The organism is Algoriphagus formosus, assembly GCF_002807035.1.
Taxonomy (GTDB): Bacteria; Bacteroidota; Bacteroidia; order Cytophagales; family Cyclobacteriaceae; genus Algoriphagus; species Algoriphagus formosus.
The window spans coordinates 346,028-388,926 of sequence record NZ_NIUC01000003.1 but is presented as its reverse complement, the minus strand read 5'-3'; the positions used below and the strand labels follow the sequence as shown (position 1 = coordinate 388,926).

The 42,899-nt window shown below is 38.8% G+C and carries 39 protein-coding genes (1 of these 39 cut by a window edge); 19 read left to right on the top strand and 20 right to left on the bottom strand.

What is annotated here, in order from left to right; genetic code table 11:
* The first annotated feature begins 1,471 nt into the window (after positions 1-1,471).
* The 6 genes from CDH51_RS17150 (at position 1,472) to CDH51_RS17115 (ending at position 6,452) form a co-directional block, all read left to right on the top strand.
* Positions 1,472-2,539, top strand: coding sequence for a helix-turn-helix transcriptional regulator (locus CDH51_RS17150; protein ID WP_100629766.1), 1,068 nt, complete (start codon positions 1,472-1,474; stop codon positions 2,537-2,539).
* Between the two features lie 123 nt (positions 2,540-2,662).
* Complete coding sequence (locus CDH51_RS17145; RefSeq protein WP_100629765.1) at positions 2,663-2,971, top strand: DUF4258 domain-containing protein; 309 nt, start codon at positions 2,663-2,665, stop codon at positions 2,969-2,971.
* Between the two features lie 228 nt (positions 2,972-3,199).
* Positions 3,200-3,490, top strand: coding sequence for an HNH endonuclease (locus CDH51_RS17135; protein WP_100629763.1), 291 nt, complete (start codon positions 3,200-3,202; stop codon positions 3,488-3,490).
* Positions 3,491-3,515: 25 nt separating this feature from the next.
* Positions 3,516-4,076 (top strand): hypothetical protein, encoded by a 561-nt coding sequence (locus CDH51_RS17130; RefSeq protein WP_100629762.1) that lies wholly within the window; start codon positions 3,516-3,518, stop codon positions 4,074-4,076.
* Positions 4,077-4,080: 4 nt separating this feature from the next.
* Positions 4,081-5,085, top strand: a complete 1,005-nt coding sequence (locus CDH51_RS17125; RefSeq protein WP_100629761.1) for a DUF4407 domain-containing protein — start codon at positions 4,081-4,083, stop codon at positions 5,083-5,085.
* A 725-nt stretch (positions 5,086-5,810) separates the two neighbouring features.
* The gene (locus CDH51_RS17115) at positions 5,811-6,452 is read left to right on the top strand and encodes a hypothetical protein (RefSeq protein WP_100629759.1); all 642 of its coding nucleotides are present in this window, start codon (positions 5,811-5,813) and stop codon (positions 6,450-6,452) included.
* On the opposite strand, the gene CDH51_RS17110 is transcribed toward CDH51_RS17115, so the two are convergent.
* From CDH51_RS17110 to CDH51_RS17060, 10 genes are all read right to left on the bottom strand, one after another.
* Positions 6,453-7,430, bottom strand: coding sequence for a hypothetical protein (locus CDH51_RS17110; RefSeq protein ID WP_100629758.1), 978 nt, complete (start codon positions 7,428-7,430; stop codon positions 6,453-6,455).
* On the bottom strand, positions 7,430-10,402 hold the full coding sequence (locus CDH51_RS17105) for a restriction endonuclease (protein WP_100629757.1): 2,973 nt from the start codon (positions 10,400-10,402) through the stop codon (positions 7,430-7,432). The genes CDH51_RS17110 and CDH51_RS17105 overlap by 1 nt, the downstream gene beginning before the upstream one ends.
* Positions 10,403-10,405: 3 nt before the next feature.
* Positions 10,406-12,280, bottom strand: coding sequence for a site-specific DNA-methyltransferase (locus CDH51_RS17100; RefSeq protein WP_100629756.1), 1,875 nt, complete (start codon positions 12,278-12,280; stop codon positions 10,406-10,408).
* Positions 12,281-13,072 (bottom strand): phospholipase D-like domain-containing protein, encoded by a 792-nt coding sequence (locus CDH51_RS17095; RefSeq protein ID WP_100629755.1) that lies wholly within the window; start codon positions 13,070-13,072, stop codon positions 12,281-12,283.
* Positions 13,069-13,491, bottom strand: a complete 423-nt coding sequence (locus CDH51_RS17090; protein WP_198514332.1) for a hypothetical protein — start codon at positions 13,489-13,491, stop codon at positions 13,069-13,071. The genes CDH51_RS17095 and CDH51_RS17090 overlap by 4 nt, the downstream gene beginning before the upstream one ends.
* Positions 13,492-13,504: 13 nt before the next feature.
* Positions 13,505-14,341 carry a PD-(D/E)XK nuclease family protein gene (locus tag CDH51_RS17085; protein WP_100629753.1) on the bottom strand — a complete coding sequence of 279 codons (837 nt, stop codon included), beginning with the start codon at positions 14,339-14,341 and terminating at the stop codon, positions 13,505-13,507.
* Positions 14,338-16,959: an ATP-dependent helicase gene (locus CDH51_RS17080; protein WP_100629752.1), complete on the bottom strand. Its 2,622-nt coding sequence runs from the start codon at positions 16,957-16,959 to the stop codon at positions 14,338-14,340. Before CDH51_RS17080 ends, CDH51_RS17085 begins: the two co-directional genes overlap by 4 nt.
* Positions 16,960-17,306: 347 nt before the next feature.
* The gene (locus tag CDH51_RS17075; RefSeq protein ID WP_100629751.1) at positions 17,307-17,576 is read right to left on the bottom strand and encodes a hypothetical protein; all 270 of its coding nucleotides are present in this window, start codon (positions 17,574-17,576) and stop codon (positions 17,307-17,309) included.
* A gap of 526 nt (positions 17,577-18,102) precedes the next feature.
* Positions 18,103-18,777, bottom strand: a complete 675-nt coding sequence (locus CDH51_RS17065) for a hypothetical protein (RefSeq protein ID WP_100629749.1) — start codon at positions 18,775-18,777, stop codon at positions 18,103-18,105.
* A gap of 64 nt (positions 18,778-18,841) precedes the next feature.
* Positions 18,842-19,744 (bottom strand): helix-turn-helix transcriptional regulator, encoded by a 903-nt coding sequence (locus CDH51_RS17060; protein WP_100629748.1) that lies wholly within the window; start codon positions 19,742-19,744, stop codon positions 18,842-18,844.
* 118 nt (positions 19,745-19,862) lie between these two features.
* Here CDH51_RS17060 and CDH51_RS17055 point away from each other — a divergent pair, with 118 nt between their 5' ends.
* Entirely contained in the window at positions 19,863-20,849 is a 987-nt protein-coding gene (locus CDH51_RS17055) for a hypothetical protein (protein WP_100629747.1), read from the top strand.
* A gap of 48 nt (positions 20,850-20,897) precedes the next feature.
* The gene (locus CDH51_RS17050) at positions 20,898-21,542 is read left to right on the top strand and encodes an FtsZ/tubulin family protein (protein ID WP_100629746.1); all 645 of its coding nucleotides are present in this window, start codon (positions 20,898-20,900) and stop codon (positions 21,540-21,542) included.
* Between the two features lie 109 nt (positions 21,543-21,651).
* Here the strand turns inward: CDH51_RS17050 and CDH51_RS17045 are convergent, their stop codons facing one another.
* Positions 21,652-22,089: a hypothetical protein gene (locus tag CDH51_RS17045; RefSeq protein ID WP_100629745.1), complete on the bottom strand. Its 438-nt coding sequence runs from the start codon at positions 22,087-22,089 to the stop codon at positions 21,652-21,654.
* Between the two features lie 218 nt (positions 22,090-22,307).
* On the opposite strand from CDH51_RS17045, the gene CDH51_RS17040 reads away from it, so the two are divergent.
* The 3 genes from CDH51_RS17040 to CDH51_RS17030 all read left to right on the top strand — a co-directional run bounded on the left by CDH51_RS17040 (position 22,308) and on the right by CDH51_RS17030 (position 25,679).
* Entirely contained in the window at positions 22,308-24,302 is a 1,995-nt protein-coding gene (locus CDH51_RS17040; RefSeq protein WP_157807150.1) for a hypothetical protein, read from the top strand.
* A gap of 203 nt (positions 24,303-24,505) precedes the next feature.
* On the top strand, positions 24,506-25,039 hold the full coding sequence (locus tag CDH51_RS17035) for a hypothetical protein (protein WP_100629743.1): 534 nt from the start codon (positions 24,506-24,508) through the stop codon (positions 25,037-25,039).
* Between the two features lie 43 nt (positions 25,040-25,082).
* Positions 25,083-25,679 (top strand): hypothetical protein, encoded by a 597-nt coding sequence (locus CDH51_RS17030; RefSeq protein ID WP_100629742.1) that lies wholly within the window; start codon positions 25,083-25,085, stop codon positions 25,677-25,679.
* Here the strand turns inward: CDH51_RS17030 and CDH51_RS17025 are convergent.
* Together CDH51_RS17025 and CDH51_RS17020 are read right to left on the bottom strand one after the other, a co-directional pair.
* Positions 25,676-26,005, bottom strand: a complete 330-nt coding sequence (locus tag CDH51_RS17025; protein ID WP_100629741.1) for a hypothetical protein — start codon at positions 26,003-26,005, stop codon at positions 25,676-25,678. The two genes, CDH51_RS17030 and CDH51_RS17025, sit on opposite strands and share 4 nt — an antisense overlap.
* A 26-nt stretch (positions 26,006-26,031) precedes the next feature.
* Positions 26,032-26,724, bottom strand: a complete 693-nt coding sequence (locus tag CDH51_RS17020; RefSeq protein WP_157807149.1) for a helix-turn-helix transcriptional regulator — start codon at positions 26,722-26,724, stop codon at positions 26,032-26,034.
* A 387-nt stretch (positions 26,725-27,111) separates the two neighbouring features.
* On the opposite strand from CDH51_RS17020, the gene CDH51_RS17015 reads away from it, so the two are divergent.
* From CDH51_RS17015 to CDH51_RS20435, 3 genes are all read left to right on the top strand, one after another.
* Positions 27,112-27,642: a hypothetical protein gene (locus tag CDH51_RS17015; RefSeq protein ID WP_100629739.1), complete on the top strand. Its 531-nt coding sequence runs from the start codon at positions 27,112-27,114 to the stop codon at positions 27,640-27,642.
* 75 nt (positions 27,643-27,717) lie between these two features.
* Positions 27,718-29,694, top strand: a complete 1,977-nt coding sequence (locus CDH51_RS17010; RefSeq protein ID WP_100629738.1) for a DUF2779 domain-containing protein — start codon at positions 27,718-27,720, stop codon at positions 29,692-29,694.
* Positions 29,695-29,981: 287 nt separating this feature from the next.
* Entirely contained in the window at positions 29,982-30,200 is a 219-nt protein-coding gene (locus CDH51_RS20435) for an Arm DNA-binding domain-containing protein (protein ID WP_157807148.1), read from the top strand.
* A 262-nt stretch (positions 30,201-30,462) separates the two neighbouring features.
* On the opposite strand, the gene CDH51_RS17005 is transcribed toward CDH51_RS20435, so the two are convergent.
* The 6 genes from CDH51_RS17005 to CDH51_RS16980 are packed head-to-tail and all read right to left on the bottom strand — an operon-like array spanning position 30,463 to position 37,307.
* Positions 30,463-31,113 (bottom strand): tetratricopeptide repeat protein, encoded by a 651-nt coding sequence (locus CDH51_RS17005; RefSeq protein ID WP_100629737.1) that lies wholly within the window; start codon positions 31,111-31,113, stop codon positions 30,463-30,465.
* Positions 31,101-32,444 carry a tetratricopeptide repeat protein gene (locus tag CDH51_RS17000; RefSeq protein WP_100629736.1) on the bottom strand — a complete coding sequence of 448 codons (1,344 nt, stop codon included), beginning with the start codon at positions 32,442-32,444 and terminating at the stop codon, positions 31,101-31,103. The genes CDH51_RS17005 and CDH51_RS17000 overlap by 13 nt, the downstream gene beginning before the upstream one ends.
* On the bottom strand, positions 32,429-34,627 hold the full coding sequence (locus CDH51_RS16995; RefSeq protein ID WP_100629735.1) for an urea transporter: 2,199 nt from the start codon (positions 34,625-34,627) through the stop codon (positions 32,429-32,431). The genes CDH51_RS17000 and CDH51_RS16995 overlap by 16 nt, the downstream gene beginning before the upstream one ends.
* An 11-nt stretch (positions 34,628-34,638) precedes the next feature.
* Complete coding sequence (locus tag CDH51_RS16990; RefSeq protein WP_100629867.1) at positions 34,639-35,997, bottom strand: alanine racemase; 1,359 nt, start codon at positions 35,995-35,997, stop codon at positions 34,639-34,641.
* A 19-nt stretch (positions 35,998-36,016) separates the two neighbouring features.
* Positions 36,017-37,063, bottom strand: coding sequence for an ATP-grasp domain-containing protein (locus tag CDH51_RS16985; RefSeq protein ID WP_100629734.1), 1,047 nt, complete (start codon positions 37,061-37,063; stop codon positions 36,017-36,019).
* On the bottom strand, positions 37,050-37,307 hold the full coding sequence (locus tag CDH51_RS16980; protein WP_100629733.1) for an HPr-rel-A system PqqD family peptide chaperone: 258 nt from the start codon (positions 37,305-37,307) through the stop codon (positions 37,050-37,052). The genes CDH51_RS16985 and CDH51_RS16980 overlap by 14 nt, the downstream gene beginning before the upstream one ends.
* Positions 37,308-37,563: 256 nt before the next feature.
* On the opposite strand from CDH51_RS16980, the gene CDH51_RS16975 reads away from it, so the two are divergent.
* Complete coding sequence (locus tag CDH51_RS16975; protein WP_100629732.1) at positions 37,564-38,004, top strand: DsrE family protein; 441 nt, start codon at positions 37,564-37,566, stop codon at positions 38,002-38,004.
* Positions 38,005-38,109: 105 nt separating this feature from the next.
* Here CDH51_RS16975 and CDH51_RS16970 read toward each other — a convergent pair whose 3' ends face one another.
* A complete protein-coding gene (locus CDH51_RS16970) occupies positions 38,110-38,499 on the bottom strand; it encodes a DUF302 domain-containing protein (RefSeq protein WP_100629731.1) in 390 nt (129 codons plus the stop codon).
* A gap of 233 nt (positions 38,500-38,732) precedes the next feature.
* Between CDH51_RS16970 and CDH51_RS16965 the strand changes: the two genes are divergently transcribed.
* From CDH51_RS16965 to CDH51_RS16950, 4 genes are all read left to right on the top strand, one after another.
* Positions 38,733-40,088: a dihydroorotase gene (locus CDH51_RS16965; RefSeq protein WP_100629730.1), complete on the top strand. Its 1,356-nt coding sequence runs from the start codon at positions 38,733-38,735 to the stop codon at positions 40,086-40,088.
* Complete coding sequence (locus CDH51_RS16960) at positions 40,070-40,921, top strand: zinc ribbon domain-containing protein (RefSeq protein ID WP_100629729.1); 852 nt, start codon at positions 40,070-40,072, stop codon at positions 40,919-40,921. Before CDH51_RS16965 ends, CDH51_RS16960 begins: the two co-directional genes overlap by 19 nt.
* Positions 40,922-41,008: 87 nt before the next feature.
* Entirely contained in the window at positions 41,009-41,383 is a 375-nt protein-coding gene (locus CDH51_RS16955) for a hypothetical protein (RefSeq protein ID WP_100629728.1), read from the top strand.
* Between the two features lie 84 nt (positions 41,384-41,467).
* Positions 41,468-42,899, top strand: partial view of a TonB-dependent receptor domain-containing protein gene (locus CDH51_RS16950; RefSeq protein ID WP_100629727.1) — the 5' portion only. 827 nt of this gene lie beyond the right edge of the window; only the first 1,432 of its 2,259 coding nucleotides appear in the window; the start codon lies at positions 41,468-41,470; its stop codon lies off the right edge, out of view.

Below are 42,899 nucleotides of genomic sequence, written 5' to 3'. Positions count from 1 at the left end.
CTCAGAGTACTGCATCCACTAAAACAAGGAGGACGGAGCGTTAAAAAATCTGCCCTTGGGCCGATTTTAGCGACGGGCCAGCTTGCAGGGAGGGCTAATGGTATATCTCGTATCTTAACGAAAACATCTGCACCCGCCACGGCGGGCAGGTCCACTAAAACAAGGATTAAGACTATATCCTACTACGAACTTAGGCAATATTAGTATATCTCAGAGTACTGCATCCACTAAAACAAGGATTAAGACCTACTACTTGAGCAGTCTTTGATGCATTTGCACTTACTCAGAGTACTGCATCCACTAAAACAAGGATTAAGACTTATGGTTGATCACCAAATAAGGGAAAGGATCTTTTCTCAGAGTACTGCATCCCCTAAAACAAGGAGGGACGAGCGTGAAGAAACAGTCCGGTGGACTGTTTTAGCGAGTAGCCAGGCAGCGGGGAGGATAAAAGTATATCTCGGATCTTTACTTCAAAGAACCATCCCGATACGCTACGCTATCGGGACAGGCTATCCACTAAAATCCGCCACGGCGGACAGGCAAGGAGGGACGAGCGTCAAGAAACAGTCCAGTGGGCTGTTTTAGCGAGTAGCCAGCTTGCGGGGAGGGCTAATCGTATATCCAGAATCTTTACTTCAAAGCACCATCCCGATACGCTACGCTATCGGGACAGGCTTTCCACTAAAATCCGCCACAGCGGACAGGCAAGGAGGATGGAGCGTTTAAAAATCTGCCCTTGGGCCGATTTTAGCGACGGGCCAGCTTGCAGGGAGTGCTAATGGTATATCTCGTATCTTTACGAAAACATCTGCACCCGCCACGGCGGGCAGGTCCACTAAAACCGAGCTACCTGTGCTTTCAGGTTTTGCACTTTTAGCCAACTGAGACGAATTGAGCTGATTACTGCCTGGATAAATAATTTGCCGTGAGGTAAACCGGTAGAATTGTAAAAACTCACTCTTAAGTATGAAGAAAAATTTCACACCTTGTTTCTAGTTTTGTTCCGAAACAAAAAAATGAACAAATCATGACGAAGAGTTTTAAAAAAGAGCCAATTGAAATTATCGAGATTCTGCTACTGGCAGCTCTTGACACTTTACAAAAGCTCACAGAAGAAAAGAAGTAGGAGCGAAACAAAATTTCTCCGAAAAATTCAGGTTTGACCTCACAGAGGTAGCAACAGGTATGATGAAAGTAGAATGGATACTTCATCGTTTTTATCTTCATGAAAATCAATTGTAAAAAATTAAATCAAAAAAAAATTCACAAGTACAAAAATCATTCTCTTGATCAAGATCACGCTATTAGTTGTGCAATTATTAGTCAAGAAATAGAAGATAGGCACAATTTTGCGGCAGTCTTTCTAAGGACCACCTCAGAGTGGGTAGTAATAGGTACGGAAGTAATCTCTGAATAGTAGCAGGGGTCTTCCGTTTTTTTTATCTTAAATTTTGAAATCATAGTAAAAATGCCAAAAAATAAGAATGTAGATATCCGGTATCGCGTGCTGGATGAATGTCTTCGAGACCGCGTCAATCAATATACCTTGGAAGACCTAGCTAAAAAATGCGCTAAGAAGGTAAATGAACTTTTGGAACCTGAGGAAGAATATACGGTCACCACACGACAAATCCGAATGGATCTTAGGCATTTGGAGAGTGAGGCGGGATTTGGAGCAAGTATTATTTCTCAAAAAATCCCCGGATCTACAAAGCACTTTCACCGATATGAAGACCCTGATTTTAGCATCAGCAATAAGCCACTGAAGGAAGAGGATATAGCTAACCTTAAATCTACACTTTTTCTTTTGCAACGTTTTGGTGGTACTCACCATGAGGAGTGGATCCATGATTTTGCACTTCGAATAGAAGATCTTCCTGTGAAGAAAAATAAGATTTCAAAAGATTCAGGATCATCCCCTTCCGAAAAGAAAATCATCGTCCAATACGATCACCAAGATAGTGAAGGAGGAGGAGAGTTTATAGTGAGGCTCTATCAGGCAATTGAAAACCGGCAGTCCCTTTCAGTAATCTACCAGGAGTTTGGTCATAATCAAGCAAGCGAATATCTAGTATCGCCTTATCTACTGAAGCAATACAACAGGCGCTGGTTTTTGCTTTGTGCAAGTGAGGGATTGGATCATCTTACCACATTGCCTTTGGATAGAATCAAAGAAATCAAAAATTCCAAGCACCCTTATAGAACTTATGGTGGGCCCGGAGATGAACCCATTAATTTTTTCGACGAGATCTTGGGAGTGATTAATGATCCCCAGCTTTCAGTCATGACCATAGAGCTTGAGGTACATAAGAAACTATTACCTTATCTCAAAGCAAAGCTCCTTCATGAGAGTCAAAAGATGGAAAAAGCCACTGATGATCCTGACTGGTTTTCTATTAAGATTAATGTAAAACCGAATTATGAACTCTATTCTGTATTGCTTTCTCATGGTCCTAAGTTGAGAGTGATATCGCCAGTGGATGTCAGGAATAAAATGAAGGAATTGGTTGAGGAGATGGAAGATCACTACAAGTAAGCAAGTCAAGGGCCCCCAGTATTTAGTTGCATCGATTTAAGTCAAACCCAAGTGGGAAGTAAAGCTTCCTGCTTGGGTTTTTTATTTGTGTCAACAATAAGAAATCAACTTAAATCACAGAAAATGACTATTCCTTCCACCACTTCTATGACTTACAGTCGGCACAGTAAAATCAGACTTCAGCAGCGCGGAATCCACCAAGAAGAAATCCAAGCAGTCTTAAGATACGGGCGAGTGATCCATAGGCAAGGGATGAAATTTCACTACCTACCCAAATCAAAGAGCAAATCCTTAGGCATTCAAGATCCGGGTCAATTATCAAAGCTGATGGTTGTGACGGTGAATGGGACTCCTTTGGTAGTAACATGCTACAAGCACGAGAGTGCTATACATCGAGTAAAAAAGAAATCAAAAAGGCTTCTCAAAAACTGAAAAGCAGCTATAAAGAAAGAAATATCAAAGTAGGAAGAAAAGCTTCATACTTACCTGATAAACTTGCAATATCAAAACAAAAAGGAGGTGCAAAATGGAAGGTAAAAACAAGAACAATCACAACGCCTAAGCATCCTCTCGGATTCATACTGCCTACAGCAGGTTCTCCGCGGGGAATCGACTTAGCAATTAAACAAGTCAAAACCAAAACCCTGAAAGGAGGAACCAATGACTCTAGATACCCCTACAACAAAACGGAAAGAGATGTACACCGATGGATTGGTAGATCCCCGCTGGAAAAAGCTGAGAGATACCATCCTAGACAGAGACGGCCACCAATGCCAATGTTGTGGAAAAACAGACTCTCTTCACGTACATCATCGACAGTACCACCGGCACAAGCATTCGGGAGAATGGCTGAAGCCTTGGGAATATAGCCCCACGCTCCTAGTCACATTATGTGACTCCTGTCATCATACAGGACATCAGCACTATTCAATTCCAATTAAAGACATCTAAAATCAAAGAAACTATGACAACTTTCATGAAAAAATTATTCGGTTCACGACAGGTAGAAACACCGCAGGCAGATAAAAAGGATCAGTTTATCCCAATACCCGACAAATACCTCTTCACGGAGGACAGGCATCCAGAAGAAATGATAGAGTCTCGAGGCCCTTCAAAACCAAAGGAGAAAACGCTTCTAGAAGACCTACTATCGCAGGATTTTATGCTCAAAGGAGAACGAGATGCATATAGCTCAAAGGACATGACTGCACTGGGAGAAGGCCTAAAGCTAATTGCCATGGAATTCAGGCAAGTTTATGATAAAGCGATTCTTGAGCTAGATGAAAAGATTGAGTTCTTAAGGTTGCATCTGACAGATACCCTGGAAGAGGAATCCATGGCCTTACATGATAAAGTTTATCATTCATTGAGTCTATTAAAAAAACAGAAGTTGGATCTAGTTACTCAGAAGGACCTGGCGATGACCGGTGAAGGGTATATCGAAAAAGCCTACACAGAATACAAAGTAGGATTCATACGAGGCTACGGCCTTTATTTAGAGGGTGAAGTATTATTCAAACCAACCAAAACACTTTAAAGCCATGACAACAATACTAAAATTATTCAGCTCGCTGTTCGGCTATGATTATGAAATGGTAAAGGCTCAGCCTACCGCAAGCCGACAGAAAATTGTAACGATGGGATTCTTGATCTTGATCCCTGTGGTACTCTGGACATTCTCAGGGTTTTATTTGGCACATGTATTAATAGGGATTGGACTATTCGGCTCTATTTTGGCCGCTGCTTTTCTTGGAGGGACTATACTTGCTGTGGATAGGAGTTTTGTTGCCACTCCAAAGCGTTCGAAAACCACCCTATTAAAATGGACCAGGTTTGGCTTTGCTATCATTTCCACTTTGCTTGGATCATTGGCTATTGACCTAGCCCTGTTCCAGGGTGACCTAGCTGAGTATAGACAAGAAAAAATGATGGAGGAAAAGACAAGAGCGATTTCAGAATATAAGGAAAGGGAAAAAGGTGAAATCTTAGCTATGGTGAGTCGAAAAAGTGAACTCGAAAAAGCCGAGGAAGAACTTGGGAAACTACACGTCGCCGAAATGACTGGTCAAGGAGGTTCTGGAAAAGCAGGTCCAGGAAAGATATCTGACGCTATCGAGAAGAAGCAAGCTCAAAAACAAGATGAAATCGAAGAATTGGATCGAAAAATAGCTACGAAAAAGGATCAACTGGATATAGATGCTACCACCTATGCTGATCAAAAAATCGTCAAAAGGCAAGATGCATTACTTAGTCAACTGAAAGATCTGCATGACTTTGTCCTCAAAGATGGAATGTCAATCGCTATCTATGGAGTATTCTTCTTCTTTATACTTCTCCTTGAGGTCTTTTTCATCCTGTATAAAAGTGCCACAGGAGATACTACATTCGATCAATTACTCCAGTCGGAAGAAGATTATCATCTTCAAAAGCTTCAATCCTATGAAAGAAGAAAAGCAAGAATACTTCGAGATCAAGAAGTGGTGGGTGATGACTATGACAAGGTAGTCAGACTTTTGGATAGCGGAAGAAAAATGCGTGTAATGTAAACAGGGGTGATTTTTTTAATGAAACCGGGACGGCATAAACTTATATGTTTTCATGATTTTTTGTCCCGGTTATTTCTTTATAAAGCTTTATGACAAGGAAAGCTTTTCACTAACCTCCAAAACACATCTCGCCACTAGTAGCTTATTTTTTGATAAAGCAGCTAATTATGTCGGAAGGAGTATCAAGTCCACACTCATTTACCATGTAGATTATCCACTCATATTTAGCTGGACTAACTCAAGTTTAAAAAAAAACATTGTAAATGGATTTTCTCTTTCATTTACTCATTGGTACAATGTCAAAGTGTTCCTAATCACTGAAAAACAAACCTAGGAGCTTATCAAAAATGAAATAAACAGAAAACCAGAGCATTCAGCTAAAACAGACCTAAAAAAGACACTCTCAAACAGTCAAAGTCGAAAAGTTGACAAGAATGTATTTGAGCTAATTGGTCCAGAGGAAATCCCACTATTAAAACCTAAAAAAAATACCCAATATGTATTCAATGATGATTTTCAAATTCCTATCAGAAACGCTTCTGAGTGCGAAAAAGAATTGGCAGAAAAATATTTTAAATTGCTGGAAATGAATTTCAAAGACTCTAGTGATAGTAAATTTTCAATTCATCCCACTGAACTCTTTAATCTTTTTATAACCCTTCTACGGGAAACCAAAAACAGGTAAGTATTTTGGGTATCAAAGGAATAAATTAAATTCTTCTCAAATGAACGTTTACGCTGAATACCATCTAGAGGGGGACCATGAATTTAGAAAGATCACCTTATTACAATTTGGAGAAAGTTGGGATTTGATTGGTTCTGCTGTTTTAAAAAATCCCGGCAGTGCTAAACCTGAAGGGATGGTATCCTATGAGGAATTCAATCAGATTAAATCATTTCTAAGTCCTTACCAAATTCATCAAAAAGACTGGCAACGATTCAGACCAGATACTACCATGCGATTCTTAGAAAAGATATTTAGCGGTGCATATCTTGGTTCTGAAAAAAAACTGGATGGAGTTATCCAACTTTTCAACTTGACCTACTTGAAAGAGCCTAAACTTGATATTGCGCATCTCAAAGCCAATGAGATTGACTCCCAATTTCTTTTTCCAAAAGTTGATGAGTTGGTACTTCAATTCAAGAATAAACCTGTCTATCTGGGATGGTTTGATACATGGAAAAAGGTGCAAGGTGCTGAACCGATAGCCAAGGGTATTTTTGAGGTCCTGAAAAATAAAAGTGGAAATTATCTGTCTCCTATTTTTGAGGAAAATCGGTTTTATCATCCGATATACATCAACAGATCTTTAAAAAAGCCTTTGGTTTACTATTCCCTTCAAGAGTTTCAAAAATTGATAGGTTAGTTATTTTAGAAAAAATATCAACCCATTTGATTCGACTTCCTTGGTGTAGTCATTGTTGATTCTTTTCAATTCTTTTGGGTCTTCAACTGGGTAAAAAGTTTGTACCCTAAATTCACTTAAAACTCTACCTCCCCTAATATTTGATTTAAACTCCCTAAACCAGATAGCATAAATCTTTCCATTCATTTTGAAAAAGATCTTTTGCTCATCAAAGTGTCCAGAAGAAATCTTTGAGTAAGCTGATATAATTCTACCAAATTCTAGAGGTAAATTCTTGTAATCCAACCCTTCCACATGGTATGATTTATCATCTTGGTGTTCTTTTAATGATTTTCCAAAATGTCTTAATAGAGTGTGAACGTAACTGAAGGAATCAATGAGAATGTTTTTCCCATCAACCACCATTGTCCAATGAGGGGCATTTTCTTCATAAAAAGCTTGGACGTATCGAAAGACAAATTTGCTATGCAATATCAATTCCTTTTCAAGAGCCTTTCTTTTATTAGCTCCCAAAAACGCCTTTCGACAGTACCTTTCAATCTCCCTTAATTGATGTCTTGTTTCAGTAGAAATGTTATTCAATAATGAGTCGCTATGGGAATTGTTGAGAATTATTGCTTTCCAAGACTGATGATGTCTTTCAAGCATTTGTATATCTCTCTCTTTGTCATGGCCTGTAACTTCACCTTTCCAGATCCTAACTGGATAAAACCCTTCTAAATTATTGAAGTACCAAAGATATCGGTCGTAAAAAATGGACTCATCACAGCAGGGAAAATCATATGGATCGAGTAGCTCATCTTTTTCATTATGAAGAATTTGAATTTTTGAGCAAATCCAATCCTTTTCGGCAATTGAAAGGCTACTGCAATCTTGATTTAGCCTTTCCATTAGATTGGATATCACTCTTTTAATTTCATCCATATCGGTTAAGTATGGATTTCCAAGGTATTCCAGTTGATCTTTATAGTATTTCATCACCACCAAACCACTTCATCCCCTTTAATTTGCTTATAGTCCACTCCAGTCAATTCAAAGTGTTTGGTGGCACAATCAATTTTCCGCTTTTCATTAGGGAACTGGAGTAGGTTGGGATTTACATTTCCTTTGGTTTCTCGCACCAATTCGAGTTTCAGTTTGTGATTTTCATCCCATCGTATAATACCCCAATCGGGATTGTAATTACCAATAATCTTTGGAATAGAGATTTTAAACTGGTTAGGAAACTTGAAGTAGCAAACTATCTTGTCAGCCTCCTTAGGGTCATTCAGTTTAAATTCAACAAACTTTCGCTCAATATCTGAGTCAATCTGAACTTGATCGTATAAAGACCAATTTGCTCCCTCAATTAATTCCTTTTGGGGGAATTTCCGACTTTCAGGAAACATCATATCAGGATCAAGATCATTCAACTCTTCTGTCAGAGTATATTCTATTCTCTCTGCAATATGATCAGCCAATACTTCCTTGATCTTTTCAATAAAAACTGAGGTAAACCCTTCTGGATTCTTGAAGATTCTCGTTTTTACATCTTCATTTAATGATTTGAAGATTTGCACTAAAAACCCTCTCGTTAAGGATGTCGCATCTGCCGCACGTTGTATAAAATTGAATACAGGATAGTTTGTCTGTGCCTCCTGTTTCGATTGTGGATCTCCTTTTTGACCTCTTTCGCTAGTGAACTGATGAGATTCCCCAATTCTCAATGGACCATAATCCCCAAAATATACAATGGAGTTGTCTCCATCTGACTTGATTTCAACAATCTTAAAACCTTTCAAGCGTTCATCTTTGGCCTTTTTTGCCAGATCATCACCAACCTTAAACCAAACTCCATCTTGAGTAGAAGTCTCTCCAAGGGTATCTTCTCTCTCAATCCTTAACCTAACCATTCCTACCTGTGCTTTAAGGAAAGTGATTTTAAAAGTGGTCATTACAAACTTTCCTTTAACCACTACTATGTTTGGTTCAGGATATTTTGCAAGATTCAATTTCCCAATGCACTTATAAAGAAGTTGAGGCTCATCGATCTCGATCTGGTAGGTGGTTTTTCGGCAAAGCTTATTCCAAAAGTTTTTAAAATCCTCTGATTCGAAAATCTTGTTGTTCCTTTTTGCTAAAGTTTTTCGAGCATTGGATGGCATTGGTGGTGCAATGTCTCCACTCTCCAAGTAGTCATTCTGAAGGTCTTTGCAATATTGTTCATAGCTTTCATTGGCTATGACTGTCAAGATATTGATTCCTTCATCCATCACTCGTTGTCCATCTTGATTGACAGCCAATCGAAGACCACGACCAATCTCCTGTCGTTTCCTCCGTTCAGAGGTTGCGGTATTCAAAGTACAAATTTGAAAAACGTTGGGATTATCCCACCCCTCTTTAAGAGCTGAGTGAGCAAAAATGAAACAGACTTTTTCATCAAAACTAAGAAGTTGTTCCTTTTTTTTCATGATTAGGTCATACGCCTCTTTTTCCAGTTCTTTTTCCGCTTTAGTTTTCTTCTCAATCCCTGTATCGACAAATTCATCTGGTTTATTCTTGGCTGTCTTTTTAGCGAAATATCCTTCTCTGACCTGCTCTGCATTGTAACCTTTATAGAATGGGTAGTTTAACTTGATCCGATCAAAAGCTTCATCAAAAAGTCTTTTGATCACTCCATCACTCTCCACATAGTTAGCTACTTTATCAATAAAGAAAAGTGAAAGAACCTTTACCCCACTTGCCAAAAGCTGTTTTTGCTTGACCATATGAGCTTTGATTGTCTCTTCAATCTGAACTCTGAAAATCTCCTCTTTTGAGAGTGTAACTTCACCACCTTCTGCTACTTGGTATTCATCACCACTAATGATGATCACCCCATTCCTTTTATCGATACTTTCGACTTTCAGACCTAAATAATTTTCATTACCAGTCTTTTCAAAAAGGTCTTCATTGCCTTTCAATCGGACTTTCTCCACGGACTTCTCGCCATTTTTTACTACCTGAAGTCTCGCTTCTACCTCCGGCCCAAAACCTTTCCTGCCCTCCAAAAAACTGAATGACATCTGATTGTCATTCATATTGAATTGCTCCTCAACGGAGAGTACCTCAATTTTCTTGACAAGATTTTGTTTAAAAGCATCTACAGGTGATAACCAATAAACTCGGTTCATCAACTCCCGATCCTCATGTTTGGTACGACCACGCTCAGTTGGTGTAGCACTATATTTCAATGCAAAAAGTGGATGAAGGGTCCTAAATGCCTGCTTGGACTTTTCAGTTGTGTAATTTTGAGACTCATCCAGAATTACAATTGGTCTGGTCTCTTGGATGTAATGATATGGAAGTTTTTCACCTTGAAGTTTTTCTGTGGGTTTGAAAATTACATTCTTCTCACTATTAAATGAGTCTATGGTTATCAAAAGGATCTCTACATTGGCAGAGGAAGAAAAATTTCTGAGCTTGCTCAACTTGCTACCCGAATACTCAATCAAGTTGACTGACTCATTTCCATAGAGCGTCTTGAAATGCTCCCGAGTCATCTGAAAAGTCTTTTTCACCCCTTCGTAAATCGCCACACTCGGGACCACAATGATGTATTTACCCCAACCGTAATTTTTCCGCAACTCATTTATGGTACGGAAGTAGGCATAGGTTTTTCCTGTACCAGTTTCCATATCGACGGTGTAGTAAGGATATCTCCAAGAGTCGATACCACTCATTTCGAATCCATCCTCAAAGTTGAGAACCATGTCCTCAACCAGCCCATTTTGTCTCTGAACTGAAAGAAGATTATCAAAGAGCCAACCTTCATCGAGGCATTCGAAGGGATCAAGATTGGGGACGGTATCATCGCCCATCTGGAATCCAGTGGTCTTTTTAGTGAACCCTTCAAAAAGCTGAACGATACTTCCTATGGCCTGAATTTGATGAGGCTGATCGGATTCAAATTGGATTTTGAGCTTATTCATAACTTAGATCGTTTTGATTAATCCCTTGTCAGAAAGCCTCAGTTTCTCCACATTACTGATTGCCGAATCCAAGCAGATAAAAATATCCTGACCGCTCAACTTCAGTTGTTCGATGGTCTCGCTATGAATTTTCTCATCAAGACATACCAATAAGCTGTGCTCACAATAATCATCCGTCACTTGGATGATTTTATTTTTGGAAAATTCTAAGAGTTTTTCAAATGAACTTGACAGAGTAAATCCTTCAATTAATGTGACTTCTGTTAAAAGCCCTTCTTTTGACCAATTTTCAACTAAAGGACTTTGATTGAAAAGATCAAGGCTCTTTTCTAATGAATCCAATCTACCACTCGATTGGATTTCCCAATTTTTGAAAGCTGTTTGGGTTAGTTTAAATGATCTATACCCAATATCTAGTGAAGCGTTTTCACTAAGTAGATTTGAACTTCTCTTTATTCTTTCTTTCGAAATTTTAGACAAGTTATCCAATCCAAATCCGATTGCATCGCTGTTTTGATCCACTTCTTCTGGAAATTGTACCGTTATGAAGTTTCTTTTCACCTTCTCTAGGTCATTTAATTCCAAACAAGCATGTGCAGTGGTGCCTGAACCAGCGAAAAAGTCAAGAATGGTGTCACCTTCTGTGGTTGATTGTTCAATTAGCTTTTTTATTAAATCTTTAGGCTTCGGGAAATCAAAAATTTTCTTCCCTTCAAAAATTTCAGCAACCTCTCTGGTTCCGTTAGTGGTATATCCAACATCCTTTGAGTCTAACCAAGTAGAAAATCCAGTAAAATCATTTTTTACATCTTGCAGAAATTTTTTCTCCCGTGGTCTTCCTGTTGGCTTGGAAGGGAAAAGAATTCTGCCTTCCTCGATCATTTTCTCAATATTCGCTTTTGATTTTGACCATCCCCGTTTTGGATTTGGAGGGTAATGAAAACCAGTTTTGGGATCAATTATATCATAATGAAGATTTGGTCTTTGAGCTGAATTTGCAAGTCCTGAAAGATCAATACTGGCCCAAGGTCCTCTAGGGTCATTATCTGGATTAGTATATTTTGAAATATCAATTGGTTTGCCTTTAAACTTGAACAGATCCGTTTTAGAAAAACTTAGCACATACTCATGGTCAGGTGAAACCATGTTTTGGTTTCTGCTATCAGGATTTTGTCTTCGTTTCCAAACAAACTGAGCTAAAAAATTTTCTTCTCCAAAAACTTCATTTAGGACTGCTCTTAAATTATGAACCTCATTGTCATCAATACTTACGAAAATAATTCCTTCCTCACAAAGTAAATTTCTTGCTAATCGAAGTCTAGGGTATATCATCGATAGCCACTTGGAATGAAAACGACCATCTGCACGCTTATTGGTGGTAAGCGGTTTTCCTTCTTCATCTACCTGTCCTGTCCTTCTGAGGTATTCTTGAAGGGGTTCGGTAAAGTCGTCATCATAGACAAAATCATTCCCTGTATTGTAGGGGGGATCGATATAGATCATCTTGATCTTTCCTGCATAGCTCTTTTGAAGAATCTTAAGAACTTCAAGATTTTCCCCTTCAATAAAGATATTTTTGGAATCGTTTTTACCGTCTGTGTCGGGAGTTCCATCAGATTTCAAACCTTCTCCATAAATAGGCTCCAAAGTGCCCTGAGATGGGATCGAGGCGAGTCTTCGGGCATCCTTCTTACCAGGCCAAGAAAGTCCGAAATGTTCAATTTCTTCATCCTCATCGATCACCCATTGACCGAGATTTTGGCGTAAGGTTTCGAAATTGATCTTACCATCCTCGAAACACTCTGGCGCAATCTGTTTGAGCTGTTTGATCTTTTCCTCGTCAAAAAGGTATTCGGGTTTTAATCGTTCGTGGGACATTTATCTTGAAAATTTTTTAAGTCGTTCTTCGGCTAATTGAAGCATTTTATCAGAAAAAAGCTTCCGGTATTTTTCTTTAGTCATTATGTATTCAAAGGATTGATCCATTCGATTTACTTCCACAAGCTTGGTAAAGCCTGATGGAATCATCGAGTCATCATTACCTTTTTCCAATACTTTTCTGCAAGCACCAATCGCACCATATCGATGGATCATATCGAGAACTATGGTCTTACTAATTGGCACTTTTAGTTTTTTTAATTCCTCCAACGTATCGAGAATTTCCTTTTCCAGTTCTTGTTCGAGTTCTTTTAGTTCCTCTTCCTGCTTCAGAAATCCTTCCGAGTTTTGGTTGATCAATCTTTCAATTTTGAAGTTTTCTGCAATCTCCCAAAGCTTCTTAAATCGGATGTTATATTGATTTATCAGCGTTTCATTTTCCGATTCAATGATAGACTCATGATTGCAATATTCAGCACCATTGGTCCAGTTGTACGAACCAGAAATCAGTTTTTTTCTATCGAATAAAGCAAACTTTTCATGTAGGAATCTATCCCCATCCATAATCGATAGTTCTACTCCTGCTTTTTTTGCCTTTGAAAAATCGAGTCTCTTGTTGATGATATCATTACTTATAAGGATTTTCACAGACACTCCCGCATCTGCCTTTTCAGCTAAATGAGCTAAAAGTTCCATATTCGTAAACCATGCAACTGCCACTTGAATCGACTCCTTGGAATCAAAGATTCGACTCTCGATCTGTTTTTGAATCTGATTGAAAAATGCTCTCATAGTCTAATCTCTTCACTGACAATTAACCCATTTTCATTTCTCCTGAAAATCTCAGCTCTACCGGAAAAATACTCCAAAACAACTCCAAATCGATAATTAAACTCATGGTCGACAAGGGCATTGATCTTATTGTAGTCATCCTGAGAGGCATTTATTTTTTTACTTTCAATGGCAAAAAGATTCAAATCATCGTTTCCTCTGGAATGGACTACTATGTCTACCACAGCCGATCTTCCTTCTAAGCCATATTTCTTTAATTGATCCCCATGGCGATTATACTCAGTATCTACAGAAATCAATTCAGACTCCAATTCATCTCTCAAATAGCCAGCAAGCCTATTACTTAGGGCATCTTCATGAATGTTGATATCAAATAGGTATGAATCCCTTTTTTTTAGCCTTTGGAAAGTTTTACTCAAAATTTGGATTAAATCATTCTTCTCCATCAAATATTCCGTTTCGAGTAGCTCCAAGATTGGCATTGATCCATTCTTCTTTGTCAGTATCCGATCCAAAGTCATCAAAATACTTCTTGAAATTTCCTCTTTCACCTTTGCCTGAGTGAGTTGCATATTCCCGATAAGAGGAGCAGGAAAATCGGGCATCACAGTTTCGACATACCCGAGTTGCAAAGAGGGCTTTTGTTCCTTCCATGGTATTGTTCAAAACCTCCACAGGTGCAGGTTGGAATTTTTTATCCTCTATACTGTCCACCACTTCGGCAAAATCCCTTATGGTAGATTGGACCTCTTGTTGATTGAATTCCAAATCCACCAATGGACTCCATCTCGATAATTCGTGTTGAATCCTGAATTGATCATTCAGCAAATGAGCCTGCTTTAAAGAATAGGGAAAAGCGGTTGAGATGATAGCCGTTTTGTCCAACTGTTGCCCTCTTAATTCCTGCCAAATATGAGCATAAACATTTAGCTGTTTGGCATAGAGTTCTTTATTAGAATTGATATACTCTAAGTCATGAGTCTTGATATCATACATCCAAGTTTCGTTATCATCCCTTACAATATCGACAATCCCTTCAATGGTGAAGTTTCGCCCCTTTGGTGTGACTTGATCAGGTAGGGTGAGCTTCACTTCTGTATCTGTCACTCTTGTTGCTACATCCTTGAGTTTTGTGAAATAGTATAGCACCTGAGTCAGTGCCTCTCGCTTGATATCTTCGGTGATCGCGTGCCCACCTTCCAATCTCATCAATTCGTAATTTTCCTCGAAGAACTCTCGGATTTTTTCGATGATTTCATAATCTTTCATGAGCTAGCTTCCTCCTTTCTTCGATTGGCAATTAAGAGATGATGTAGGTCCTCAATTGTTTGGTGAATGAGGCTTCCGAAGAACATGGTCTGCGATCGAGAAGGGATAAATCCATATTTCCTGAATATCATATACTTTCTTGGACATTGACGATAATTGAGGTAATCCCCTGTATAGGAATAACTTTTCCCGAGATCTTCGACCTCCAATTGAGAATCAGGTAGTTCCTCAATATTGATTTGAGGTATAATTGGAAATTCATTAGCATTGAACATTTCCTTGAAGGCTGGACTTTGTTGCTGTCTTTTCCATTGGGGAAGAATCATGAGATTTTTGGCTCGGGAGAGAGCTACATAAAACATCCGCATATTATCAAAGTGAGATATTCGTTCTAATGGCTCTCCTTCCTTCTTCATTAGGTCCCTTACGATGATTTCTTTCATATCAGGTTCTCTATCCCTCTTCATTAGATTACCTAGCACCACGTATGGAAACTCAAGGCCTTTTGATTGATGAATTGTTAAAAATGGAACTCGACCCTTGGGAAATGGGTCATCTGCATCTTCATATTCGGATTCACCCAATCTATAAATTGCATAGAGGATTGACCCCACAAACGTATTAGCAAACTTATTTTCATCCAGAAAAGAGGCAGTGATGATTGGTGTGTACTCCTCCATAAATCGGGCAAGGTATTGGGTAAGTAGTCCAAGATTACAAACTGGCCCTTCATCAATACCATTTTCTGCCAATAAGAAATACTCTTGAAAATGTTTGAATCCACTCAACTGATAGAATAAATCCAATACGCTCCAGTCCACTGAAGTAACCCGATTGAGCACATAGCTCAAAGAAACTGGCTCTCCTGCTTGTTCTTTCTTCTTCAAAACATTCAAAAAGGCCTGTTTCTGAAGATTGCTTTTAGACTTTGGCGAAAGTCCTGAGGCCATGGCAAGATCCCTCACCATATCAAGTTTAAGTCTCGAGTTTGGCTTCCACCTATTTCTCTTCACTACTTTCATCAAGGCTTGAAAATCCGATTGAATTAGATCTAATTCATTCTTTCTATCGGTGACATATTCCTTGAGGTTTGGGTCATTTGCCATTAGCCTTGTAGCTATTGCCATCGATCCAGTCTGCCAATCTCGAAACGATTGTAACCCTGCACTAGCCTGACCTTGATGACTAGGTCTCCCAAGAATATGGAAGATAAGTCCAAAAATTTCTTTGGCCTCTGTCACATCTAAAAATCGACCTGCACGAGGAGCGAAGATTTGTATTCCTTTTTCATTAAGTGCCTCTTCAAAATCACGAACTGCTCCATTCTTTTCACCCATGTAACTCAAGGATGGAAAGAGAAATGCTACTTGACTGTAATCTTTAATTTTACCAGTAGCTTTCAAGTCGAAAATAAATTGGGCTACTTGGGTAAAGACCGAATTCTTTTCAATTCTAGCTGTGGTGACTACCGCATGGAAATCCTCTCGATTAAAAGCTCGGATATTTTTATCAGCTACCCTGAAAAATCCTCCTTTTGGTTTAGCCCAATTCGTCTGCTCAATGAACTGAGTATAAAACTCTACAATTCTTCTTTTTGATCGATAATTAGTATCAAGATCAATTCTCTTTGGCCTTTGTCCCAAATAGGTTTGGCATCTTTCCTCAAACTCTACAAGGTTTTCAACTGTCGCCCCTCGGAATCGATAGAGAGCTTGGTCGTCGTCACCAACAACACATATGTTTTTTGTTTTCTTCGACAGTTCAAAATAAATCAACTCTTGAATAGAGTTGGTATCTTGATACTCATCGACAATGATATGTTCATATGCATCTTGTGAACCTTGATGTGATTTGATTTTTTCGTAGGCACGTTGCTGCAATAGGGAAAAGTCAACTGTATGAATTTTATTTTCACGATGGCTTGCCTTATAAAAAGCATACATGTGAAGAATCCTCGATAAAACTTCATCACTACAGTTAACCTCATCTGGGTCCAGATTCTCTTCAGAAAACCGATTAAACATATTGATAATTTGAGTCGCAGCCACATGTCGAGACCCTTTTGCATCACTACCTGTCAGGTAACGATTGATTTCCATTTGAGCATATCTTTCCTCTGGATCAGTGTTTTCCAGATTGGTGATATAACCACCAGCTTTTAGTAATTCAACCCAAAAACCTCTTCTATAAATCTTGAAATATTGAGCCAAAGAATCCAGTAGTACTGGTGCCCTACTCTTCTCCCCAGCTTCCGAAAACCTTCGATCCCTATCCAGAAGTATATCTTGACAGATCGAATGGACCGTACCAATAGCCATCCCTGAAATATCATATGGTTGACCTGTCTCATTGGTAATCATCCCAAGTAGACCACGTAATCCTTCTTTTAATTGATGTGCGGCTTTTTCTGTGAAAGTGGCAAGGAAAATTTTTCTTGGTTCAACTTTATGGAAGACAATAAGATTTACTGTTCTCCATAGTATTACCCTTGTCTTGCCAGATCCAGGTCCGGCAGTTAAAAAAAGGGGGCCTTGATGATGCAAAATAGCATCCCGTTGTTTGGGATTTGGGGAAAAGCCCTTAAGGGCCCAATAGTGTTCGATGGAGAATTCTGCCATTTTTGGAGATAACTTTACTTTTTTGAACCGAAAAAAGGTTGTTCGAATCTCAGATGCCTTGTATCTTTTGATTTTGGAAAAAAGGTTTCAAGGATAAATTCCAAATTATAAAATTAATTTTAATTAGACTAGACGGATTTGAAAAATGGAGCTGTTTGAAATAATCATCAAAAATTTAAGCCTTCCTAAAGAATTTTTGAATCTTCAGCTTCATCCATCCAATTGATATTCTGTATGCATTCTTTAATTAATTGGGGAATCGTATTCAGATCGATTGTATTTTCAAACCATTGAACAACCAGTTCTGATGTAAGAGATCCTGTCCCTTTAGTGACATCTGAAGAAAACTAGGCAAAACAATAGTATCGAGGGAGCTTCTCTTTTTTATAATTTATAGAATGGACATGATAAAGTACATTTTTTAGCCATAAGGGTGGAGGATTAAGATTCATGAAAATATCCATATTATCTACCCTTTCTTCCGGTTCTTCATTGCTAAATAGTTCATGAGTAAAACCTATGAAAAACTCCATAACATAAGCTTCAATGCCATCTTTGAATGTTACAATTATTGGATGTTCAAAAAGTGAGGCTGAAAGTTTAAATCCGGCATTCATAAGGAGGTGAATTCTTAAATATTAATTTGAAGGTTAAAACCAAAAATCATCTGCTTCATTTTCCCAATCCAGATTTTTTACCGCTTCTTCTATGATATGAGTTATCGGCCTGTCTTGTATTGACTTTTCAAACCAATGGACAATTAGTCTAAAGTCAGATGCCTAAAAATCTTTTGTTGCGGTAAATGAAGTAAGCTCGGCGAAACAAGAAAACGGGGAAAGGGGAGCTTTTTTATCACCTTTTTTGAGTAGAATCATGTACATCTTTTTAACATCTCCAAACCCTGAGAGTTCTTCCAAGTCTTCAATGATATATTCCGATATAAGCTCGTCATGTTGATTCCCTTCTAGCAATGAACCGTAAGTCAATTTAAGATGGAACCTGTCAAGCCGAACTTCGATTCCTGAGTCAAGTTGAAATTTAATGGGAAATAAATTAGTTTGTTGATTTTCGTAATTGCTTTGATCTTTCAGGACTAAAAATAAAAAGTTTTGAAAATTTAAAGTGAGATTACATATATCTTTTTTATTTCACTTTCTCAGCTAACCAATTCATTTCATGGGGGATTTTTTTTATTAAATAGGTATTCCATTGACTCCAGCTGAATCTCTGGCTTGTATGTTTGATGAAAATCAGTAAGATTTCCTTTCCTTCTGTATCTTGAATAGTGGAAGTTTTGGCATAAGCATTATTTATTTTTTCTTCCCAAATAACACCAGGAGTTGAATATCCTGTATGTTCTAATGCACGTTCTAAGGAATTTGCAGCACTTGTACCAATAAATAAACATATTTTTGGTTGGAGAAGCTTTGTTGTTTCTAAAAATGGGAACCAACTATTGTAGAAGTCAGTATAGTTTGGTCGTTCTTTATTGGTCACCATAGGACGCTGGATAAAATTGTAAAAAGATACCGAGTTCCAAAATGAGGCGCTATTGAATTCGTCACTTTGAAACAAAGCTCGATGTAGGTTTGGGAAGATTTTTGTTCCATAATAACACCGATCTATAGCAAATTCTTTTATCACTGATCTTGTGAATGTTTTATCATTGTGCCTATCAATGGTTGCAGGAGTATTATCATGGTAATGGCTTTCACCAACAATAAGAAGCCTTTTATTAAAAGGTAAATTGAAGAAATCACTTCCAATCCAAGGAAGCCATTTTAAATTCTCAATGCTGCTTAAACTCAGGTCTATCATGAAGTTTTTATCTTGATTTTCAATTTGTAATTTTATAATTCTCTCTTGAAGAATAAAATTTTATCTACTTTACCCAAAGATAATTTAATATATTCTCTGTTTTTTGCCTAACCATCTCCCTCAACCTCTCCGGATTCTCCACTCTAACCTCATCCCCATGGGATAAAATCACCGAGATAAGTTCGTAGTTAATCTTGACTCTGATACTGATTTGAAGGATTTTCCCATCATCGATGAGGATTTGCTGTGTCGGATGTAGTGGCATTGATTGGATATACTTCCCTTTAAATTCAGTAAAGGTGAGAATTACGGTTTCAACGGGCTGTTCAGGATCATTAATAATCCCAATAGTTTCCAAAAATCGAGTTTCCAGATCAGGAGTTGGTGGAACACTAACTTTACCAGGCAAACTTTCTATTGACTTGATTCTATCCAAACCGTAAAAGCGCAAATAATCCCGCTCATTCCAAGCAAGCACATACCAACGATGAAGATATTCCTTGAGGGCAACGGGTCGGATTTTCCGGTATTCAGCATGCCCTCTCCAATACTTCTCATAGGAAATCATAACCTGTTCCTGATTTTCTATGGCATCAAGTAGAGGTTTTAAATATTCCGTTCCTCTTGCTAACCTTTCCTCAAAGAAGACCTTACCCTTCAGTTTCTGAGCCCTTCCAAATGCCTGAATAGTCTCAAATGATTCCAATATCTCAAGATGGTTTTCACTACTTTCCTCGATGTTCAACTGATATTTTCCAGCCTTGAAGTTGAACTCGATTACAATTCCAAATAGCTCTTGGATTTCTTTCAAATCTCGATTTAGGGTCCGCTTTGAAATCAACAAGTCTAAATCTGTCCCCTCAGACTTTCTTTCTAAATGCTCCTCTACTCTACCCCATGTAAATGATTCCTTTTTGGCGAGTTTGATAATTTCAAGTTGCCGATATAGAGATGTTAGTTTGCTCATAATTGTAATTCACTTGCAATAAAAGGATAGCCTCAGCCAAATTAAGACTGAGTGTGAAAATTAAAAAAAATTTATCCTCAGTCATCTTTTGGCAATAGGTGGATTTAGGTTTGGACTTATGAAAGCGACAAAACCCGATCTGAATTTAGACCTCTTGAAAAGGGCGCTATTGAAGATTCATCCTGAATACTGTCTTTTCCTAAATGACTTTTTGGAAAAGTTACAACCCATCATTTACAGAGAGCAATCCTTAGAAGAAGCGCATTTTATTCACTTGGTTGGATTTGAAAATAAGTTGGAAGCGAGGAAGATTATTACAGACGTGATAGAATTGCTCCAATGGCAGAATGAAACCATTTTCTTATGGGAAAGTGCTGATTATATTAATGGTCCCTCTCAGCTTGCACAAACTCAAGCTCTTCAAGAAAATTTTTCTGATTTTCCAGGCGTTCTTGTTACGGATGGCTTATGGGATTTCTTTCATGAAGTTCAATTTGAAGATTTGAAGCTTTGTGAAAATGGAAAACAAATAGTCAAATTCTTGAGCGAAAGGAGAGAATTGGATTTGTCCGAATTTCGCTTGAAGCCTCTCCAAGCGAGGGGAAATTTGATTGTCAGTTATATTCCAAACTTTGAATCGATGGAATATGACATCGGAGGCGGTTTAATCCAATACTTATGGGATTCCCCAGAAATAGATTTTGAAAGGTTTCGAAAGGATTTTTACCCGATTGAATTAAGGCGATTGGTGGAGAAAAACTATGTAAGGAGAGAGGATTTGATTTTTTTCTCTAAAGATGAAAGCTTTCCTATTCAGTACGCCATGGATTTGATTTCACTTTGTCCTGTAATTGAGACTTATGGGAGCCAAATTTTGGGGTTTCCAGTCAAACTTACTTGCAATGCCTTATCTTACTTTCATTTCTATGTGTTTTACAAAAAGTTGAGCTACGCAAAACTAAAAAAAGAAGCTATTGATTTTTTTGAACCTATTTTCAGACAATATCCTCGTATGGTTGGAAGGTTAAATGGATTGCAACCCGAAGCCCATGAAATAATCCTTGATTTTAAGGGAGGATGGAGATTTTCAGCCGAAGTAGACTGACCGTAATTAGAATAAATATCTCTAACAATTACTAAATCTATTGATTCAATGGAAAGAAGAAAATTTCTTAAAACACTCTCCTTGGCAGCAGGGTCGACATTCGCAATAACGCATTCTTTGGCAAAAAGTGAAAAAGAATCACGTCATTTAATCGCGTTGGGAACAGCCGCCTGCCATTTCGCAGCAAAAAACATAAAAGAGCTTCCTTTTCAATCCGTTACGCTTATAGATGGGGAAAGACCAACAATCCATAATCAAGAAGGAGAATTCATCAGGTTTTCGACTCCAGATTCACTTTTCGAATCAATTGGTTCAACGAAAATTCTAAAAAATGGAAACCTTCCCATTTTGCCTATTTCATCGGAAATCGATGACTATTTAAGGAGTCTGAAAGGTGATTTGGTCTTTTTGGCTGGTTTGGGGAAAGCTACTGGAACATTGCTGTTTCAGTCGATTGGAATGCACTATCAAAACCCAAAGCAAAATTTAGAGTGGATAGGCACTTTACCCTTTGAATTTGAAGGAAGTAGGAAAAGTGCCCATGCCGATCTTGCTATTCACCTTTTGGCAGAAAATGGCAAGGAACCTTCGGTAATCTATAGTGAAGAAATCAGAAAAACTTTTGGAAATATCTCTATCCGAACGGCTTACGAATTGTTAGATCAGCGCATTTTTGAGCTATTCAAAGGTTAATAATTCGTCCTGAATCCAATTTGATCTTAATGAAAGGTTGATCGATGCCAGCGATTTGTCGGAAATCTAGTTTAATAGATATTTTTTGAATTTAGAAAATCAGCAAGGCCTAATACAAAAAATCATCAGCTTCATTTTTCCAATTCAGATCTTTAACTGCTTCCTCTATTACCAGAGTTATAGGCCTATCTTGTATTGATTTTTCGAACCAATGAACCACCAGTTCAGAGCCATCTGCAAATGAATCTCCAGCCGGTATATCGCTGGTCAAATATGCATAGCAAGAAAATAAAGGCAGAAGTGTATTAAGTCCATCTTCTTTAGCAGGAATACTGAAGAGTTTACGCTCACCCCAGTTTTTTGGCACTCGTATCTCCTCTTTGATGAATTCAATAACACTTCCTTGCAAGGGGTTCCCCTCTATCAACCCTCCATAGGTGAAGGTCAAATGAAAGCCCTTTAAGGTTAGCTCAAGTCCTGAATTCAAAGTAACCTGAACAGGGTGAAAATTGTAATCCTCTTTATTATCGTCGAAGTCGAATGTCATGGTGAGTTTGGGTTCGGAAGAAGAAAGAATTTGATAAAATCAATTCTTTCAATCATACAAAATTCATTTTGATAATTTATTCTTTTCTTCAATCTGTATACGACAATTAGTGTCCCGTTGAGATTAAAAATAAACCCTGAAAAATTTTGAGCAACTCATAGCAATTAGCAAAATGATTCGGCTTTCTTTAAATGAAACGGAATCAAATCAGAATTGCCATGAACTCTAAAAAACTTGAAAACCCTTTCAATCAGCTCCAAAATCTCAAGAATCATCTCCAAAGCACCTTTCCTCACATGCATCCCGCAATTGATGCAATCATCCCAGCCTTGAGCGCATGGTATGGTGTGGAAAGTCATCTAAGTAGACCCATAGTAATCAATCTATGGGGATTGACCGGAGTAGGAAAAACAAGACTGGTTCGTGAGATTATAAATTTCTTGCAGCTTCAGGACATCTTTTTTGAAATAGACAGCGATGCTCGAAATCTTCAAAAACTCTCCCAAAAAATTGAGCATTTGTCTTATCTGAATTCTCCTTTGCAAGCAGTCTTTCTAATAGATAATTTTCAGGATTTAATCTATTCACCGGAATCAAATCATCCTTTCAACGAATCAAAGAAACTCTGGAAGCTAATCGGTGAAGGTGTATTGGAAAAAGAAAGATCCCCTATCGGGTCCGAAAAAATTCTTGAGATCTATCGTGAATTTTCAGGTTGGATCAATAAAGGACTTAAAGTAAAAGAGGGCTTGGTTTCAGAAGATTTTGTAGAATTCTTTAAGGAGAGAGGAATTCCATTAACAATGCCCAAAAGGCGAAGCATTCACGAACAGGATTTAGTAGAAAATGAGTCCAATCTTTTTGTCTTCAACCGATATGAAGCGAAGGTGATTTATCAGTCCCAACTTCATGAATTTGGCACCTACAAGGATCTGATAGAGCACATCAAAACCGTAGATGAAATCGGATTGATGGAGTTTTTGGATGCTTTGGTAAAGAAAGCCTTTGAGCCTGAGCGAATAGATGTATCCAATTCTGTATTCTTCATACTTGGAAATTTGAAGGGCTTATTTCCATTTGAAAATGACATTTCCTTTTCACTTGATCCTGATGCATTCTATTTATCCTCTCTAAAAGTTGGGCCAGAAAAAATAAAAAAAATCCTTATGCAGAACTTGGAAATCGAGAAGCTTTCGAGATTAGGAAGTAACCATATTTTGATTCCTTGCCTCTCCAGGAGGGCATTTAGTCTAATCATAGAAAAGGAACTCCAAAACTTTGCCCAAAACCTCAATACTGAGTATGGAGTAAGGACTTCGTTTGAAGATAGCGTTCGCCAATTACTTTTCATGGAAGGCGTTGTACCAGCTTCGGGAGCTTGGTCTATCTTATCAGCATTCCAAAGGATCATGGTTGGTAGCATCCCTTTCATTGAATCTTCTCTTACCATGGTCAGAGACGTTGACCAGATTGAGGTGGCTTTCGATGGATATGTCTTGGAAGTACAATTTTTCAAGAGAGGAAAAAGAGTTTTTAGAGCATTCAATCCTTTGGAATTAAATGTGATCTCTAAACTTGAAATGAACCCAACTGATGTCCAAGCCTCAACAGCCCTTCATGAAGCCGGGCATGCTGTGGTTTATTGTGCAGTATTTGGTGAAATCCCTTCCAAAGTCCAATCTGTAAGCAACGAAGGAGAAAAGCTCGGAAACCTCCAAAGTGGGTTCTCTTTTGATTTCATGAATCGTGATCGATTAAAAAAACTAACAATGACCTATCTGGGTGGCTATATCGCAGAGAAGGTAATTCTTGGAGAAGATGGTATCCAAGAGGGTTCCAAAACAGATTTGGCTTCAGCGAGCCATGAAGTTCTTACTTTTTTCAAGGAGTACGGTTTTGGTGGCTCTCCCCTATTCTATGGCCATAAAGAACAACTCTCTATATATCACTTTCCGGTTACAGAGGATATTTATCAGAAAGCTACTTCATTCATCGAAGAATCAGCAAGAAACACAGAAAAGATCTTGTTGGAACAAGAAAGCCTTCTGCTTCAAATGACCAAGACCCTTATGGAAAAACCAATTCTGGAGCGAGAAGAGTTATCAGAGATTGTGAAAAAATATGGTTCACAAACTCTGATTCAAAAATTGGGCAGTAGTGAGAAGGGTGTGAGGGAAATCTTGTTAGAGAAAATTAACTCTATAGGAAATTAGTACCAATCGTAATTTTCCGATTGGTAAGGTCAGGGCTTCGTGAAAATTTTCAGATAGTAAGCGGTACCTGAGAGGATGATGGAAAACCTCTCATGAGACTGAAGTTTGGAATTAGATACTGAGGAATAATTTTTATAACGACAAAAAGTGACACCTAAGATTAGACCTTTGCACTATCGTTTCACTTAAACCTTAATTCATGAATGAAAAAAGATCAAAAAAAACATCTACTTGCTCTTGGATCATATGGATCATCTTTCTTCTCCTCTTACGCAAAAGACCTTAAGCTTGACTCCTTCACGGTCATCAATGATATCGATCCAAATGAAGATGAGGTGCCTTATAAATATATCTTTTTCCCTGAGAAAAAATTATTCTCCAACATCACTGCTCGGAAAAAAATGCCAGAAAGACTAAAGGAAATTCTGACAACTCTGGATGGGGATATATTCTGTATTGCTGCTTTAGGGTTTGGAAGTGGGAATGGGCTTTACGAAGCAATTGGTCAGTTTGTAAAAACACTTGAAAATCCTGAGAAAATTAAATTTATTAGCCTCCGGCCACCTGAAAAGGAAGGTAGATATCCAGTTGAAGTAGCCGAACGAGTAGTGTTAGGGCTTACTGACTTAAACCAACGGTCAATTTCTTTAGAGGATCTGAAAATTGGATATGGATTGTGCACATCTGAAGAATATTTTTTGCTAGGAGATCATTGGGTTCTAAAGCAAATCGGATAATCAAAAAATTAACATCAACGCTTTAAATACTAAACTTAAAAAAATGGAAACTTTAAGCATTGCCAAATCAAAGTTTTTAAACAAATACAACCCAACAGAATCGATTGAAAAGGCTCAATCGCTAGCGATTAGTGCTGCACTTCAACACAACTCCCTTTATGAACCAAATACCTCTTTTAGCCAAAAGAAAATTATCAGGTCAACACTTGCCGGTAAACTTATGGACATTTCTACGAAGTATATCAGTTCGGTAAGTGAAGAAACCTATTACAATGATATAATTGAATTGAAAGACTTCATGAATCAGAAATATTCTGACCATTTTTTAAAGAGTGCTCATCCGAAATATGGATATGATCCAGGTTTTAGAATCTCCCACTCCCAAAAAAGTCTTTCAGTTTTTCTTAAACATCTTTGGTGCATTGGAAAAATCGAAGAACCGCCACAATGTCCTGTAGATAGAATAATCCTAACGTCAATTGGTCAAAAGAGTAAAAACGCTGCGTGGGGATATGTTAACTCCATTGAAGAGCATGCGACGAAAGTTAACTTCATAAAAGAATTTATAAAAAACACTAAAAACCCCAAGATGTCTTTAGCTAAATGGGAGTTAATTCAATTTTCAAATGGATCATTTTAAAGATTGAAATATTTGAAAAGTGCTGGAAGGTAAGGGCTAAAAATCATATTTGGATTGCCCTCACCTGCTGGCCAGTTTTTATCGTCATATGAACTTTTTTCAAACTTTTTATCATCCTCTAATCTTAAAAAATGATTCCAAACTGCTTCGAAAAATTTTGGATCTACAGTATAGGAGTTGCCATTTGAAGTTGTGATTTTTATATTCTCTTCGTTGATGGAAAAAGTAATTTTACTTCTTCCTCCTAAAGTGGGAATAGTCAAAAATTCTAATTTTTTGTGTTCAAGTTCTTGTTTTAACAGAGTAATTAATTCTTGAAAGGACATATTTTGGGCTTCTTAATTTGAAATAATTAATCTTCAATATTAATTAAAATATCATTTAAAATACCCTCACACCTCTTCCTAATCCCTTCAGGCTCCAAAACCCTTACCTGATCTCCATAGGATAATATTTCCGATATAAGTTCGTGGTTGATTTTCAGTCGAAGCTCGATAATCAACCCATTTTCATCATCCTGAATAACTTTCTGACTTGAATGAATGGGTAAGGATTTAATATAATGTCCCTGCTCTTTGGAGAATTGAAGTTTGATAGTCTCTACTGGTATTGAGGAATCATTTAAAATCCCAAATACATTCTGGTAGTAATCTTTAAGATTTAAACCATCAGGCTTTTCAAATTTTTTAGATGTAATTGTCAAATGATGAATTCGGTCTAATCCATAATTCCTCAATTCTCCCTTTTCATTTAACCCAATAAGGTACCATGCATACTTCACCTCTTTCAGTGCTAAAGGAGAAATCTCTCGATAATCTGAAGTTTCAAGCCAGTTTCTGAAGTGCTTAAATCTAACCTTTAATCCTTTCCTGATTGCTTCTACAAATGAAGAAAGGTGTTCAGTACCTTTGGCTTTCCTTTCATCAAAGAATACAATCTGATCTAAGTCAGACGCTAAATCAAAGGCATTGATAATATCCCAAGATTCCAATAAATGCATTCTTATTGGAGTAGATTCTTCTTCATTAATCTGATATTTTTTCAAACTTTTATTGAATACGATATCAATACCATATACCTCTCGGATTGAATTCAAATCCCTTTGGAAAGTCCTGATCGAGTACCCCTCTTGGACCCCAAAGGTATTTAGGCTGTTCTTCATTTTATCAGAAATAAAATCCCAAGTAAATCCTCCCATTCTTGCATGGTTGAGAATAACTGAGACCCGGTACATTTTATCCTTGAGCTTCATTTTTATTAAAATTTCCTAAGAATAAATGTTTTCTGATTGGTACCAAAATGAAAACGTCATATTCTGACGCTTAAAAATGTATTTTTGAAATGGTGAGACGAAAGGATTTCAAAAAAACAAAAAAAGGAATCTGCTGTCCCATTGATCGAATTTAATCAGTAACCAACCCAACAAAATACCATGTCTACTCAAGAAATTTTTATCGACGAGTTCAAACTATTTGACACGCTTTTATTGGTAACACACTCCCTTGATGAAGAGCTACAGAATTTAAATGAAACGGGAATTTTCTTCGTGCCGGAGCTATATTTTGTCTTTGAGGTAGGAAAAGCACTTTACAAAAAAAGGAAAGAGATTTTCGGATTAGAATCAATCAAGTGGGTAAGAGAAAAAGACTTGGGGAACGGAGGTCCGAGTGACTTGGTATTTGAAACGGAATCTGATCAAGTGGTTTTTGAATTCAAAATCGCGAATACCTATAATTCTTATCTATCAGATATTAAGAAGCTAGAATCACTCAAAAAACCAAACCGAAGGAGTTATCTCTATTTCGTGGCTTTGATCGATTCATTTCGGGGAAAATCAGACCCACGTGTAGAAGAGGTTCATAAGGGATCAGGTTATAGACCCATTTATGATGTGTCATTTCCAAGCAACTATTCTGGCTATCAATCTGAAATAGACTGTAGGGCGGTACTATACTCAATTTGAAATCATGAAAAAAGATACGCAAAGAAGGCACATTGATCATATATTAAACCATTAATTCTTTTTAAAATTTAGCCCATGAAAGTTCTTTCAAAATCACGCTTTAAAGTCGGCTTGGAGTGTCCGAATAAACTTTATTACCATTATCACAAGGATATCTACCCTAGTAACAAAAACGACGACAGTTTCTTAGAATCACTTGCACAAGGAGGTTTTCAAGTTGAGGAGCTTGCAAGAATGCATTATCCTGAAGGGATTTTAATTGACAATCCTCACTATGACTATGAGGGAGCCGCCAATAGAACTGGAGAGTATTTAAAGATGGATAATGTGGTAGTATTCGAGGCTGCCTTTTTATGGAATGATTTGTTTATCAGAACTGATATTCTTGTTAAGAAGGGAAATTCAATTGAACTGATAGAAGTTAAAGCAAAGCTATTTGATCCGAATGATGAATATGTTTTTGTTGGGAGAAGAGGAGGACTTGTAAGTTCTTGGAAACCCTATCTTTTTGATCTTGCCTTTCAAACGTATGTAGTGAAGAATGCCTATCCAGACTTAAATATCACCTCAAGTTTAATGATGGCGGATAAAAATAAAACTGCAACTGTTGATGGATTGAACCAAATGTTCCGAATTCCCAAAAAAGGTGAGGGTGATCAAAGAACTGATATAGTTAAAAAGGTAAATTCTTTAGAAGAAACAGGTGATTCGGTTTTATCAAAGGTTGATCTTCATGAAATTACTTCGAATATTTTAAATGATAAATATGAAGTAATTGAAGGTTATTCCTTTGAAGATTCAATTGACTTTTTGAAAAAAACCTACCAAAGTGGGGAATATCCGAATTGGCCTACAGCATATTCAAAATGCAAAAACTGTGAATTCAGGGCAACTTCCGAACAAATGGAAAACGGACTTAAGTCCGGCTTCTTTGAATGTATGAAACGCCAACATCATTGGAATTCTTTGAGTATTTCGAAGCCAAACATATTTGAAATCTGGAACTTCCGTAGTCGAAACATAGAGACTTTGTTCAATGAAAATCGGCTATTTATGGATCAGTTGTCTGAAGAAGATCTCAATCCTGAATTGAACCCCAATGAAATTTCTTCATCAGAAAGAAGATGGATTCAAGTCGAAAAAGCAGTAAGTGAAGACAATAGCATACATTTTTTAAAGGATGAATTATTCTCGGAAATGGAGAGTTGGCGATTTCCATTACACTTTATTGATTTTGAAACCAGTGCGGTTGCTTTACCTTTCACAAAAGGAAGAAGACCCTATGAGCAAGTAGCATTTCAATTTTCTCATCATACTGTCGATGAAAATGGAAGTATCAAACACCAAACTGAGTTTTTGAATGCCAGTCCTGGACTATTCCCAAATTTTGAATTTGCTAGGTCTTTAAAAAAGGCATTAATTAATGACAATGGTAGCGTTTTTAGGTTTGCAAGTCACGAAAACACGATTTTAAATGTAATTATCAGCCAGCTTGAAGAGAGTGAAGAATCCGATAAATATGAACTTATTGAGTTTCTGAAACATATTTCCAGCTCTTCAAATAACAGCCACGACCAGTGGGAAGGAGAAAGAGATATGATTGATTTAAGAAAAGTTATCATGAAGTTTTACTACAACCCATACACTAAAGGTTCTAACTCCATCAAATACCTTCTCCCTGCGGCAATTAAATCAAGTGATTTTCTAAAAGAAAAATATTCTCAACCCATTCAAAATATAGGACTAAGCAGTAAAAACTTTAGTGAAGACCATATTTGGTTTCGGCCAGAAACAGATGAAGGGTTAAACCCCTACGTAACACTTCCTCCCCTATTTGAGGAATGGGACGAGGAAAAGATTGGAGAGAATATTTCTGGTCTTGAAAGCATTGCTGATGGAGGTATGGCATTAACTGCCTACGCAAAGTTGCAATATGTGGATATGTCTACCGCCGAGCGTGAAGAACTAGAATCAGGTCTAAAAAAATATTGTGAATTGGATACTTTAGCAATGGTAATGATTTACGAACACCTGAAAGAAATTACCCATTAAACTCCTAGTCCTATTGAAAAATTAAAGATCACAAATCGTAAATTTCCAATAACTCCTTTATTCTAAGAATCGGAAGACATTTTAGTCCCAGCTGCAGCTATTGTCAAGAGGGGGAGCTTCAGAAAAGCCTTCAGATATACTTCTGAGGGCTTTTTTTTTGATCTCTGTAGAAGGGTAAGATGGGAAGGTGTCAAATTGTTCACCCTATTGCAACCCACTTTTTCATGAAATGAGTTGCTAATGAGTTGCCAAAAATTCAGTACGCAAAGGCCTAACGCAATCACGTTGTGGCTACAATTCAACTTACATTAAAATCAAGATCAAGAAGGGATGGAACATTCCCTCTAGTCTTCAGAATAAGACACAACCGTCAGTATTTTGATATCCCCACCAATAAATCGATTCCATCATCAAAATTTGACAGCAAAAGAGGTAAGGTGATTGGAAACAAAGAGTTACAGTTTCATTTAGAAGAAATGATGGAGCTTTTTAAAAGGAAAGTTTAGGGGATTACAGCTCCATCCAACTTAAAAATGAACAATCTTTAAAACTGAGGAAAAATCAGTGAATGGACCAATCGTTTACCGAATTTTTTTAGAGTTCACCGATCCTTTTTTAATCAACCCCGGATTTGCCATTTATAAGGGGCAGGGAATCGAACTTAATGGAGATTATTTAATTCCCATTTCCCGGTCCTATAAAGAATTGACCAGGAAATAATTTATTAAAAACCACGCTGAATAAATCGAGAGCTACGAATTGACGTGGTTATTTGAGCAAGGCTAAGCCTTCCTTTGCGGAAGAATCTCCTGGATTATAAAGTAAAACTTTTTGGAAAAGGACGATCGCTTCCCGGCTTTTTTGCAATTGGAGTTTGTTCCATGCCAGCAGCAAAAGCCCATCGTATCCAAAGGGATAAAGATTGACTACCTTTTCAAGATACGGATCGGCCTTATCAAAATTTCCCCGATTGTAATAAATCAAACCCAGCCGGTAATTTACCAAGGAATTTTGTGGATCGATTTGCAGGATCTTTTGGTAGCTTTCTTCTACTTCGGTCCACAATCCTTGGACAGAAAGGGGAAGAACCAATCCCAGTTTGGGCTCTACCGCATAGGGTTTTAAACTTACTGCCTTTCGATAGAATTCGATCGATTCATTTAATCGGGACGCTTGATAGTGCAGCCAGCCAAGCCGAAGATTTATTTCATAGGAATCCGCCCGATAATTGTCTTGAAGAACCTGAATAGCTCCCTTAAAATCCCCCGAATTTTCCAGAGAATAGCTTTTTTGGAACGCTTGCTCCAGATTTTCCTGAGCTGAAAGAACTCCAAGAAATCCTATGAAGAAGATTCCGACTAGAAATATCCTTCGGAACGTGGAAAAAGCAATCGGTGATTGTATTGTTAAAACTTCCATGATAGTATAGCGGTTAGGGATTTTTGTTGATATGATTGTTGGTTCTGTTCTTCAGAGAAAGAAAAAGACCGGAAACGGCTGCTATTGGAAAAATGAGTGAAATCCAAAGTCAGTTTCCAGTTGGATTGGGTAAGTAAAATCAGCCTTCCTCCCCAACGCTGATCGATTTGATCTAATCGGTTAAATACGACTGCACCTTGCTTAGTCATGTAATTTTCGAGTTCACCAAATGTACCATATCCTTCAAGCCAAAGAAAACCGGTCAGTTTCACTCCTATTTCCTGATTGAAAATCAAGCGATTCGTAGATGGATTTTCTCCAAGTTTTTGGTTTTGAAAACTAAGCACTGAGTAGGTATAAAAATTCAAATTCCCCATGGGAAAAAGGGTGACTTGAAGGTCTGACTGCAACTGCTTTCCTCCATTGATTTCGCCCAAATAAAGTGTCGAACCGATATCTAGGAAATGCAAATTTTTTGAAATCCCCCCAAAAGCGACCCAGTCAAATTCTTGTAGCCTTTCGATCTGAATTTCAGTTTGGGGTCCATTCCCAATCGATTGAACACTGGGTGAATCATAGGAAATAAACAGCAATTGACCTCCAAAGGAAAGGTGGTAACCCTTTCCAAAATAATAACTTGCAGAAGCCACATATTGCCAACTGGAGGATTTATTATCCGGTAACTGAAATGAAAGCCCCTCCTCTTGATAATGATAAAATTGGGTTGCTTGTAAAAAGCTAATCCCTTGATATATACTCCAACTTGGGGTTACTTGAAAATCCAATGCCAAAAACCCATAATTATGGAATCGGGGAACAAATTGATATCCACTAATTCCTTGATCTATCGGCCCAACAAAGTCCTCGATCACCTTTTCATCAAGAAAACCAGTGTAATTGTAAGCCAAATCCAATCCTTTTAGACCAGTCAATTTTTCGGTTTGAGTCTGTTTTTTTAATTCAGTAGAAAAACCTTGAGCCAACAAACGTGCCTGTGCTTTCCTTCCGGACCAGAGATAAGCATAGTAGAGATACTCTTCCACATAGGCCTCTTCATGACTTACTTCTCTTGCTTTTTCAAAATGAAGAGTTGCCACCTGATAATTTTGAAGCTCAAAAAAAGCTATCCCCATGCGAACCCGGAGATAATAGAAGTCAATCCCCTGATTGAGCGCTTCAGTTCCAACCCGAATCACCCCATCCCAATCTTTGGCTAGATATAGGGAATATGTTTCCGAATCAACTACGGTAAGGCTTTGCTTTTTCTGGGCTTGGAGTCCCCCAAGAAAACCTAAAAAGATCAATATCACTATCGTCACTCGCTTTCGCATACAGCCTTTATATTTTGGGAACCTCTTTCGAATTCAAAGGAACGGAGGCCCGCTGCATCTATGATAAATTCAAACCGAGAACTTTCCATGTTTTTTCCAAAGGAGGATTTTTGAATATTGCCTTTTAGGGATAGGGCCTTATTGGAAAATCCACGGTTGCTTTCTGGATAGTTTAACTCGTATTCAGCTCGTAAATACTCATGGAACGGCGCCAAAAAGTCCTGAAGAAAGATACTTCTAGGATTGAAAATTTGATTGATGGGAAAGGTGTCGTTCAATTTTAATCCTGGAGTAAATCCAAAGCTGATTTTATAAGCAGATAGGTAAAATAGGTATAAGATAGATTTTCTTTTGCCTTCAAAATGTGTAAAGTGGAGCATCAAATCATCCACCTTGAAGTAGGCCTTAGAATTGGTTTTTTCACAATAGAGGTACTTATTCAGAAAATAATCCCGCTTGACTTCCCAGACTTCTTCATTTTCAAAAGTTTTAAGCCGAATAGTCTCCCCAACCACAAATGAGAAAGCTTTTTTCATTTCAGGATGAGGAGTAAGAGAGGACACAAAGGCATCCTTTGGTGGATTGGAAATAGATTGAAGCGATTCCTTCCCCTTGTATCGAACCAACACATCAGAAATGGGGTAATCTAAAGTATTTGAACCAATGTATGGGCTAGCTTGAATCTGAAAATGAAGATGCGGATAGGGTGAATTGCCGGAATTCCCGCATTTTCCTATTACTTGTCCTTTTTCGACCGAATCTCCAGGCTTGACGGGAATGGAGTTTTTTTTCAGGTGGGAAAGCTTTGAATATAAGAACTCCCCGTGTTTGATAATTACCGTGTTTCCCCAATTATCCTCCAGATTTCGGGTACCAATGACATTATCCTCCACATCATTGACTACCTTTTCAACGACACCTTTTGCAGGAGCTAAAATATTTTTATCAAAACAATAGTAATCCGATGGATAATCTCCTTCATTTCGATAGGTCCTACCTTCCTCGTCCTTGATTTCAAAATCCCACGCATGCCGCCAATCATCCTTATGGGTATATTCTCCGTTATGGCCCTGTGTCACCGTCCATTCTCCAAAAAAGGGAAGATAGATTGGTATGGAACTGTTTTTCCCAAACCTTCTCATAAAGTTTGTAAAGCTGTAAAGGTTTTTCTCCGGAGTATTTTGTTGCCAAAAAATAGTACTTAACCCAGCTCGATTATCTACCCGGAATTTCAAAGCGTAAAGGGTGATTAACGTGACTAAATTGAAGGGGAAAGAATGAACCGGCAAGAAAAAAGAATCCAATATCTGCTGTAGCGAAACCGTCATCAGCACAGCCAATGGTATCACCAAGAGAAGTTGTAAGTAACTGTTTCGACTGGGAATAATAAAGAAACCTCCCAAGGCGATAGCTGTCAAAATGTAATTGAACCCAATGTAACTGAAGCTGACTTCAGAAAAGGGAATCCCCAAAACTGAATAAAATAAGTAGCCAATATAAAATCCTAACAAAGAAAGAGTGAAGGCAATTCTTGAATAAATCAGAAGCCCTAAAGCAGCCACTATACCTGCTAAGAGAGTTTGCTGGAAAAAAATCGCTCCCAAAGAAAGAAAATAAGATCTAATCGAATCAGGAATCCCCAAATACTGCACCCATTCATAAAATTCAATCAGGGGTTTTCCACCAAGCGTATAAAGTTCATTCAAAACATAGACTCCCCTTTCGCTCAGTCCAAGGTCGGCAAACAGCCGAGCTGCCAACCGGAACATCCAAAAAATCAGAATAAAGGGAAGACTAAGAAAGGGAAGTCCATATTTACCCAATACTCCTTCCAAAGTCACCGAAAGCAAGACAGATAGGATCCCGGAGAGAAAAATCAAAAAGAAGAGGATAAAACTGGGTTCAAAATAAATCCCCAAACCAACTCCTACCAGCAAGGCATTGAACCCATAAAACCCCTTTCGGATCAAGCTCTCCTCAAAACCTAAAATTTTTGCGGCTATGAGGGCCGAACTCACAGCCAAAAAACCTGAAAGTCCAACAAATACATCAATGAAAGTAACCAGCAATAAAGCAATCCCAAAACCCTTATTATCGGAGAAAAAGACCTGAGCATAGCTATTGGATATTGCTACTCCAAGCCATTCTAGTCGCTTGAAAAGCTGTTTGACTTTCAAAGCCATATTCGAATTGGTTACAAATCAAATTTTTGTAGATGGTCTGGAATCAGCTCTTGGGAATTGAGTGTTTCCAAGTTTTCCCTTTTTCGAATCACATGAGAATTCCCCTCCTTATCCAATAGAATTACTGCTGGCCGGAAGGTGATAAATTGCATCCATTGGGTCATATTGTAAGCTCCAACTCTTCTCACAACAAAGCGATCTCCTTTTTTTAGTAGTGGAAACATCATATTGGAGCGGATTACATCAATATTCATACATAGAGGACCAAAAATGGTCGTATCCTCAGACTGGTCAGATATGGGAGCTACTGGCCGGACATCGTGATCATACCAAAAAGAGGTAAACAGTAGATTGACCCCCGCGTCCAAAATTGTGGCACGTCTTCCATCCGACAATCTCTTTGTAGCCAAAACCGTCCCTGCCAAATATCCAGCATCATCGATCAAAGCCCTTCCTGTTTCCAAAATCAACATAGGCAAATGATCCGGTTTGATATCAGAAGTCATCAAAGCCGAAGTGATTGCCTCCGCAAAATCATCAAAGGAAGGAGCCGTATCTGTTCCAGGATAATAGGCTCCTTTAAGGGTATTTTTAGAAGCAAACCCTCCTCCCATATCTATGTATTGGAGGATATGGCCATATTTCCGTTCCAGTTTCACCGCCAAACTAGCTAATTTGGTTGCAGCGATGCGATAGGCATCGGTACTAAGCATATAGGTACCGATATGCGTATGAAGGCCTACCAAATCCAGTTTTTGGCTGGTCATAATTCTATTGATCGCGTCCCATGCCTCTCCATTTTCAAAATTGAATCCAAAGCGATCCCAAAGTGGATAGATTCCAGTATCTAGATTGACCCGTATGGCAACCTTGGGCCTTTCCTCCATTTCCTTACTGAGATGAATAATCTCATACAATTCATCAAAGTGATCGATATGAATCAGGGATTGGTGTTGAATGGCTATTCTAAGATCTTCCGTGGATTTATCCGGACCATTGAATAAAATCAATTCACCGGGCACACCATTGGCAAGGGCCTTTTGAAACTCAAATCCAGAAACGACTTCTGCCCATGCACCTTCCTGATGGAAAATATTGCAAACTGCGTTCAGGTAATTGGTTTTATAGGACCAGGAAAACTGAACCTTTGGATAGCGGGAGCTAAATGCCCGATAGGCTTCCCGATACGTTTTTCGGATGGTCTGTTCTGAAAGAATAAATAAGGGCGAACCAAATTCCTGAAGCAAGGATTCGATGGATACTCCATCGATATGACTTAAGGGTTCCAAGTGCCTAGGCATTCCATATTTACTCGGAAGCCCGGCGTTTATTCGTTGGATGATGGGACGTTCAAAAGTTAGCTTATTCATGGTCATTGGGTAAAATAGTCTAGAGTTCTCCGGTAGTAGAAAACTTTTCAAATGCCTTCAAATCGCAAATCATATCATAGGAATAGCGGATAAAAAGCTTTCCTACTTCATATTCATCAAATGGCTTCACTTCCTGTCCTAAAGCCAACAGGACCAAAGCCTCAGGTAAATTCTGACCTGAAGCCACCGCTAAGTACACCCATGCTGGCAATCGTGGATTAATTTCAATGAGGTAAAGTTCTTGCTTAGCAGTCCGGATCAATTCCAGCTCCATGCCACCTCTCCAGCGCGTTTGTGAGATCACCCGATCCGTTAATTCCAACATCGCTGAATCCTTCAGGGTAATGCCACCCCAAGCCTTTCCTTTGTCGGTAATGTAGGTTTTTCGCATTGGCACAGCTCCGATGGTATTGCCTTTTCCATCTCCCATCGCCACGACATTGACTTCTGTCCCTCTAATGAACTCTTGGATTACTATGGGGAGCCCCCATTTAGCTGCAATTTTGTTGAAATAAATAGATACCTGCTCACGGTCATAAGCGATGTGGGCGTCATAAAATTTCCCTTTGACAACAACCGGATAATTGAATTTTTCTTCAATTCCTCTCCAATCCTGTAGATTCAAGATAGGCTCACTGTAGGGCACTTTTACTTCATATTTTTTTCCGAACTCGGGCAAATTCGATTTATGTCTTTCTTCAAATTGCTGGAGGGTCGGCAAAAAAACACGAATCCCCATTTCCTTAAGAATTCGCTCAGACTTCATGACTGTAAATAACTCTGAGTCGAAATTGGGGATTAAAACTCCGATATTTTCTTGTTCATGAACATATCTAATTCTATCCAAGAAAGGCTCGACACCATCTGAAGGATAGGGGACTTTATAGGTTTTATCCACTAATTCATGCATGTATATCCCCGGCTCCAAATTTTCATAGGCAAGTCCTATAATTCGTACATCGAGTAATTCAGATTCCTTCAATCCACGAATGACGGGAACTCCCGGACCCGGGCTGTCAATATTGTTCAATCCGGATAGCGCTACGGTGACTTTAATCTTCTCCATCTTGTTCGATTAAATTCATTTGCTTAAGTGTAGCTACAAAATCATAGAAGTAGCGTTCAAAACTCTCTGGGTCAACTTCGTATTTTTCAGAAAGGATCTGTAAAATCTCGGGAAAATCTTTCCCTGCTTGAATCAATTGAACAATCTCCAAACCCGTAGCATTGAGAGAAAAAGAGTCTCCTGCCCCCGCATCAAAGACAAATCCAGACTCGCTAATAGCGACATTACTCTTTAGCTTGAGCATGACTTTTTTAGTTTATAGCACCTTTAACACAAGAAAGTAAGGTAATTAACCAAGAAATAACTATGATAAATATCACATAGATAAAAGATATAAAGGACTGAAAAATCTATCCTTAAAGAGATTTTAAAATGTAAATCAGGGCGGGGCTTTTTTTATTACCATCAGCCTTGCTTTCCTTTCCCCGACCTCGCTTTCCCACAAAATCCTTATTTTTATTCATCTTGTCATTTAAGAATTCTCAAACCCTGATTCGATTATGAAAAAATCACTTTGGTGTATCCTTGCACTCGTTCTCACTTTTACTGTCAATGAAGCCAGTTTCGGACAGACAGTCCTTGACCAAGAAACCATTACCGACCTCAATAAATCCTCCAACTACGTCTTCGGTGTGAAAGACGAGGATGGTCTCAAAAGTGCATTATCGGTTTATGACACCTTTATGGAAAATGGAGTCCAAATCGAAAATTTTGAGATTGTAGTGAAAGGTCCGGTAGTCAGGACAATGGTAAAAGAATCAGAACTAGAGAAGTATTTTGAAAAATACAAAGGAAAGGTCCGGGTAAGCATTTGTAGTATAGCTATGAAAAGGTTGGGTGTACCCAAAGAGCAGCTTTTCCCCGGATTGGATGTGGTAGAGACTTACACCATACGCATTCTCCAGTTACAGGCTTTGGGCTATAATTCGATCTCGTATTGAAAAAACTTCAAAAATAGATAGCACTCGGCAAATAGTTCTTTTATTACAGCCTAATGAAGAGAAAAGAAAAAAAGCCTTCAGAATCATTTCTGAAGGCTTTTTCACTTACAAGCCCTCCAACATCCCCACTAACTTAGCTCTCACTTCTCCCGCAAGCGGCTCAATCTCAGGATTGTCAACCACAGACATCGCAGCGGCGGGGTCCATCATACTTACTTCGTAATCATCCCCTCCCAAACTTCGAATCGTAACATTGCAGGGCAAAAGTGTACTGACATGTGGTTCGGCAGTTAAAACCTTATCGGCAAAAACAGGATTGCAAGCGCCCAGAATCAAAAATGGCGGATAGTCCTTATCCAATTTCTTTTTCATCGTGGCCTGAATATCGATTTCGGTCAAGATACCGAAACCCACTTCCTTGAGTCCAGCCTCGACCTTGCTACGAAGGCTTGCCAAATCTTTTGATTTTAGAGTTTTGGATTGATAATAGTTCATGTCTTAAGGGTTAGATTGTTGTCTTTAATTGAAAATCTGAATTCAATTGTTAAGCTAATCAGATAAGTCTTAAATTACAGTAACTTCCATTACATAGCATCTTGTCAGCTCCATACTTTACCACAATCAAGAACTTCTCCTTCTCCCCATTTTTCTCCAATTCTTAATCCTCATGTTGTATCTTGCAGACATTCTAAGCAAATCATTTCTTTCATCCCAAAATCCCAATATCCTTGAAGCCTACTTACCTGATCCAGCAAGCCACCCTAGTCAACGAAGGCAAGACATTTGTCGCTGATGTCTTGATCGAAAATGAAAAAATCCAAAAAATCGGCTCGATTCCAGCCCAAGAAGGCTACCAGCTGATTGATGGAAAAGGGAAACTCCTATTGCCAGGAGTGATCGATGGGCAGGTTCACTTCCGGGATCCGGGACTTACTCATAAGGCTGATTTACACAGTGAAAGCAAGGCCGCAGTAGCCGGTGGCGTGACCTCTTTTATCGATATGCCCAATACCCGACCGAATACCCTCACGCTTGAGCTACTGGAGGAGAAGTATCAAATCGCTTCTCAAAAGTCAGTGGCCAATTATGGTTTTCTTTTGGGAGTGAATGCCGAAAACCTAGACGAGGTAATCACTTGGGATACCAAAAAGCTTTTGGCCATTACCGATGATGGGCTTTACTTTTCCGGAAAAGGAAATATTCTGGCAGACCGCCCGGATATGCTCGAAAAAATATTTGCTGCCAACAAAGGAATTCTAGCCATTCACTCAGAAAAAGAGGAAATCGTCGAAAAGAACGAGGAGGCCTACCGTGAGAAATATGGGGATGATGTTCCGGTGAAGTTTCACCCACTGATCCGAAGCGAGCAAGCTTGCTACGAAGCCACAGAGAGAGCTATTTCTTTAGCTAAAAAACATGATGCCAAGCTTCATATTCTCCACCTGAGCACCGCCAAAGAAACCAGTCTTTTTCGAAATGATATACCGCTAGAAAATAAAAAAATCACAACCGAGGTATCTGTTCACCACCTTTGGTTTACCGATGCGGATTACGAAGAAAAAGGAACCCTGATCAAGTGGAATCCCGCTATTAAAACCCAAAAAGATGCGGATGGATTACTTCAGGCCCTGATAGATGATCGCATTGACTTGATCACCACCGATCACGCCCCTCACGCTTTAGAAGAAAAGCTGAAGCCTTATTTCCAATCCATGTCAGGAGCTCCTTTGGTACAGCATTCATTGGCTTGTATGCTCGAATTTTTCAAGAAAGGGAAAATCAGTCTGGAGAAAATCGTGGAGAAAATGTGCCACAATCCAGCAATTCTCTATAAAATCAAGCAAAGGGGTTACATCCGGGAGGGCTATTTCGCAGATTTGGTCTTGGTGAATATGGATAGCCCTTGGACTGTGAGTAAAGAGAATATACTGTACAAGTGTGGCTGGTCACCTTTGGAAGGCACCCAATTTCAGACTCAAGTAGAAAAGACCTTTGTCAACGGAAACCTAGTTTTCGATCAGGGTAATTTTCAAGAAGACTCAAGAGGAAAAGCGCTGGAAGTTGAATGGGAAAAGAAGGAGTAAAAGCCCTTTTTGAAGGTCGCAAACTAGTCATCGCTACCAAGCATCGAAAAGAAGAAGCCTTAGGGCCGATTTTGGAAAAGGAACTGGGAGTAGAAATTCTAATTCCTGAAGGCTTGGACACGGATTTGCTGGGAACCTTTTCCGGAGAAATCGAACGAAAAGAGAACCCTATCACCACGGCAGAGCGGAAATGTGAATGGGCTATGAAAATCACCGGTATGGACTTAGCATTGGCCAGCGAAGGTTCATTTGGAGCTCATCCAGCAGCTTTTTTTCTTCCCGCAGATGAAGAACACCTGCTGCTGATTGACAAAAAGCTGGGTTTAAAAATTCATGCACGTCAACTCAGTACCGAAACCAATTTTAACACTCAGGAATTTGAATCGGAGGAAGAACTACGGGAATTTGCCGAGAAAGCCCTTTTTCCCAGTCATGGACTGATTTTGAAAGGAGGAAAAGATGAAATTTTTAAAGGAATTGTCGATTGGAAAGCGCTAAAGGAAAAGGCTCAAGGACTCCTCAATCATTATGGCAAGGCTACTGTGGAAACTGATATGCGGGCCCTCTTTAATCCCAGCAGAATGAAAGTAATTGAGGAAACTGCTGTCCAATTAATCAAGCAAATCAACTCCTGCTGTCCTGCCTGTAGCAAGCCTGGTTTTTGGGTCAGGGAGCGAGAGTCCGGCCTCCCCTGCTCTTGGTGTGGTTCGCCTACGGAATCTACCCTAGCCCATCGCTATATCTGCGACCATTGTCAGCATGTGGAGCGAAGACTTTTTCCGAATGGAAAGAAAGAAGAAGATCCCATGTATTGCAATAGATGCAACCCATAATTATCCTTAGAAATTCTCATAAAAAAATTGAAATGCGTGATTAAAATCACCTTTTGAGTCAGAAAGAGGGAACAAATTTGTAGTCTAATGGCGAAGGCTATCACCCATATTCTACTCATTTCGCTGGTCCTGCTAAATGGAATGGGCTATACGCTTATTCAGGCGCATTTTTATTGGGACCGGGAGGAGATTACAGCCTTGTATTGTATCAATAAGGATAAGCCTGAAATGGAATGTGATGGAAAATGTGAGCTTTCCAAGAGGCTTTCCGAGGCAAAGGACTTGCCTGCCAATTCAGAGGAAATCACCCTAGAAGAACTTCAGCTCAATTTCATCTCACAAAATTTGATAGAGCTCCCCGACCGCAAAATCATTCACATTTTAGAGAATAAGCTAAAAAGTAGCGTGGAATTATACCAGCATATTAATTCGGAGGACTTTTTTCACCCACCTCAAGGCTAAGTTTTCCTATTTCATTTTTCACCCATTCACCCTTCATTTCTATGAATTGAAGCATGGGATTCTATTATCAAAATACTTAGTCTAATGAAAACTCATTTGATTCAACTATCGGGCATACTCAGTATGCTCCTAATTACCTCATTTGCCTTTGGGCAACAAAAAATTAATTTCCAACTCCTTGACTCAGATCAGCAGTCTCCTATCGTAGGGGTCAGCTACAGCTATGGCTCCCAATCGGGAATCAGTGACGCAGAAGGAAGGCTTTCTTTGACATGGGAAGAAAAAACCATTCTTTATCTAAATCATGTAAGCTATGGAAGGTGGTTTCTAAGCCCTGAAAAGGTACAGGAAGCAGCAAAAACCGGATTTTCTTACCGAAAAGAAACAACGATAGGATTACAACCGGTTTCTGTCATTTCCATAAAAATGACCGATGAAAAAGATAAAAAGATTGTGCTTTCTGATCAGGAAAGATTACACCATGATGCGGGCGCGATCCTGATGCTCAATCCAGTTGTCTCGGGTATCCGAAAGGGTAGTAATTTCGCCTTTGACCCGGTGATGCGAGGCTTCAAATACGATCAGCTTAATATCGTAATCAATGGTATTCAGACAGCCAATGCCGCTTGCCCCAACCGGATGGATCCACCGACCTCTCAGGTTGCCTTAAACCGCATCCAGCAGGTCGAAATCCTGAAAGGTCCGCATGCTTTACGCTACGGAATAGGCCTAGGTGGCACTATCAATTACATCCCGGAAAAGCCAAATTTCGGATCCAATCCCGGAACCTATGGCCAAATTTCCTCCCTCTATGAATCCAATGGCAATATCTGGCGAAATGAAGGCCGTGTTGGCTTCCAAGGTTCTAATTATGATATTGGAGTTTTAGGAAGTTACTCCTCAGGCTCAGATTATCAGGCTGGAAACGGGGAAATGATACCGGGCAATTTCAAGCGGGGAACCGTAGGTATTTATGGGGATTTGCAGGTAAGTAAGCGTGATTTGCTTCAGGTATCTCTAAATAGAAATTTTGCACGGGATGTGGATTTTCCATCCTTGGCGATGGATCTTCGCACTGATGATACTTGGATGGGAAGTATCTTTCATACCCGCACCATGGAAGGTCAAAAACTAGTTTCCTGGACTAATTCCGCCTACTTTACCCGGGTCGATCACTTGATGGATAATCTTCTCCGTGATCTAAATCCCCGAATGGTCAATGCCTCCACTCCTGCCATTACCCAAAATTGGGGGCTTCGAACAGAAGGAACTTGGACTTTTGAACAAGGAAAGCTTTATGCTGGAATTGATCACCGATCGGAATCTGCAGAGGGAAGTCGTACCCGCGAAATGCTGATGGGCCCAATGGCAGGAAGAGTGTTCACGGACAATGTCTGGCAAGACTCGAATATTCAGAAAACCGGGCTATTTGCCAATTACATATTCACCCTAGGATCCTCTACACTCAATGCTTCTACCCGATTGGAAGTTAACCAAGCACAAGCCTTGGACCCTG

Bases quoted from the DNA above. Each gene is read 5' to 3' on its own strand.
- CDH51_RS17150 (WP_100629766.1), top strand. From the start codon at position 1,472: ATGCCAAAAAATAAGAATGTAGATATCCGGTATCGCGTGCTGGATGAA.
- CDH51_RS17145 (WP_100629765.1), top strand. From the start codon at position 2,663: ATGACTATTCCTTCCACCACTTCTATGACTTACAGTCGGCACAGTAAA.
- CDH51_RS17135 (WP_100629763.1), top strand. From the start codon at position 3,200: ATGACTCTAGATACCCCTACAACAAAACGGAAAGAGATGTACACCGAT.
- CDH51_RS17130 (WP_100629762.1), top strand. From the start codon at position 3,516: ATGAAAAAATTATTCGGTTCACGACAGGTAGAAACACCGCAGGCAGAT.
- CDH51_RS17125 (WP_100629761.1), top strand. From the start codon at position 4,081: ATGACAACAATACTAAAATTATTCAGCTCGCTGTTCGGCTATGATTAT.
- CDH51_RS17115 (WP_100629759.1), top strand. From the start codon at position 5,811: ATGAACGTTTACGCTGAATACCATCTAGAGGGGGACCATGAATTTAGA.
- CDH51_RS17110 (WP_100629758.1), bottom strand. From the start codon at position 7,430: ATGAAATACTATAAAGATCAACTGGAATACCTTGGAAATCCATACTTA.
- CDH51_RS17105 (WP_100629757.1), bottom strand. From the start codon at position 10,402: ATGAATAAGCTCAAAATCCAATTTGAATCCGATCAGCCTCATCAAATT.
- CDH51_RS17100 (WP_100629756.1), bottom strand. From the start codon at position 12,280: ATGTCCCACGAACGATTAAAACCCGAATACCTTTTTGACGAGGAAAAG.
- CDH51_RS17095 (WP_100629755.1), bottom strand. From the start codon at position 13,072: ATGAGAGCATTTTTCAATCAGATTCAAAAACAGATCGAGAGTCGAATC.
- CDH51_RS17085 (WP_100629753.1), bottom strand. From the start codon at position 14,341: ATGAAAGATTATGAAATCATCGAAAAAATCCGAGAGTTCTTCGAGGAA.
- CDH51_RS17080 (WP_100629752.1), bottom strand. From the start codon at position 16,959: ATGGCAGAATTCTCCATCGAACACTATTGGGCCCTTAAGGGCTTTTCC.
- CDH51_RS17075 (WP_100629751.1), bottom strand. From the start codon at position 17,576: ATGAATGCCGGATTTAAACTTTCAGCCTCACTTTTTGAACATCCAATA.
- CDH51_RS17065 (WP_100629749.1), bottom strand. From the start codon at position 18,777: ATGATAGACCTGAGTTTAAGCAGCATTGAGAATTTAAAATGGCTTCCT.
- CDH51_RS17060 (WP_100629748.1), bottom strand. From the start codon at position 19,744: ATGAGCAAACTAACATCTCTATATCGGCAACTTGAAATTATCAAACTC.
- CDH51_RS17055 (WP_100629747.1), top strand. From the start codon at position 19,863: ATGAAAGCGACAAAACCCGATCTGAATTTAGACCTCTTGAAAAGGGCG.
- CDH51_RS17050 (WP_100629746.1), top strand. From the start codon at position 20,898: ATGGAAAGAAGAAAATTTCTTAAAACACTCTCCTTGGCAGCAGGGTCG.
- CDH51_RS17045 (WP_100629745.1), bottom strand. From the start codon at position 22,089: ATGACATTCGACTTCGACGATAATAAAGAGGATTACAATTTTCACCCT.
- CDH51_RS17040 (WP_157807150.1), top strand. From the start codon at position 22,308: ATGAACTCTAAAAAACTTGAAAACCCTTTCAATCAGCTCCAAAATCTC.
- CDH51_RS17035 (WP_100629743.1), top strand. From the start codon at position 24,506: ATGAAAAAAGATCAAAAAAAACATCTACTTGCTCTTGGATCATATGGA.
- CDH51_RS17030 (WP_100629742.1), top strand. From the start codon at position 25,083: ATGGAAACTTTAAGCATTGCCAAATCAAAGTTTTTAAACAAATACAAC.
- CDH51_RS17025 (WP_100629741.1), bottom strand. From the start codon at position 26,005: ATGTCCTTTCAAGAATTAATTACTCTGTTAAAACAAGAACTTGAACAC.
- CDH51_RS17015 (WP_100629739.1), top strand. From the start codon at position 27,112: ATGTCTACTCAAGAAATTTTTATCGACGAGTTCAAACTATTTGACACG.
- CDH51_RS17010 (WP_100629738.1), top strand. From the start codon at position 27,718: ATGAAAGTTCTTTCAAAATCACGCTTTAAAGTCGGCTTGGAGTGTCCG.
- CDH51_RS17005 (WP_100629737.1), bottom strand. From the start codon at position 31,113: ATGGAAGTTTTAACAATACAATCACCGATTGCTTTTTCCACGTTCCGA.
- CDH51_RS17000 (WP_100629736.1), bottom strand. From the start codon at position 32,444: ATGCGAAAGCGAGTGACGATAGTGATATTGATCTTTTTAGGTTTTCTT.
- CDH51_RS16995 (WP_100629735.1), bottom strand. From the start codon at position 34,627: ATGGCTTTGAAAGTCAAACAGCTTTTCAAGCGACTAGAATGGCTTGGA.
- CDH51_RS16990 (WP_100629867.1), bottom strand. From the start codon at position 35,997: ATGAATAAGCTAACTTTTGAACGTCCCATCATCCAACGAATAAACGCC.
- CDH51_RS16985 (WP_100629734.1), bottom strand. From the start codon at position 37,063: ATGGAGAAGATTAAAGTCACCGTAGCGCTATCCGGATTGAACAATATT.
- CDH51_RS16980 (WP_100629733.1), bottom strand. From the start codon at position 37,307: ATGCTCAAGCTAAAGAGTAATGTCGCTATTAGCGAGTCTGGATTTGTC.
- CDH51_RS16975 (WP_100629732.1), top strand. From the start codon at position 37,564: ATGAAAAAATCACTTTGGTGTATCCTTGCACTCGTTCTCACTTTTACT.
- CDH51_RS16970 (WP_100629731.1), bottom strand. From the start codon at position 38,499: ATGAACTATTATCAATCCAAAACTCTAAAATCAAAAGATTTGGCAAGC.
- CDH51_RS16960 (WP_100629729.1), top strand. From the start codon at position 40,070: ATGGGAAAAGAAGGAGTAAAAGCCCTTTTTGAAGGTCGCAAACTAGTC.
- CDH51_RS16955 (WP_100629728.1), top strand. From the start codon at position 41,009: ATGGCGAAGGCTATCACCCATATTCTACTCATTTCGCTGGTCCTGCTA.